Consider the following 46,137-nt stretch of genomic DNA (forward strand, 5'->3'; position numbering starts at 1 on the left):
AGCGAACAAGCCCCACGGGGCTCCCTATGTTCTCTAGGCCCACCGTCAAGCATCACCTGGGACCAGAACGTCAGGCATCACCTGGGACCCGACACCCCTCCAACTCCGGTTCCAGTGCTACGCCATGGGCACCCTCAGCACCGCCCTCGACGGCCCTACAGGTCCCGAGCCAGCCAGGATCGACGGTGATGAACCGCCACCCCTGCGCTGATCTCATCGGTTGACGTCGCCGTCAACTACTGCCGTCACCCCACGAAGAAACCCCGCCAGGAGTCACCTGGCGGGGTTTCTATTTGCTCCTGTCACAGCGTGATCGGCGCTCTACTACCGAGTTCAGGAGAAGCTTTGTAGCAGCACACCGCAGAGGCCCCACGGATCAGATCGGAGACAATTTCATTCTCCGCTCGATGGCTTGAAGCGCGTGGTATCCATCACCGGCTACTTTGGCAAGAAACCGATCATGCCCACCGTATGTCGCCCCATCCGGCGCCATATACAGGAACAGATTCCCGCTCGCCGAATAGCCGATGGGGCACAGGTCGCACCCAAGTCTCTCCTCGTACTCCGTCACGAGCGACCGTGCGACCTGTTGCACTGAGGAGACCCCAGAGACCAGGCACACATACGTTCCACCGACTGCTGGGTGTCGTGGGTAGTCGAACTGAAGACCACCACATTCCTCCATGAATTCTCGAACGGAGCGATCGACAGTGTACCCATCAGTCGACCATGCATCGAGATCATCCTGTAGATCGATGTGCCGCCCGGGGAACCATCCAATTCCTTCCATGAAGTCAATCAGGTTGGCATCCTTGACAGGCAATCCGAGCAAACTCATTAATTCGCCACCTCTTGTGCGCCACCGCCACCCAACAAGAATCGACAGTTGTCGCAAGATGGGAAATTCAATCCCGTTTTTCTGATGATGGTCGCATACTCGCAGGCAGCTTGAAGAGCAGATTATTGCAGGCGTTGAACTCTGTACATTCGCCAGCCGGTCACGATTCCAAGGGCATTCTGCTCCATCAAATCATCAAGACGCCCGCGAAGTTGAGGATGGATCTGTGCAGGCACCGTGCCGCTCTCGCCATACGCCCACTCCCCTGTGTACGTGTCACGGGCGACCGCCCCGGCAGTATTGGAAGTGGTTGATTTCGCCGATTCGGCCCTAAAGGCTGTCCCGCAATGACCGCTCAGAGCTTTGGAAACGGCGGCACCTCGTTCCAGCCGGCGCCTGTTGTGCGTTACGGAGTTCGTTCCAGTGGATCCCCGAGAGCCTCTTCAAGAGACTACCCATGCGCCGCTTCCCCCCTCATCCGACTCGTGTGGGCTCCGTCAACATCCATTGTGCTGCTGTTATCGGTGGATGTGGCCTCGGCCCGGCGGCATGGCGCGCGGCCATCCGGTGGGATGATCTTGATGTGGCTGGTGTGATCACTGCTTCAGATCCGTCCTGGATAGCCCCGTTCGCCGGGATGAGCCCGCGGCAGTTCGGCAAGCTGCTGACCGCACTGCGACGCGAAGGCGCGGACGCGGTCCGCAGGGGGCGACCGTGGAGCCTGCCACTGGAGGACCGCGTTCTGCTGGTCGCGGCGTACTGGCGGAAGAACCTGACTTTGAGGCAGTTGGCGCCGCTCTTCGGGGTCACGAAATCGGCAGCCGGCCGCATCCTCGACCACCTTGCCCCGTCGCTCGCACTCCAACCGCGCAAGCGGTTCCGCAGGGACACTGTGCTTATCGTGGACGGCACCCTGGTTCCCACCCGTGACCACACAGTCGCCGAGCAGTCGAAGAACTATCGGTACTCCACGAATCACCAGGTCGTCATCGACGCAGACACTCGGCTCGTCGTCGCCTGTCGGCCGACCGTTGCCTGGCAACCTCAACGACTGCAAGGCATGGGAGGTGTCCGGCGCCAAGGCCGCCGTCGGCAAGGCCGTAGTGATCGCGGACGGCGGCTACCGAGGCACCGGCCTGGTCATCCCGCACCGCCGCGAGCCCGGTCAGACCGAACTCCCGGACTGGAAAGAGGAACATAACGCCTCCCACCGCAAATTCCGAGCCCGCGTCGAGCACGTCTTCGCCCGCATGAAGAGCTGGAAGATCCTGCGTGACTGCCGCCTGAAAGGCGACGGCGTCCACCACGCGATGCTCGGCATCGCCCGCCTGCACAACCTCGCCCTCGCCGGGTGACCAAGGAACGAGCCGGCCAGCAGGTAAGTCCAAAATCATCTATGGGACAACCCTTACGAGCTCGTGCATGGTTGGCGTGGGCACGTCGAGACCTTGATCGTCGATTCGTCTGTCGCCCACGCCCCGCGGTGCACGCCTCGGCCGTCTCCTCGCCGCCGAGCAACTGCGCTCCTGGGGAATTCTCTTGGACCCGGCACGTCAGATCGTCGCCGAACTCGCGGCGAACGCGGTCGTCCACGGTCGTGTCCCCGGCCGGGACTTCCGTCTCGGCATGTACGTCCTCGCGAACACCCTGCGGATGGAAGTGACCGACACCCATGGCGATCGGCTGCCCAGCCTTCAGCACCCCGCTTCGGACGCCGAGTCCGGTCGCGGCCTCCTCCTCGTCGAGACCCTGTCCGACCGTTGGGGCGTGACGTCCGAACCGCGCCCGCGAAAAACGGTCTGGGCGGAACTGCAACTTGTACGGGAAGCCGAAAACTCGTCCTTCGGTGCGAGGAGCGACCTGTCTCCGAACACCTGACGACTCCAGTCGCAACGGCACGATTTCCGTGGCCGACAGTGCAGGTGAAGGGTGTCGGATTCCCTCAGTCGGTCCGCCACCGGAACCTGATTCCGCGGGTTCCGGTGGCGCGGGCGATCTTTTTCAAGACACATCCATGGAGAAAAAGAACCCCACCAAGCCCCACCCCTCCCGCCCGCAGCGGACTCCTCACTCCCGCGAGTGAACATCACCAACTTGGCTTGTCTCGGGAGACGTTGCCTGCCCTACTCTCAGCGCAGCAACGCGACACCACACCCGCAGAAATACGACGGCCCCCGCCGGGACTGCCATCCCAGTGCGAGGGCCTGACCACCTAGGAAGCTGAACCTTCCCGATGGATACGCAGAACCCTAGCCTCGATCTTTCTTGACGGTCCGCCGACGGAGTCGGTGGACCGTTTTCGTGCCGTGGACTGAGCCTGCGCAGGCCGAAGACCCGAGTGCCGCCTCGGGATGGCGCCGGATTCCACTGCTCCGGGTGTTGAGGTGCTGTCGAAGGGACGGGGAATCCGCTGGTCAGCCAGGGGCGGGTAGTTGGGTGAGCCGGTCGAGGGCTGTGGTGATGTGGCCGGTCCAGGGCCAGTGCCGGGCCAGGCGGAGGATCCGTCGGCGGCCGGTGGTCACGAGCTGTCCGGCCGCGGTGAACAGGCGGAACCGCAGTCGGCGGGGTTCCCAGAGCCTGGCTTTGCCGGTCAGGGCGAGCATCGGCATCCAGGCCAGCAGGTCGAGAGCGATCTGCACGATCTCCAGCCAGATCCGGTTCTGGGCTGTGCGGTGCAGAGGAAGATTCCGCTGGCCGGTGGCCCGGGCGGCCCGGATGCGGTCCTCGGCCCGGGCCCGCAGCCGGTGACGGAGCTCGAGCTCGGCGATCGGCCGGCCCACGGTGTTGGTGGCGAAACAGGTCAGCCGCATGCCGTCCGCATCCGTGAGCCTCAACTGGGCCCCGGGGTGCGGACGTTCCTTCCTGACGATCAGCCGCATGCCCTTGGGCCAGCCGTCCAGGACATCGCCGGTGAGTTCGGCGACCCAGGCGCCGTCGCGGATCTCGCCGTCGGCCTCGACGGCGGGCGTCCAGGCGGACTCCGGAACCTTCAGCACGTGCTGGTGTATCGCCTCGGTGATCACCATGCCGACCGAGTAGGACAGCCACCGTCCTCGCTGGGCGAGCCAGGTGACGAAGTCGTGGGTGCCGCCCGCGGAGTCGGTGCGTATCAGGGTCCGGCGTCCGCGCCGGTACTTCTTCGGCAGCTGGGCCAGGGCCAGTTGGGCGGCGGTGATGTGGTCGGTGGCCGTGTTCGATCCCGCGTTGCCTGGTCTGAGCAGGGCCGCGACCGGTTCACCCGTGCCGCGCGGTCCGTGGTCGACGAACCCCATCAGCGGGTGGTGTCCGTAGGTTCGCTTCCACGTGGGTGCGGCGTCCTCCTTGTCCGAGTGTGCGATCACCAGCACCCCGTCGAGGTCCACGGTCACCGTCCCGCCCGCGTCAGGCGCTTCTCGGTCGGCCAACCGCCAGACATGTCGGCGGACTTCAGCTCGCGCGGCACGGATGGTCCGCAGGGCCTTTTCCCCGGAGGCTGCGAGGGTGTCGATGAGGCGGGAGACCGTCGGGTCGGAGGCCACCGGCCCGAACACGGCCGGCTCGGCCCGCAGCATGGCGACATCCGCGAGGCAGTCCCCGCCCAGCGCGACCGCCAGGGCCACGTCCAGCAGGATCTTGCCCGGATCGTGCACCGCCCGAGCCTTCCGCCACGGCGTCAGCGCCGCTGATATCGCGGTGTCCAAGCCGGTCTTGCGGACGGTCTCGACCAGCAGCACGCCCCCGGCCTGCGAGACCACCGCCCGGCCGCCGCCCTCGATGCGGACACGCGGGTACGACCCGATACGCTTCTTCACCTGGAGAGTGCTTCTTTCCGTGCAGCCAACAGGACCCTAGACAAGTCCCATCGTTGCAGGTCAGGAGCACTCTCCGCTTATTTGATCAAGCCTCGGACACCCCACATGATGAAAGCGCGAGGCTAGCGTGCCCCCGCACGCCCAGTCCCGTCCTGCCACCGACAAACACCCGAAGCGGCGGCATTTCGGCGGTCTCGTCCACGACAACGCCCGCCACACCACCCGCTTCACGGTGATCGGCAACCACCTCGCCCAGCACGAGGAGCTGTCGCTCCTGGCGATCGGCTTGGGCGTTCACATCCAGTCGCTGCCCAAGGGCGTCCGCGTCGACATCAAGACTCTCGCCGCCCGTTTTCCCGAGGGGGCGACCCGTATCGCCGCCGCCCTGCGCGAGCTGGAGACCCACGGCTACCTCCGCCGCGAGCGTGAACGCATCCCCGGCGGCCGCATCATCACCCGTACGGTCTCCTGCAACCAGCCCGGCCACCCCCGCCGTACGGCGGCCGTCGCCGCCGAGCCCACACCCGAGCCACCGGCCGAGCCGAAGCAGCGCACACCCGGCAAGCCCAAGCCGCTTCCCGCCGTGCCACACCCCTCTCGCCCCTACCCCAAGCTGCTCCAGGCGGCCACCGACCTGCTCGCCGGCCTCCGCCGCCACGACCCCCGCCTCCTTTTTTCCGCCTGCGACACGGCCCACCTCGCCCCGGGCGTCGCCGCCTGGCTGGAGCGGGACGTCAGCCCCACCGCCGTACGACGGGCCCTCACCGCCGACCTCCCGCCCGAGGGACCACGTCGCCCGGCTGCACTTCTGGCCCACCGCCTCACGGCCCAGCTGCCGCCCTTGCTTCCGTACCGCACCGCGCCCGCCGCTCCGCCGCCGACCGTCCGGCACCCGCTCCGGAACTGCGACGGCTGCGACCACGCCTTTTGCGCACCCGAACCAGGCCTCTGCCTCGGCTGCCGAGCGCGGTCGGCGGCGGCCTTCTGAAGTCCCCACCGCACAAAGGAACCTCATGGTCAACTCGTCCCACGAGGCGATGCACCGCATCCGACGCGCCCGAGGCGGCTGTCGTCACGATCATCGAATTGACCGCTCAAGGCCTCGGCGGCAACCGTCGGGCCGCGCAACTCTGGAGGAACCTGGTGGCTGTGGACCTCTCCGCCTACAAGTCGTACATCTTCGAAGAGTTCCGTGACGAGGGTCGCGCCCAGGGGCGTGCCGAAGACATCCTGCTCGTCCTGGAGACGCGCGGCCTCGGCGTCCCTGACGAGGTCCGCGATCGGGTCACCGGCTGCGACGACACCGACCTCCTGCGCCACTGGCTCACTCACGCCGTCACCGCGCCGTCCGCTGAAGACATCTTCACGGAGCCGGAAGACTGAGCCCTGCGTCCTGCGGGAGCCGGCGAGCCCGAACCCGCCCGGGCTCGGACGGCTGCCGTCCGAACCCGCCCGGGCTCGGACGGCAGCGCGGGGAGGTGACTCGGTGACGGGTGTCGCCTCGTAGGGTTGGTTCCATGACGGAACTGCCCTCACGGCGTCTGCTGCTGGTCCACGCGCATCCGGACGACGAGTCGATCAACAACGGCGCCACCATGGCCCGGTACGCCGCCGAGGGCGCGCACGTGGCCCTGGTCACCTGCACCCTCGGCGAGCGCGGCGAGGTCATCCCGTCCGAGCTGCGCCACCTGACCGGCGCGGCCCTGGGCGCGCGCCGCCGGCGCGAGCTCGCCGACGCGACGGCCGCCCTCGGCGTCGCCGACGTGCGGCTGCTCGGCGGCACCGGCCGCTACGCCGACTCCGGGATGATGGGCCTGCCCGACAACGAGGACCCCGCCTGCTTCTGGCAGGCCGACGTCGACGCCGCCGCCGCGGCCCTCGCCGAGATCGTCCTCGAACTGCGCCCCCAGGTCCTCGTCTGCTACGACGACGACGGCGGCTACGGCCACCCCGACCACATCCAGGCCCACCGCGTCGCCATGCGGGCCGTCGAGCTGGCCGAGAACGCAGGGGCCGCCGGCTGGAGCGTCCCCAAGGTCTACTGGAACCGCGTCCCGCGCTCCGTCGCCGAGGCCGCCTTCGAGCGCCTCCAGGACGAGCTGCCCGGCCTGCCCTTCACCAAGACCGCCGCCGTCACCGACGTGCCGGGCGTGGTCGACGACGCCCTCGTCACCACCGAGATCGACGGCGCGGCCCACGCCGCCGCCAAGGCCGCCGCGATGCGCGCCCACGTCACCCAGATCGAAGTCGCCCCCGACGGCAGCGCCTTCGTGCTCTCCAACGAACTCGCACAACCCCTCTTCACCACCGAGTACTACCAACTCGTCCGAGGGGAACGCGCGCAGGGCGACGCCCGGGAGACCGACCTGTTCGCCGGCGTCGAGGAGACGGCCCGATGACGTACCACGGCCACCCGCTCGCCCAGCCCCTCAAGCGCCCGTCCGCCGGACGGATCGCCGCCCTCCTCGGCCTCTTCGTGCTCGGCGCGCTCACCGGCCTGGCCGGCGCCCTCGTCCAGGCCGGCTGGTTCCCCGGCGGACTGCTCCTCGCGCTGGCCGGCGCGGTAGGGCTCTTCCTCGGCGGGGCACGCCTCCTCGGCGGCCGGTCCGGAGCCGTCGCGCCCGCCGCCGGCTGGATGATCACCGTCGTGCTGCTCACCTCGGGCCGTCCCGAGGGCGACTTCCTGTTCGCCGCGGGAAGCGGCTCCTATCTCTTCCTGCTCGGCGGCATGGCCCTCGCTGTGATCTGCGCCACCCTTGTTCCGGGGCGGCAACCGGTCGGCGACGACGCCCGACTTGGCAAGTGACGTACCACTTCTCCACGGCGCGGCGGTGACAGTCCCGTGCGGGTTTCCCCGGCGGTCGTGGGATACGGGCCAGAAGTGGCCAGTATGGTGGTGCGCGCCGCCGAGCCGCCCGTGAGGTCGTGGCGGGCGGCGGAGCCAACCTGGAGAACCTGCCTTGAGTCGTGAAACTGACAGTCCGTCCTCCGGGCCCAACGGGCGCGGCGGAGCCGCATACCCCTCGGGCACCCCGCCCTACGGCACCCCCGTGGTGTCCGACGGCGGTGCGGACGCGGGCCGTTCGGCTGCGCAGCCGGAGGAACGCAAGACCGAGACCACGCTGACGACCCGGATCCGCATCAACATCCCCGGATCGCGGCCCATTCCGCCGGTCGTCGTGCGCAAGCCCGTCGCCGACGCGGGGGGCAAGGGCGGCACGGGCGGCGCCGACGCGCAGACCGCTCGCTCCGCCAAGGGCGGCGGCCCGAGCGCCGAGGCGACGACGTCCGGACCCGCCGGCGGCGGGAGTTCCACCGGGGCCACCGCCACCGCCTCCGCCTCCGCCGGCGCGGTCGAGACGCCCGCCGAGCAGACGCCGGCCGCCGACGAGAAGACGAGCGACTGGTTCGCGCCGCGCAAGTCCGGCGGCGGCAAGGGCGGTCCGGGCACCGGCTCCACCAACGGGGCCGGGATGCAGGGCGGTTCGGCCGTCGGCGTCGGCCCCGGCCCCGCGGGCGCGGGTGCGGTCCCGGGGGCCGACGGCGGTGCGCGTCAGGCCGGACCCGGCGCCGGCGCCGGCGCGCCCGGCGGCGCTCGCCCCGGTACGGGCGCGGGACGCCCCGGCGGTGTGGTCGGCTCCATGAGCGTGCCCGGCAGCGCCCGCTCGGGCGGCGGCACCAACGGCGCGGGTCTCCCCGGCGCCACCGGCGGTCCCGTCGCTCCGGGGCACGGCGGCGGCACGGGCTCCTTCGACGTCACCGAGGCGCTCGCCGCGGGCCCGATGGGCAACGGCGCGCGCCCCGCGCAGGGCGGCGGCGAGACGCGCCGCGACGACCTTCCGTACTTCACGGACAACGGCGGCGCGCCACGCAGCGGCCAGGGCCTCCTCGACGGCCCGGGCGGACCCGGCGCTCCCGGCGGTCCCAGCGACTTCAACGGGCCCGACGGTCCGCGCGGCCGCGGCGGCGCGGGCGGCCCGCAGCACCCGGCCGGTCCGACCGGCGGCCCGGTCACCGGGGACGGCCCGGTCGTCCCGCCGGTGAACGGCGGAGCGCCCGGCGTCCACGCCGGCGCGGCGGGCACGCCCCAGGCGCCCCACGCACCCGGCGGCCCCGGCATCCACGGAGGTCCTGGCGGCCCCGGCGGTCCGGGCACCCAGGGCGGTCCCGGCGGTCCGGGCGGCTACGGCGGTCCTGGTGGCCCCGGTGGCCCCGGTGGTGCTGGCGGTCCCAGTGGCCCCGGCGGTCCCGGCAGCCACGGTGGTCCCACCGGTCTCGGCGGCCCCGGCACCCACGGCGGCCCGGGAGGACCAAGCGGCCCCGGCGGCCCCGGCCCGCGGAACGCCCAGGGCGGCCCCGCCGCCGTCCGGCACCCCGGTCCCGGTGGCGGGCTCAGTGACGACACCGCGATCCTCACCCCGCAGAAGCCGGCCCCCGAGCCGGGCGCGGGCGGCGGCTACGGCCGTCACGACAACGTCTCCGGACAGACCGTCACCAGCGGCATCCCCGTCGTGCCCGCCGCCGGCCGGCTGCCCGGCCCCGGTGAGCCCTTCGCGCCGACCGGCCCGGCCGACGGAGCGCAGCCGCACAACCCGCCGAAGCGGCCCGAGCCGGTCGCCCAGAACGCGCAAGCGGCCGACTCGAAGAAGAACCAGAAGGCCAAGAAGAAGGGCCGCAGCAAGCTGGTCCTGGTCGGCGCCCTGGTCGTCGTCGGCGCGGCCGGCGCCTACGGCGCGGGCCTGTTGATGAACCACTCCGACGTCCCCAAGGGCACCACCGTGCTCGGCGTCGAGATCGGCGGCGGCACCCGCGACGACGCCGTCAAGAAGCTCGGCGAGGCCTTCGACGGCCGGGTGAACCAGGCGCTGAAGCTGTCCGTGGACGGCTCCACCGTCACCCTCAAGCCGGACCAGGCGGGCCTTCAGTTCGACATGCAGTCCACGGTCGACGCGGCCGCCGGGAGCGACTACAACCCGGTCTCCGTGATCGGCTCGCTGTTCGGCGAGCACCGCGTCGTCGAACCCGTCATGCCGGTCGACGAGGAGAAGCTCCAGGCGGCCCTGAAGACCGCGGCGGGCGGCTCCGGCTCGGCCACCGACGGCACGATCAAGTTCGAGTCCGGCAAGGCCGTCGCCGTCTACGGCAAGGCGGGCAAGGGCATCGACGCGGCGAAGGCCGAGTCGGCCGTCGTGGCGGCCTACCGCGCCCAGGTCGAGAGCGGCGCCGCCACCGCGGTGAAGGTCCCCACGACGACCCGTCAGCCGACGGTGTCCGACGCCGAGGTCGACCGGATGATGAAGGAGTTCGCCGAACCGGCGATGTCCGGCAAGGTCACCGTCCAGACCGACGCGGCGCACTCCGTCCCGCTGAGCCCGAAGAACTCCCTGTGGAAGTTCCTCGGCGTCAAGGCCGTCAACGGCAAGCTCGTCGAGTACTACGACAAGGCCGCCCTGAAGGAGCTGTACGGCGGCGCGTTCGACGGCGTCCTGATCACCCGCGGCACCGGGCAGAAGACGCCCGTCTCCGTCGAGGACGTCATCAACGCGCTGCGTGTGGCGCTGAAGAGCGAGACGGACCGGGTCGGGATCATCGACACCGACCCGAGCTGACCCGCACCTCCCCGAAGGGCGCCCGGCACCCCGCCGGGCGCCCTTCGCGCGTCCCGCCCGACGGGACGCCCGGCTCAGTTCAGCATCGACCGCGCCGCATGAGCTTCCCGCCGTACCCGCTCCGCGGACCCCTCGTCCACCACCTCCACCAGCGACGCGTACTCCTCCATCTCCGCCGCCCCGGCGACGAACTCGCCCCGCTGCACCAGCAGCTGCGCCCGCTCGTACCGCAGCCGGGCCGGGTGCGAGGGCAGCAGCAGCGCCAGCTCCACCGCCCACAGCGCCACGTCCGAGCGCTCCGGCCGGGCGGCGGCCCACGCCCGCACGTTGTTCAGGATCCGCGACACCACCTCCACCGGGTCCGCCGGCCGCAGCATCCCCGCGTCCAGCGGAGCGCCCGTCGCCCCCGTCACCAGCAGCTCCGCATCGCGCCCGGTCAGCAGCCGCCCGCCGTCGAAGGGATCGACGAGGACCTGCCGTTCGAGGTCGTCGCGCGGCCCGAAGCCCACCACGAAGTGCCCCGGCAGGGCGACCCCGTACACCGGCGCGCCGGCCCGCCGGGCCACCTCGATCCACACCACCGACAGCAGGATCGGCAGCCCCCTGCGCCGCACCAGCACCTGATGCAGCAGGGACGACTCCAGCCGCCGGTAGTCCGCCGCCGAGCCGCAGAAGCCGTACCGCTCGCCCAGCAGCTCCCGCAGCGCCACCGCCCACGAGCGCGGCCCGCCCGGCCGGAACGGCACCTGCCCCGCCAGCCGGTCCAGCTCGACCTGCGCGGCGTCCATCCCGTCCTCGCCCAGCGAGCCGTCCGCCTCCGCGCCCACGAGCAGACAGAGCACGGACAGATCGGGCCGCTCGGACCGCGCCTCCTCCGCGAACCGCCGCCGCACCTCCGTCAGCCCGGACCCCGTCACGGCGCACCCGCCTCCGGCTCCGGCTCCGGCTCCGGCTCCCGGTAGTGGTGGTAGACGTGGTGCGCCCCGAAGCCCAGCCCGTCGTACAGCGTCCGCGCGCCCGCGTTGTCCCGCTCGACCTGCAACCAGGCCGCCGAGGCGCCCTCCGCCAGCGCGCGCCGCGCCAACGCCGCCATCACGAGCGTCCCCAGCCCCCGCCGCCGCTGCGCCGGATCGACCTCCACCGCCGCGAACCCGGCCCACCGCCCGTCCACGACACACCGGCCGACGGCCGCGGGAACGTCCGCCTCGCCGGGCACGGACGCGAACCACACCGAGGGTCCGCTGCCGAGCACCCGCAACGCCACCTCGCTCACCCCCTTGCGCTGGTACCGCGCCAGCCAGGCCTCGTCGGCCTCCCGGGCGAGCACCACACCCTCAGCCTCCGCCCGGTCCGCGACCGGCGCCAGCGCGCCGATCCACAGCTCGGCGGTCACCTCCCGCACCCACCCGCGCCGCTCCAGCTCCGCGCACAGCCGCTCCTGCGTGCCCTCGGCCCCGGTCGCGGTCTGCACATAGGCGGGCAACCCCCGATCGGCGTACCAGCGCCGTACGAAGTTCAGCGCCTCGTCGAGGGGCAGGCCGGGGTCGCCCACCGGCAGCACGGAGTTGGCGCGGCGGGTGAACCCGGCGGCGGCCCGCAGCTCCCACCCGCCCAGCCGCTCGCTCTCCAGCGGACGCCACGCCCGGGAGGAAACCCGGGCCAGTTCCTCGTAGGAGGCGGCCGGTCCCCGGCGGCGCGCCGGAGCGGCCGGCACGACCTTCCCGGCGACCAGCGAGGACGCGTCGATGTGGACGCTCTCACCGCTCTTCCGTGTGATCACCAGCACATCGTCGTTCCATGATGTGAGAACACCCACCGTGTCGGTGAATTTCCCCAGCGTTACTCCAGCCTCGCTCAGGCGCCGCACGGAGACGCGTTTGCCCACGTCAGCAGCGGTGATACGGACCTCGAGGCGTCCAGCGGCCGAGAATTCCACAGGCCGACTCCCCCCTCCTGTTCGGATCATTGCCAAGAACGGAGATACTAGGGGCGGGCATCGACGACGCCGCGCTCCCGCGCGCCAGGCGGCAGGGTCCGAGGAGGCCCGCCAGCGCCCTATCGAGGAGGAACGACAGCGTGACCTACGTCATCGCGCAGCCTTGTGTCGACGTGAAGGACAAGGCGTGCATCGAGGAGTGCCCGGTCGACTGCATCTACGAGGGCTCCCGGTCCTTGTACATCCACCCGGACGAATGCGTCGACTGTGGTGCCTGTGAGCCGGTCTGCCCGGTCGAGGCGATCTTCTACGAGGACGACACTCCCGAGGAGTGGAAGGACTACTACAAGGCGAACGTCGAGTTCTTCGACGAGCTCGGCTCGCCCGGCGGCGCGAGCAAGCTGGGGCTGATCGAGCGGGACCACCCGTTCGTCGCCGCGCTGCCGCCGCAGGCCGAGTAAGCACGCAAGCGGCCCGAAATCCGTGCCGCCTCGGCCCCGTACGGCCCGAAGACGGCCGTGCGGGGCCGAGGTGTTTGCCGTGCGGGTCGTCGTACCGACGAAAGTGAGCCAGTAACCGTGTCCGCAGTCTCCGACCGCCTGCCCACCTTCCCCTGGGACAAGCTGGAGCCGTACAAGAAGACGGCCGCAGCGCACCCGGACGGCATCGTCGACCTGTCCGTCGGCACCCCGGTCGACCCGGTCCCCGACCTGATCCAGAAAGCCCTGGTCGACGCGGCGGACTCCCCGGGCTACCCCACCGTGTGGGGCACCCCGGCGCTGCGGGACGCGATCACCGGCTGGGTCGAGCGCCGCCTGGGCGCCCGCGGGATCACCCACCGGCATGTGCTGCCCATCGTCGGCTCCAAGGAACTCGTCGCCTGGCTCCCCACCCAGCTGGGCCTCGGCCCCGGCGACCGGGTCGCGTACCCGCGTCTGGCCTACCCGACTTACGAGGTCGGCGCGCGGCTCGCCCGGGCCGAGTACGAGGTCTACGACGACCCGACCGAGCTGGACCCGCGGGGGCTGAAGCTCCTCTGGCTGAACTCGCCCTCCAACCCCACCGGCAAGGTCCTGTCGAAGGCCGAGCTGACCCGGATCGTGGCCTGGGCCCGCGAGCACGGCGTCCTCGTCTTCTCCGACGAGTGCTACCTCGAACTGGGCTGGGAGGCCGACCCGGTCTCGGTGCTGCACCAGGACGTCAACGGCGGCTCCCACGACGGCCTGGTCGCCGTCCACTCCCTGTCGAAGCGGTCGAACCTCGCCGGCTACCGGGCGGCCTTCCTCGCCGGCGACCCGGCGGTCCTGGCGCCGCTCCTGGAGATCCGCAAGCACGGCGGCATGATGACGTCGGCGCCCACCCAGGCGGCGGTCGTGGCCGCCCTCTCCGACGACGCCCACGTCCACGAACAGCGCGAACGCTACGCCGCCCGCCGCACCGCCCTGCGCGCGGCCCTCCTCGACCACGGCTTCCGCATCGAGCACAGCGAGGCCAGCCTCTACCTCTGGGCCACCCGGGACGAGTCCTGCTGGACCACGGTCGCCCACCTGGCCGACCTGGGCATCCTGGTGGCCCCCGGCGACTTCTACGGCCCGGCGGGCGCCCAGTACGTACGAGTAGCCCTCACAGCAACAGACGAGCGAGTATCAGCCGCAACGTCCCGCCTCAGCCGCAGCTAGCCGACGTCGGCCCCTGCTGCGGCGGCGGCACCGCCCATCACTGCGGCCAGCCGTTCCGCAGCCGCCGCTGTGGCCAGCCGTTCCGCAGCCGCCGCTGTGGCCAGCCGTCCCGCAGCCGCCGCTGTGGGCAGCCGCTCCGCAGCTACCGCTGTGGGCAGCCGTTCCGCAGCAGCTACCGCTGTGGGCAGTCGTTCCGGAGCAGCTACCGCTGTGGGCAGTCGTTCCGCAGGGCGATGGGGGAGGGTGGGCACAGCCGACAGTGCCGGGTGACTTCGCACCGCCCCGGCCCCTGCCGACCACCGGCACACCCCCCCCGCACACGACAAACGGGGCCCAGTCAGAACACTGGGCCCCGCCGAAAGTCACCCGCACTAGCCGAGCGGCAACCCCTTCAGCGGCAACGTCCCCGTCCCGGGCAACCCACCCTTCGTCACGGAGGACGCCGCCTTCTGCGCCACCGGCACCGCCTGCTTCACCGCCTGCCCCGCCGCCCCGTCGAGCGCCTTGTCGGCGTTCGCCCCGTCCAGCGCGGTCAGCCCGCCGAGGCCGGGAGCGGCGGGCAGCGCGGGCGCGGCACCGGCGGAGCCGGCCGCGCCGATCCCGGCGGCCGCGCCCGCGGCGACGAGCAGTGCGGCACGGGCGATCCTGCGGGTCAGGGGGAGGGTCATGTTGCTCCTTCGACGGAGGGGAACGGCGGATGCCGCAGTGACTACCGCTCGAACCCCACGAAGGTTGCGGACGACCGCCGTAAAGAGTTGGCAATGGGGTGAAGTCCCCGCACCGCCGCGTCCTACCGCGTCGTGACGATCCGTACCGCGTTCGCGCCGGAACCGGCGGTTCCGCCGGCCGCCCCCGCGGCCTCCGTTCCGCCCGCCTCCGCCGACCGCCACTTGCTGTCGGTGTTCCCGGCGGTCCACTCCCGCCCTGCGTACGAGACCCGTTCGATGTGCAGGGCCGAGGCGTTGGCGACCGCCCAGTGCGCGAGCTGCCAGCCGCGCTCGCCGACGGCACGTCCGCCCGCGCTCCCGTCCTCGGACAGGGGGAGCGTCACGACCCGCCCGTCGGTCTCCGCGGCCGGCACGTCCGCACCGCTGGTGGCGGACGCCTCCGTGTCCCCGGAACCGGAACCGGAACCGTCCGAGCCGCCCGAGCCCTTCGAGTCGTCGGACTCCTTTTCCCCCTTCGCGTCCGCCGTGTCGAGCGCGAAGTCCCGCGTCAGCGCCGCGCGTACGGCGTCCGGCCCGGTGGCCGTCGCGCTCTCCGGCACCCCCTCGCAGGTCAGCGTGGCCGCCGAGGTCCCCGTGAGGGCGGCGGCGAGCAGCGTGGCGTCCGGCTCGTGCTTGGCGTACGCCTCCGGATAGCCGCTGCGCTGCACGCGCTGCGCGGCGACGGTGAGCGGCAGTTCGGTGTAGCCGCGGACCTTGGCGAGGTGCTCGTAGAAGATGTTCGCCGCGTAGGTGGGGTTCGTGACCTCCTGCTCGGAGCCCCAGCCCTGCGAGGGCCGCTGCTGGAACAACCCGAGCGAATCCCGGTCGCCGTGGGCGAGGTTGCGCAGCGCCGACTCCTGGAGCGCGGTCGCGAGCGCGATCGTCACGGCCCGCTCCGGCATGCCCCGGTTGGTGCCGACGACGGCGATCGTGGCCGCGTTCACCGCCTGCTCGGGCGTGAACTCGTACGTCGTCCCGCCGCCCTCGGCGGAAACGACTCTGCACCCGGGAGCATCGGCGCCGCCGCTGACGTACTGGACCACGACGTAGCCCGCGACGGCGGACAGGACCACGCAGGCCGCCCCGAAACGGAGGAGGCGGCCGCGGCGCTTGCGGGAGGGGGACGGCTCTGGCACGCGTACAAGGTACTGGAGAGTACGGAAGCCGGGGAGACAGATGCGAAGGGAGGTGTCGGCGGGACGCTCCATCGGCGCGTTAGGGTCGACGGCATGGCCGAGACTCCGCTTGACCTCACGCTGGACGCCGCTTCGCTCACCGCCCGGCTCGTCGACTTCCCGTCGGAGAGCGGCACGGAGAAGCCGCTCGCGGACGCGATCGAGACCGCGCTGCGCGCCCTGCCGCACCTCACGGTCGACCGTCACGGCAACAACGTGATCGCCCGCACGCGACTGGGCCGCCCGGAGCGGGTGATCCTCGCCGGCCACATCGACACCGTCCCGATCGCGGACAACGTCCCGTCCCGGCTGGACGAGGACGGCGTGCTGTGGGGCTGCGGCACCTGCGACATGAAGGCCGGGGTGGCGGTGCAACTGCGCATCGCGGCGACCGTCCCCTCCCCGAACCGGGATCTGACGTTCGTCTTCTACGACAACGAGGAGGTCGCCGCCGACCTCAACGGCCTCAAGCACGTCGCCGAGGCCCGCCCGGAGTGGCTGGAGGGCGACTTCGCGATCCTGCTGGAGCCGTCCGACGGCCAGGTCGAGGGCGGCTGCCAGGGCACCCTGCGGGTGCTGCTGAAGACCCGGGGCGAGCGGGCCCACTCCGCGCGGAGCTGGATGGGCTCCAACGCGATCCACGCGGCCGCCCCGATCCTGGCCCGCCTCGCCGCGTACGAGCCGCGCTACCCCGTCATCGACGGCCTGGAGTACCGCGAGGGCCTGAACGCGGTCGGCGTGAGCGGCGGCGTCGCCGGCAACGTCATCCCCGACGAGTGTGTCGTCACCGTCAACTTCCGCTACGCGCCGGACCGTTCACCGGAGGAGGCGATCGCCCACGTCCGCGAGGTGTTCGCCGATTGCGGGGTCGAGGAGTTCGTCGTGGACGACCACAGCGGCGGGGCCCTGCCCGGCCTCTCGCACCCGGCCGCCGCCGCGTTCATCGAGGCGGTGGGCGGCGTCCCGATGCCCAAGTACGGCTGGACGGACGTCTCCCGCTTCTCGGCGCTCGGCGTCCCCGCCGTCAACTACGGCCCCGGCAACCCGCACTTGGCGCACAAGCGGGACGAACGCGTCGACACGGCGAAGATCTTGGCGGGGGAGGAGCGGCTGAGGGCCTGGCTCACCGGCTGAACGCGGGGCCGAGGCCGGGACGCTTCGTGCCGGATACGCCGACGTCCCCCGTCCGTAACCCGCGTAGATCTACGCTGAGGTGGAACGACCCGCAAGCGGAGGGAGCTCATATGGCTACAGGCAACCCCGAGGGCAAGAAGCAGCCACCGGAGGAACAGCGCCTGGGACCGGTCCTCCGAAGGCGGGACCAGGTGCAGGCGAGCACCACGGACCAGCGGCTGCTGGACGAACGAGCCCCGTCCGACTGGGTCCACACCGACCCCTGGCGGGTCCTGCGCATCCAGTCGGAGTTCATCGAGGGCTTCGGCACCCTCGCCGAACTCCCGCCCGCGATCAGCGTGTTCGGCTCCGCCCGGACGCCCGCGGACTCCCCTGAGTACGAGGCGGGCGTGCGGCTGGGTCGGGGCCTGGTCGAGGCCGGCTGGGCGGTCATCACGGGCGGCGGCCCCGGCGCGATGGAGGCGGCCAACAAGGGCGCCTCCGAGGCGGGCGGCGTCTCGGTGGGGCTGGGCATCGAACTGCCCTTCGAGCAGGGGCTGAACCCCTACGTCGACATCGGCCTCAACTTCCGGTACTTCTTCGTCCGCAAGATGATGTTCGTCAAGTACGCGCAGGGCTTCGTGGTGCTGCCCGGCGGCCTCGGCACCCTCGACGAACTCTTCGAGGCCCTCACCCTCGTCCAGACCCAGAAGGTCACCCGCTTCCCGATCGTGCTGTTCGGCACGGAGTACTGGGGCGGCCTGATCGACTGGCTGCGCAACACCCTGATCGCCCAGGGCAAGGCAGCAGAGAAGGACCTCCTCCTCTTCCACGTCACGGACGACGTGGAGGAGGCGGTCGCCCTGGTCTCGAAGGAGGCGGGGCGCTGACAGTGCCTGTCTACTGACCGAGTCGGGTGGTGGGTGGGCATAGGTCGGGGGTCCAGGGGGCGGAGCCCCCTGGCATGGCACGCCGGACGACCTCGCCCACCCGCCACCGCCGGCGGCTTACGCGAGCCCCCGCCGCGCCACCGCCGGTGGCCGGTGTCCCGCGATGGACGCGACCATGTCCAGTACCTGCCGCGTCTCGGCGACCTCATGCACCCGGTACACCTGCGCCCCCAGCCACGCCGACACCGCGGTCGTCGCCAGGGTCCCCACCACCCGTTCCTTCACCGGCCGGTCCAACGTCTCGCCCACGAAGTCCTTGTTGGACAGCGACACCAGCACCGGCCACCCCGTCTCCACCATCTCCGGCAGCCGCCGCGTCGCCTCCAGACTGTGCCGGGTGTTCTTCCCGAAATCGTGCCCCGGATCGATCAGGATCGACTCCCGCGGCACCCCCAGCCCCGCGGCCCGCTCCGCCAGCCCCACGGTCACCCGCAGGATGTCCGCCATGACGTCGTCGTACGTCACCCGGTGCGGCCGGGTCCGCGGCTCCGAGCCGCCCGCGTGCGTGCACACGAGCCCCACCCCGTACCGCGCCGCGACCTCCGCGAGCCGCGGATCGACGCCGCCCCAGGCGTCGTTGAGCAGATCCGCCCCCGCCTCGCACACGGCCTCGCCGACGTCCGCCCGCCAGGTGTCCACGCTGATCACGACGTCCGGGAAGCGCCGCCGCACCTCGGCGACGAAACCGACCGTGCGCCGCGCCTCCTCCTCGGCGGACACCTCCTCGCCCGGCCCGGCCTTGACCCCGCCGACGTCGATGATCGCGGCGCCCTCCGCCACCGCCCGCTCCACGCGCGCGAGGGCCGGCTCGTCGAGGAAGGTCGCGCCCTGGTCGTAGAAGGAGTCGGGCGTACGGTTCACGATCGCCATGATCACCGGCTCGTGGATGCCGAATTCACGCCTGCCGAGCCTGAGCATCCGCTGTGACCTCTCCTGGTACGTCCTGAACATCCACCGCCTGCGACCCTAACCGCCGCGCCCGCATGGCACGATCGGACCCTGACACATTCGACAACGAGCACAGCGAGCGTGGGGACCCACCGATGGTTATGTTCTTCTTCCTGGTCGTCGCGCTCGCCGTCGTGGTCGCCGCGGTGACACTCGCCGTGGTGGGCGGCGGCGAGGGCGACGGTCCGCTGCCGGAGGTCGCCCCCCAGCGACTGCGCGACCCCCTGCCCCCGGACCGCCCCGTCGCCCGGGCCGACGTCGACGACCTCCGCTTCCCCCTCGCCGCCCGCGGCTACCGCATGGCCGACGTCGACGACGTCCTCAACCGCCTCGGCGCGGAACTCGCCGAACGGGACGCCCGGATCGCCGAACTGGAGTCCGCCCTGACCGTCGCCCGGACGCCCGAGGACCGGGTCTCCATGGAGAAGTCCGAGTCCGAGGACCAGCGGTGAGCGACGGCACGGCCCTCGCCGGCCCGGACGGCGCGCTGCGCTGCCCCTGGGCCCTGTCCGCCCCCGACTACGTGACGTACCACGACGAGGAGTGGGGCCGCCCGGTCCACGGCGACGACGCCCTGTTCGAACGCCTCAGCCTGGAGGCCTTCCAGTCCGGCCTGTCCTGGATCACGATCCTGCGCCGCCGGCCCGGCTTCCGTAAGGCCTTCGCGGACTTCACGATCGCCTCGGTCGCCGCCTTCACCGACGAGGACCGCGAACGCCTCCTCGCCGACGCCGGCATCATCCGCAACCGCGCCAAGATCGACGCCACCCTCGCCAACGCGCGCGTGCTCGCCGACTGGCCGGCGGGCGACCTGGACGAGCTGATCTGGTCCCACGCCCCCGACCCGGCCGGCCGCCCGGCCCCGGAGACCCTCGCGGACGTCCCGGCGGTCACCCCCGAGTCGACGGCCCTGTCCAAGGCGCTGAAGAAACGGGGGCTGCGCTTCGTCGGCCCGACGACGGCGTACGCGCTGATGCAGGCGTGCGGCCTGGTGGACGATCACCTGAGCACCTGCGTGAGCAGACGTACCTGAGGGGTACGGGGCAGACCTACCTGAGGGGTACGGGGCCGTAACGGACCTACCGGCCCAGGTACTTCGGCTTCTCCTTGTTCACGAAGGCCTGCACCGCGATCCCGTGGTCCTCCGACCGCCCCGCGCGCGTCTGCAACTCGTCCTCCTTCTCCAGCGTCTCCGCCAGCGAGTGGGAGAACCCGTACGCCATGGCCTCCTTCAGCGCCGCGTACGCCACGGTCGGCCCCTCGGCCAGCGCCCGCGCGACCTTCTCCGCCTCCCCGCGCAGCGCCTCCGCCGGGACCAGCCGGTTGGCGATGCCCAGCTCGTAGGCCTCCTGCGCCTTGATGCTGCGCGGGAAGAGCAGCAGGTCGGCGGCCCGGCCGGGGCCCACCACACGCGGCAGGGTCCACGAGACGCCGGAGTCGGCGGTCAGCGCCACCCCCGCGAACGACGTGTTGAAGGCGGCCGTGTCCGCCACGATCCGGTAGTCCGCCGCGAGGGCGAAGCCGAAGCCCGCCCCGGCCGCGACCCCGTTCACCGCGGCGACCACCGGCTTCGGCGCCTCGGTCAGCGCGCGCACGATCGGGTTGTAGTGCTCCCGGACCGTGACCATCGTCTGCCCCGACCCGGTCTCCCGGTCGGCGGCCAGCAGCCCGATGTGCTCCTTGAGGTCCTGGCCGACGCAGAACGCCCGGTCGCCGGCGGCGGTCAGCAGCACCGCCCGCACCGCGCCGTCCTCCGCCGCCGAGCGCACCGCGTCCCGCAGGGCGACCTTGGTCGCGATGTTCAGCGCGTTCATCGCCTCCGGGCGGTTCAGAGTGATCGTCGCGAGCCCGTCGCTCACCTCGTAGAGCACGGTGTCGGCCATGGGGTGTCCCCTCCGTCGTCGGTCACGGTTCGTCGATCGCGGTGACGGCGTACCGGTCGGTACGCCGTCTCGAAGGACAGCATGAAGGACGGGGCGGCGGAGGTCGTGTGACCTGCGTCAAACAATTCGGGACGATTTCCGGTGGGCGGAAGCGCGTGCGGACGCGAAGTATCGCAGCCACTTCGCCGCTTTGAGTGGTTTTGCTCGCGCGCGTTGCTCAAGCGATGCCGACTGATGTTGGTCATCGGGTCCGGAGATGCGGGATAATGGCCTGGAAGCAATGTGTTCGATGCCGGTGTCGCGTGTCCCCTGACGGACTGCGCGTGCCCTTCATGGGCCGTCGGCCTTGACGATGAGCTGGTTTCAGGAAGGGGAACGAGCATGGCGGCCATGAAGCCGCGGACGGGTGACGGCCCGCTCGAGGTGACCAAGGAGGGGCGGGGCATCGTCATGCGCGTTCCGCTCGAAGGCGGCGGTCGGCTCGTCGTCGAGCTGACCCCTGACGAGGCCGGCGCGCTCGGCGACGCCCTCAAGAAGGTCGTCGGCTGACGGGACCGGCGCTGAGCGACCATGTCTTTCAGTCGCCCCGGCACCCTCATGGGTGCCGGGGCGACTGTTTTCCTGCCGGGTCTCCCGCCGCGCCCGTCACCTCGTGCCCGTCACCGCTTGACGCCGCACAGCAGCCCGTCCCCGACCGGCAGCAGCGACGGCACCCACTCCTGGCTCTCGCGCACCGCCCGCAGCAGCTCGCGCACTCTTATGACCTCCGTCGGCTGCGGACCGGAGTCGATCGTGCGGCCGTTCGCGAAGACGCCCTCGAAGACCACCAGGCCACCCGGCCGCAGCAGGCGCAACGATTCAGCGAGGTAGTCCATGACCTCGAGCCGGTCGCCGTCGCAGAAGACGAGGTCGTAGCCGGAGTCCGCGAGACGGGGCAGGACGTCGAGCGCGCGGCCGGGGATGAAACGGGCCCGGTTGCTGGCGAAGCCGCAGGCGCGGAAGGCCTGCCGGGCGAACTGCTGGTGCTCAGGCTCCGGGTCGACGGTCGTCAGCACGCCGTCCGGACGCATACCGTGCAGGAGGTGGATCCCGGAGACGCCGGTGCCGGTGCCGATCTCCGCGACCGCCTTCGCGTCCACGGTGGCGGCGAGCAAGCGCAACGCGGCGCCCGTGCTGGGCGACACCGAGCGCAGCCCTGCCTCGCGGGCCCGGTCACGGGCCCAGCGCAGCGCTTCGTCCTCGGCGACATAGGCGTCGGCGAACGCCCAGCTCGTCTGCCGGTTGCCGGTAATGACCCTCTCCTGTCCCCGTGGTTGCCTGGGCGTGACTGTATCCGTTGGCGCCGGGAACCCGCAGATGGGACCGGGCGTTTGAAGGGGTGTGGGACGGACGACGGGGGACACAGTTGGATCACGACGAGGGACGGGACGTCGAGCAAGTGCTGACGCAGCCGCATCAGCCGCATCAGCCGTGTCAGCACAGATCAAATTCTTGTAAAACCGCTTATCCGGAGCTAACGGGCGAGGTGGCTATGGTAGGGGCTCCACTGGACACCACCAGAGCCGACAGGGGAGGTGCGGCTGCACCTGTGGATCGGGGAGGAGTGCTGCGGCGCTTCCTCGGATCGGCGGGCAGGCCGAAATCCGTGAACGACACCGCTGCCGACCACAGCCAGGCCGCCGGACTCACCGCCGGCCATGCTCCGACCGCGACCTTCTCCACCGACGCGGACGGGCAGGCGTGGACTCCGCCCACGTGGGAGGAGATCGTCAGCATGCACAGCGGCCGGGTCTACCGGCTCGCCTACCGCCTCACCGGCAACCAGCACGACGCAGAGGACCTCACACAAGAGGTCTTCGTCCGCGTCTTCCGTTCCCTGTCGACGTACACGCCGGGGACGTTCGAGGGCTGGCTGCACCGCATCACCACCAACCTCTTCCTGGACATGGTCCGCCGCAAGCAGCGCATCCGTTTCGACGCGCTCGGCGACGACGCCGCGGAGCGGCTGGCCAGCAAGGAGCCCACGCCGCAGCAGATCTTCAACGACGCCCACTTCGACGCGGACGTCCAGCAGGCCCTCGACACCCTCGCGCCCGAGTTCCGCGCCGCGGTCGTCCTCTGCGACATCGAAGGACTGTCGTACGAGGAGATCGCCGCGACCCTGGGCGTCAAGCTCGGCACGGTCCGCTCGCGGATCCACCGCGGGCGCTCGCAGCTGCGCAAGGCGCTCGCCCACCGCTCGCCGGAGGCGCGCGCGGAGCGGCGTTCCTTCATGGCCCGTGTCCCCGCTCTGGGGGGAGGGGGCGCGACCGCGTGAGTGGATCCCGTCCTACCCCGGCAGAACAGCACCTCGGCGACCGACTCTCCGCCCTCGTGGACGGCGAGCTCGGTCATGACACGCGCGAGCGGGTGCTCGCGCATGTGGCGACCTGTCCCAAGTGCAAGGCGGAGGTCGACGCGCAGCGCCGGCTGAAGAACGTCTTCGCGGAAGTGGCCCCGCCCACCCCCTCCGAGAGTTTCCTGGCCCGTCTTCAGGGGCTCCCCGGGGGAGGTGACCCGGACAGCGGCGGCATGCCGCCGCTCGGGGGAGGGTTCGGCGACCGGTTCGGCTCGGCCCGCCCCGCCTCCTCCGGAGTCTTCGGGGTAAGACGCGACGAGCCGTTCGAATTCGGCTACGTCCCCGCCCGTGAGCACGGCTCGGTCCTCCCGTCCTCCTCGGACCGGGGCTTCCGGGTCCACCCCGTCGGCCGCGGCGACAGCGAGCGCTCCCGCGGGCTGCGGTTCGCGTTCGTCGCCGCCGGCGCGGTGTCGCTGGCCGCGATCGCGCTAGGCGGCATGAACACCGGCGTCCCGGCCGACGCGGAGGCCCGCGGCGGCTCCGGCAACGGCAGCAAGGTGACGCCGGCCCGCACCCCGGGCTCCGGCTCGGTCGCGGTTCCGGACAACCAGCGGCGGCGTGCCGCCGGTCCCCTGCTCTCCCAAGGCGGCGGAGCGACGTTCGGCGAGGCCCCGGTGGCTCCGACCCAGGTGTCGGCGCCGCTGCTGCCCGGGGTTCCGGCCCCGGTCGGCGGTCATGTCGAACAGCAGGTGCTGCACCGGCTCACCACGCCCGTGGTCGCCGGCGCGGCGGCCATGTCCCCGCTGATACGTCCGCTGGCCACGCCGCCGCCGATCGCGCTGACCGCCTGGGACGCCGCCCCGGCGGGCACCACGCCCGGTCTGCTCGCCGCCCCCGCCCCCGACGCCACGTCCGCTCCCACCTCGTCCTCCTCCCTCTCTCCGCAGACGGCCCGCTGACCGATCCGCGCGTGACCTGGTTGAATCCTGGGGAGGATCGCGCCCGTGCCAGGAACCGGGCGCGACGGGGGTGGAGCGGGGAGAGCATGGACGAGGGGAAGCCCACGAAGGCGAAGTGGTGGAACCGCCCGCGCCCCCAAGGCCACCCGGACGACAGCGCCCCGGGCGGCGGCCGGGAGGACACCGACGGCGACTTCGAACTGGCCCGCCCGGCACCACCGGCCCCACCGGCCGACGCCGACGCCGACGCCGACGGCGACGGCGACTACGAGCTGAGCGGACCGGTGCCGACGGCGCCCGCTGCCGCCTCGGCGGAGGCGGGCCTCGCGGGGGTGCCGGCGGCGCGTTCGGCGGACGCTTCGGAGACGGATGCCCCGGCTCTGCCCGTCTCCTCCGAGGGGCGGGCGGTCTCCGCCGAGGAGGGTGTCGAGCCGGTCGCCGCGCTTGCCCCGGCTCCTGGTGAGGCGCGCCCCAAGCCGCTGCACGATCCCGACCCCTACAGCACCCCGCCCTACGGCGAACCCGGCCCCTGGGCCCCCGCCCCGCCCGTACAGCACCCGGCGGTGCCCCCCGCCCCCGGCGCGGCACCACCCACGCCGGCCCCCGCCCCGCCCGTACAGCACCCGGCGGTGCCCCCCGCCCCCGGCGCGGCACCGCCCACGCCGGCCCCCGCCGCGCCGACGCCCGCCACCCCAGCTGCCGCAGCGCCCGCCCCCGCTCCTGCCGCTGCCCCTGATACCGCCCCCGACCTCGATCCCGCGCCCTCCCCCGACCCCTGGTACCGGTACGACCCCTGGTCGAAGAACTCCGTCGGCTCGGCGTCCGTCGGGCCCCTCCAGCAGACCGGGGCCGTCGTGCTCAGCAGGGAGCAGCGGCGCAAGCGGGCGCGGAAGGCGCTCGTCGGGGGAGCGCTCGGGCTGGCGCTCGCGTCCGGGGTGCTCGGCGGGATCGTCGGGGCCTATCTGGAGCGCACCGGCGGGATCGACGGCGTACAGCTGCCGCAGGCCTCCGCCGAGCCCGCCGGGCGGGACGCCGACAGCGTCGCAGGGATCGCCGCCCGCGCCCTGCCCAGCGTCGTCACCCTGCACGTCAGCGGGAGCGGGGAGTCCGGCACCGGCACGGGCTTCGTGCTGGACACGCGGGGCCACATCCTCACCAACGAACACGTCGTCGAGCCCGCCGGGTCCGGCGGTGGGATAACCGTGGTCTTCAACGGCGGCCAGACCGCCGAGGCCGAGATCGTCGGCAAGGACAGCGGCTACGACCTCGCCGTGGTCAAGGTCAGCGGCGTGCGCGGACTGACCCCGCTGCCCCTCGGCAACTCCGACAACGTCCAGGTCGGCGACCCGGTCGTCGCCATCGGCGCCCCCTTCGACCTGGAGGGCACCGTCACCTCCGGCATCATCAGCGCCAAGGAGCGGCCCATCACCGCCGGCGGCGAGAGCGGCGACGGCAGCGACGTGTCGTACGTGGACGCGTTGCAGACCGACGCGCCCATCAACCCGGGCAACTCCGGCGGCCCCCTCCTCGACGCGCGCGGCCAGGTCATCGGCATCAACTCCGCCATCCGCTCCGCCGTCGACGGCTCCGATCCCGACGGCGGTCAGGCCGGCTCGATCGGCCTGGGCTTCGCCATCCCGGTCAACCAGGGCAAGCGGGTCGCGGAGGAGCTGATCAACACCGGTGAGGCGACCCACCCGGTCATCGGCGTCACCCTCGACATGGACTACTCCGGCGACGGAGCCAGGGTCGGCGCCGAGGGCAGCGGCGGCGGCTTCCCGGTCACCCCGGGCGGCCCCGGCGACCGGGCCGGCATCCGCCCCGGGGACGTCATCACCGCGCTCGACGGCCGGCGCGTCCACTCCGGTGAGGAACTGATCGTCAAGACCCGCGCGCACCGCCCCGGAGACCGCCTGGAGCTGACCGTCGAGCGGGACGGGAAGGAACGCACGCTCACCCTGGTGCTCGGCTCCTCCGGGAGCGGCTGACCTCGATTGACAGAAACTTCACAGACCGGACGCCGGCACCCGGCGCCACAAGGCAAACAACGCGAAAAACCCGTCGTCGAGAGGGACTCGGCCGCCGTGGGGCGGTACCGGTCGGACAGGTGCGACAGGTACCGTGGACCCGGCCCGGACCACGGAAGACCGGAACTGACCACCGAGGGCCGAGGACCGCGGACATCGCAAGGAGCTTCAGGTGTTCAATGACATAGGTGCGCTCGAGGTGGTGACGCTCGTCGTCCTCGCCGTGCTCGTCTTCGGTCCGGACAAGCTCCCCAAGGTCATCCAGGACGTGACGCGCACGATCCGGAAGATCCGTGAGTTCTCCGACAGCGCCAAGCAGGACATTCGCGCCGAACTCGGCCCGGAGTTCAAGGACTTCGAGTTCGAGGACCTCAACCCCAAGACGTTCATCCGCAAGCAGCTGGACAACGAGGACCTGGGGCTGAAGGAGATCCGCAACGGCTTCGACCTGAAGAAGGAGATGGCGGAGGTCACGGACGCGGTCCACGGCCGCGACACCGACTCGTCCTCCTCTTCGTCCTCGACGTCGTCCTCCTCGACGTCGTCGTCCGGCGGTCGCCTGGACATGACCAAGAAGCCCGAGGAACCGGCCAAGGACGACCGTCCGCCCTTCGACGCGGACGCCACCTAAACCCCTCCCGCCCCCTCGATGTGAGGGGGCGCACGTTCCGCGCGCCGGGTGAGTTCCCCGCAGGAAGCGGCGGGGTGGCTATGCTGCCTGGTTGTTGCGCGGGCCGTATCAGAGAGGCGACGCCGCCCGAAGGGGGGCGGGCCGGGGCGGTCCGGCGAGAGCGAGGAGGCGTCCGGGCATGGAGACGACGAGTCGGGCAGTCGCACAGGCGCCGGCCGCGGAGGGTGGACAACACGCCCCCTCCGCCCGGCGCACGATCGACGGCTACCTGGAGGCGCCCTTCCCGTGGTACGGCCTCGACGAGGCCTTCACGGGACCGCGCTGGCTGATGCAGGTGGGCACGGCGGCCGACGGGGCCGTCGAGCACGGTTCGATCGGGCACGGCGACGAGCCCTCGGTACGGCACGAGACGTCGGGCGAGGACCGCGGCAAGTTCGCGGTCGTCGTGACCGTCGCCGCCAACCCGGTGCGGCGCAGCCCGGACGGCACGGGCCTGCTGGAGGCCACGTCGGTGTCCTCGGCGGCCTGGCTGGCGGGGCTGGGGCTGCTGTCCCACACCTGGCCCGGCCATATGGACCACAGCCTGCGTGACGACTGGCTCGACCAGCAGACCGAGACGGCGTGGGTCCTCGCGGACGACCTCGACGGCTCCGACTGGTCGACGCTGTCCCTGCCCGTCGACGGCGTGCCCGCGCCCTTCCACTACCGCGAGTCCGAGTTCGGCTGGGTCCTCGCCGGCTCGACGCAGGAAGGGGTGCATGTGGGGGCGTACGGCAGGGGGATGAGCGCGTACGGGCTCGGCTTCGCCGTGATCAAGGACATCGCCGCCTACGCGTGACAGGCGGCCTACGCGTGACAGGCGGCCTACATGTGACAGACCGCCTGCGCGTGCCGAGGGGCGCCGGTGAGTTCACGGCGCCCCCTCAGGGCGTTGCCCTGGCCTGACCCTGACGTCCGACCCTGACGTTCAGAACTTGTTCCGCGGCGTGATCCCCAGCGACAGCCCCGAAAGGCCCCGCTGCCGGCCGCCCAGCTTGCCCGCGATCGCGCGCAGGGCGGAGCCCGCCGGGGAGTCCGGGTCGGTCAGGACGACGGGCTTGCCGTCGTCGCCGCCCTCGCGCAGACGGACGTCGATGGGGATGCTGCCGAGGACCGGGACGGTAGCGCCCGTGGTGCGGGTCAGTCCGTCGGCGACCGTCTGCCCGCCGCCCGTGCCGAACACGTCGACCATCTCGTCGCAGTGCGGGCAGGGCAGGCCGGACATGTTCTCGACCACGCCGACGATCTTCTGGTGGGTCTGCACGGCGATCGAGCCGGCCCGCTCGGCGACCTCGGCGGCGGCCTGCTGAGGCGTCGTCACCACCAGGATCTCCGCGTTCGGGACCAGCTGGGCGACGGAGATCGCGATGTCGCCGGTGCCCGGCGGCAGGTCGAGCAGCAGCACGTCCAGGTCGCCCCAGTACACGTCCGCCAGGAACTGCTGGAGCGCCCGGTGCAGCATCGGGCCGCGCCACACCACCGGGGCGTTGCCCGGGGTGAACATGCCGATCGAGATGACCTTCACGCCGTTCGCCGACGGCGGCATGATCATGTTCTCGACCTGGGTGGGACGCCCGTCGGCGCCCAGCATGCGCGGCACGCTGTGGCCGTAGATGTCGGCGTCGACGACCCCGACCTTCAGACCGTCGGCCGCCATCGCCGCCGCCAGGTTCACCGTCACCGAGGACTTGCCGACGCCGCCCTTGCCGGACGCGACCGCGTACACGCGCGTGAGCGAGCCGGGCTTGGCGAAGGGCACCTCGCGCTCGGTCTGGCCGCCGCGCAGCGCGGACGCCAGCTCCTTGCGCTGCTCGTCGCTCATCACGTCGAGCGTGACGTCGACGCGGGTGACACCGTCCACCCCGGACACCGCGTCGGTCACGCGCTGCGTGATGGTGTCGCGCATCGGGCAGCCGGAGACCGTCAGGTACACGGTGACCGCGACCGCTCCGTCCGCACCGATCTCCACCGATTTGACCATCCCGAGTTCGGTGATGGGGCGGTTGATCTCGGGGTCGTTCACCGTCGCCAGCGCTTCGCGCACCGCGTCTTCCGTAACCATAAGGACGATGGTACGGCGCTACGCGGTGGCCCCGGGATGCCCGTCACCGGTCGTCTACGTCACGTCCGTGCGACCGTTCCGCCGGGAATACGACATGCTCGTGGTGTCCGTCGTGCCGCCCCTCCAGCTCCTTGACCATGTCCTGGAGTTCGGAGCGGATCCAGTCGCGGGTGGCGACCTCGCCCAGTCCGATGCGCAGGGCGGCGATTTCGCGGGTGAGGTACTCGGTGTCCGCGATGGACCGCTCGTTCTGCTTGCGGTCCTGCTCCAGGTTGACCCGGTCGCGGTCGTCCTGCCGGTTCTGCGCGAGCAGGATCAGCGGGGCGGCGTAGGAGGCCTGGAGGGACAGCATCAGCGTCAGGAAGATGAACGGGTACTCGTCGAAGCGCAGCCCGCTCGGCGCGAAGATGTTCCACACCACCCACAGGATGATGACGAAGGTCATCCAGACGATGAACCGCCCGGTGCCGAGGAAGCGCGCGATGCGCTCGGAGAGCCGTCCGAAGGCCTCCGGGTCCCACTCGGGCAGGAGCCGGCGCCGGGGCGGGCGCGGCTGGTCCAGGCGGACGCGGGTCCGGGCGGCGGTGGCGCCGGCCGGGGTGCGCTCGGGGCGTCCGTGTTCACGCTCGGGCGTCATGCGGGCCACCTCCCGCCACGGTCTCGTCCAGGTGGAACTCCGTCTCCCGCCAGTCGTCGGGCAGCATGTGGTCCAGGAGGTCGTCCACGGTCACCGCGCCCAGCAGCGACCCCGCCTCGTCGACGACGGGCGCCGCGACCATGTCGTACGTGGCGAAGAACCCGGCGACGACGGGCAGGGCCGCGTCCGGCTCCAGGGGTTGCAGATCGGCGTCGAGGATCGAGCCGACCAGGGTGTACGGGGGGTCGCGCAGCAGGCGCTGGAAGTGGACCATGCCGAGGTACTTGCCGGTGGGGGTGTCGTCGGGCGGGCGGCAGACGTAGATCTGGGCGGCGAGGGCCGGGGACAGGTCGGGGTTGCGGATCCGGGCGAGGGCGTCGGCGACGGTGGCGTCGGGCCGCAGGACGATCGGCTCGGTCGTCATCAGACCGCCCGCCGTGTGCTCCTCGTACGCCATCAGGCGCCGCATGTCGGCCGCGTCGTCGGGCTCCATCAGGCTCAGCAGCCGCTCCTTGTCGGCCTCGGGCAGCTCGCCGAGCAGGTCGGCCGCGTCGTCGGGGTCCATGGCCTCCAGGACGTCCGCCGCGCGCTCCTCCTTCAGCTTGCCGAGGATCTCGATCTGGTCGTCCTCCGGCAGCTCCTCCAGCACGTCGGCGAGGCGGTCGTCGTCGAGGGCGGCGGCGACCTCGGCGCGGCGCTTGGCGGAGAGGTGGTGCAGCACGTTGGCGAGGTCGGCGGGGCGCAGCTGCTCGAAGGTGGCGAGCAGGCTCTCGGCGCCCTGTCCGTTCTCCTCCAGGGAGAAGCCGGTGACGGCGGACCACTCCACCATCAGCGTCTCGCCCTTGCCGCGCCGGAACGCGCTCGCCTTGCGGCCCTTGCGCACGAAGACCCGGTCGATCTCCCAGTCCCGGCGGGCGGGCAGCTGCTGCACCGACACGTCGAGGACGGTGACCTCCTCGCCGGTTTCGGCGAGGGTGACGCGCCGGTCCAGGAGTTCGCCGACGACGAGGCGTTCGGTGGGCCGCTGCTCGAAGCGGCGGACGTTGAGCACGCCGGTGGTGATGACTTGTCCGGACTCGATGCTGGTGACCCGGGTCATGGGCAGGAAGATGCGGCGGCGGGTGGCCAGTTCGACGACCAGCCCGAGCAGCCTCGGCGGCTTGCGTCCGACGCGCAGCACGGCGACCAGGTCGCGCACGCGTCCCACCTGGTCGCCGTTGGGGTCGAACACGGCGACGCCGGAGAGGTGCGAGACGAAGATCCGGGGGACGCCCGCGGCCATGGCCGCACCTCCTTCTCGTACGCGCGCGTACGGGGTTGTGACCGCTGTGGTCCGGGTGGTGTGTGCAGTGGGGTTCTTCTCCCGATTGCCCGTTCGGGCGGGCTTCAGGCTAGCCCGTCCCGATCGGGCACGCCCTGGTGAGCGGTCCGGACGGACTGGCTCCGCCGGCCTGCGGCGGCCCCGGTACGCTGCGGTACGCCGTTCAGGACACCCCCGCAGAAAGGCGCCCCCCTCTGTGACTGCGATTTCCCAGGGCCGTATCCATCGCCGGGCCGCGCTGGTGAGCACGGTGTGCGCGCTGGTCGTGACGAGCCTGGGGCTGACGGGGTGCAGCGAGGATCCGGACGCCGGCACCAACGGGGTGGGCAAGCTGTCCGCCGCCGACATCCAGACGAAGACGAAGGCGGCGGCCGGCGCGGCCGACGCGGTCCGGCTGTCGGGTTCGGTGGTCGCCGGCGGCAAGTCGTACCGGCTCGACATGCGTCTGAAGGCGAACGGTGGGACCGGGACCGTCTCCGCGCAGGGGGCGAGCTTCCAGCTGCTGCGGGTCGGCGAGCAGCTGTACCTGAAGGCGGACGCGGCGTTCTGGAAGAACGAGGATGGCAAGGCCGGCGCCGGCTCGGACACGGCGGCCGCGGACAAGCTCGACGGCAAGTACGTGAAGGTGCCGACGGGCGACCCCTCGTACAAGAAGTTCAGCGGCTTCACGGACAAGGACCTCCTCCTCGACGGGCTGTTGACGTTGCACGGTTCGCTGGGCAAGGACGGGCACCACGAGGACTCCGCGTCCGGTGAGCGCGTCATCCGGATCGAGGGCGACGAGGGCGCCGGCGGCACGCTGGACGTCTCGCTGGAGGGCGAGCCGTATCCGGTGCGCCTGGTGCGCGCGGGGGACGCCGGGACGCTGAGCTTCTCGGCCTGGGGCGAGGAGTTCGCCCTGACCGAGCCGAAGAAGGGCGACACGGTGGACTACGGCAAGGAACTGCCGACGTCCTGAACGGGCCGGGCCCGCAGTACCCGGGCCTGCTTCCGTTCCGCTGCTTCCGTTCCGCTGCTTCCAGGTCCGCCGCTTCCGGTTGCGCTACTTCCGTCTGCGCTTTCGGAGCAGCAGGCGCGGCAGCCCCGCGGGGATCGCCTCACGGGTCGTGGCCGGCGACGGCAGCGGGGCCTCGGCCAGCGAGCCGTCGGGCAGCGGTGACGTGCCTCCCGTCGGCTCCAGGCGGAGCACCCTGCACTCGGCCGCCCAGCGCCCGGTCATCGCCTCGCCGTCGGGCGCGTTGAGCCGCTTGCCCTTGAGGTCGGCGACGGCCGCGTCCCACGCCTCGGTGCCGGGGGCGAGCTGCACGACCCGCGCCGTCCAGGAGACCAGCCGGCCCCCCTTGTCCTTGCTGCGGACGGTCACCTCGGCCGACCCGCCGTCGGCCAGGCCCGGCAGCGGCTGCTCGCCGGGTCCGTCGCCGACCAGACAGGCCGCACCCTCGTGCCACACGTGCCACAGCGCCCGCGCGGCCGGGGCCGAGGCCCCCTTGACCCAGATGAGGCCGGACTTCTTCGTGGCCTCCTCGACGAGGGCCTGGTCGACGAGGGCCTGCTCGTGCGGCTCGCGTGTCATGGGCTCACCCTATCCAGGGGTGCTCAGAGCCAGCCGTTGCGCTTCAGCGAGCGGTGGATGCCCAGACAGATCACCACGGTGACCCCGAGCACCATCGGGTACCCGAACCGCCACCGCAGCTCGGGCATGTAGTCGAAGTTCATGCCGTACACACCGCAGACCATCGTCGGGACGGCGATGATGGCCGCCCAGGAGGTGATCTTGCGCATGTCCTCGTTCTGCGCGACGGACGCCTGCGCGAGGTTGGCCTGGAGGATGGAGTTGAGCAGCTCGTCGAAGCCGACGACCTGCTCCTGGACGCGGGCGAGGTGGTCGGCGACGTCCCGGAAGTACTTCTGGATGTCGGGGTCCACCAGCCGCATCGGCCGCTCGCTCAGCAGCTGCATGGGACGCAGCAGCGGCGACACCGCGCGCTTGAACTCCAGCACCTCGCGCTTGAGTTGGTAGATCCGGCCGGCGTCGGTGCCGCGCGGGCTGCCCTTGCGGCCGGGGGAGAAGACCTCGGTCTCCACCTCGTCGATGTCGTCCTGGACGGCGTCCGCGACCGCGATGTAGCCGTCGACGACATGGTCGGCGATGGCGTGCAGCACGGCCGAGGGGCCCTTGGCGAGCAGCTCGGGGTCGTCCTGGAGGCGGTGGCGCAGCGCGCGCAGCGAGCCCTGGCCGCCGTGCCGGACGGTGATGAAGAAGTCCTTGCCGGTGAAGCACATGACCTCGCCGGACTCGACGACCTCGCTGTTGGCGGTGAGCCGGTCGTGCTCGACGTAGTGGATGGTCTTGAAGACGGTGAACAGGGAGTCGTCGTAGCGCTCCAGCTTGGGGCGCTGGTGGGCCTGCACGGCGTCCTCCACGGCGAGCGGATGCAGCCCGAACTCCCGTGCGATGCCCGCGAACTCACTCTCCGTCGGCTCGTGCAGGCCGATCCACACGAAGCCCCCGTCGCGCCGCACCTGACGCATCGCCTCGTGCGGGGTCAGCGGCGTCGCGGACTCCACCCGGGACCCGTCGCGGTAGACGGCGCAGTCGACGACGGCCGAGGGGGTGCCCGGGTCGCGGGTGGTGTCGTACGCGCCCCCGTCCTTGCGCAGGGACGGGCGGGACGGGCGGACCACGGCACGCAGGTCGCGGATCATCGACATGGCAGGCTCCTTCGCGACGGGCAACGAAAGGAAAGGCCTACGACGGGTGGAACTACCCGGAATGGGGACGTCCTGAGTGCGGATGTTTGGCACGTCCACAAAGCGGGGAGCACCGCACCGTCGCGGTGGCGGTTTCGTTGCTGATACAGCTACTGCTTCTGATCGGACGGATCAGGCAAAACGAAATGCAGCGCTCTTCCGCGTGGTGAGAGTGCGAGAGGTGGCGGTCAGCCGGAGCCGGGTCAGCTACGTCAGCGGCGGGAAGAGCGAGTGGTACTGCACGGTCGACTTCGATCCATGACAGCCCCACCTCCTCCAGCCGGTCCCCCGTGGGGGATGCCCTTCGGCGTCGGGGCTTGATCGCGACGCTTCTGCGTGCTGCCCCGAACCACCGGGCCAGAGTATCAGCCGACCACAGTGTCAAGGCGCTGCTCTGCCCGGTACTGACGAGTTCTATGCTCGCGACATGGCAGATGTTCTTCCTCTGGTCGAGGCCCGGTTGCGCACCGCCCTGGGCGAACCGGACGCCCGCGCCGCGGTCACCTTCCTCGGCACGGACCGCATCGAGGTCCTGCGCTTCCAGGAGGGCGACATCGTCCGCTACGCCACGCTCGGCATGTCCGCGCAGCCGATGGGCGACCCCACGGCGATGCTCGCCGACCCGGTGCGGGGGCCGCGCGCCGAGCTGGTCCTCTCCGTGCGCGGCGCTGTCGCCGACACCGACAAGGTGCTCCGTCCGCTCGCCGTGCTCGCCGCGTCCCCGCAGGTCGAGGGGGTGATCGTGGCGCCGGGCGCCTCCCTCGACGTCGGCGAGGCCCTGTGGCCCGGCGCGCCCTTCACCTCGGTGCTGGTCGCCGAGCCGGGCGGTCTGGTCGAGGATCTGGAGCTCGACGAGCCGCTCGATCCGGTCCGTTTCCTGCCGCTGCTGCCGATGACCCCGAACGAGGCGGCCTGGAAGCGGGTGCACGGCGCACAGGCGCTCCAGGAGCGGTGGTTGACGAACGGGACGGACCTCCGGGATCCGTCCCGGAGGTCCGTCCCGCTGGACTGACGCGGACCCGACGCCGGCCCGACGTCACGTGACCAAGGTCACCAACCGGCGGCCGGAACAGGTCAGTTGACGTGGCGTCGACGGGTTCAGTTCGCGAAGACGCTGATCCCGTCCTCGGCGGCGTGCTTCGGCTCCAGCTGTTCGGCCTCGTGCGTGAGGGCCTCGCGGCGTACGACGACGACCAGCGCGCCCACGGCCGCGGTGACCGCCGCCACCACGAACGGGATGTGGACGTCGGTCCACTCCTCGATCTTCGGCGCGAAGAAGGGCGCGGCGGCCGCCGCGAACCAGCGCACGAAGTTGTAGCCCGCGCTCGCCACCGGACGCGGGGCGTCCGAGACGCCGAGGGCCAGCTCGGTGTACACGGTGTTGTTCACGCCGATGAACGCGCCGGACAGGATCGTGCAGACGACGGCCGTGGCGTGGTCGCCGTAGCCGAGGACGAGCACGTCGACGGCGAGCAGCGCCAGGGAGCCGCCGAGCACCTTCAGCGAGCCGAACCGCCCCTGGAGGCGCGGCGCGACGACCACCGAGAAGACGGCGAGCAGCACACCCCAGGCGAAGAACACCGCGCCCGACTTGTAGGGCGTCATGTTCAGCACGAACGGCGTGAAGGCCAGCACGGTGAAGAACGTGTAGTTGTAGAAGAACGCCGAGACCGCCGCCGAGGCGAGACCGCCGTGGCCGAGCGCCCGGATCGGGTCCAGCAGCGAGGTCTTGCGGGCGGGCCTCGGCTGCTCCTTCAGGAACGCCGTGATGCACAGGAAGCCCACCGCCATCAGGGCCGCGGTGCCGAAGAAGGGATAGCGCCAGCTCGCGTCGCCGAGCAGTGCGCCCAGCAGCGGTCCGCACGCCATGCCGAGGCCGAGGGCGGACTCGTACAGCAGGATCGCCGCGGCGCTGCCGCCCGCCGCCGCGCCGACGATGACCGCGAGGGCCGTGGAGACGAAGAGCGCGTTGCCCAGGCCCCAGCCGGCCCGGTAGCCGACGAGCTGGCCGACCGTGTCCGACGTGCCGGACAGTCCCGCGAAGGCGATCACCAGGGCGAGACCCAGCAGCAGCGTCCTGCGCCCGCCGATCCGGCTGGAGACGAAGCCGGTCAGCAGCATCGCGAAGGCGGTGATCAGGAAGTAGGAGGTGAAGAGGAGGGAGACCTGGCCGGCCGTGGCGTTCAGGCCGGAGGCGATGGACGGCAGGATCGGGTCGACGAGCCCGATGCCCATGAAGGCGACGACGGACGCGCCGGCGGTCGCCCACACCGCCTTGGGCTGCCGCAGGATGCCGCCGGCTCCCTCGGGCGCTCGAAGGGGGGACTCCGTGTCGTGCTCCATGCCGTGCTCCGATCCCGACGGTAGATGGTTGGTGTTTACACATGGTAAGTTAGCGCAGCTAATTAATGCAAGCTACATCTATCTGGTCGGTGAGCGGGGTTCCGGCCGGACGGGTGATCGTCCTTGACGTGGGCGGGATGGGGTAGGACCGTGGAGCCCTATGAGGGGCGAACCCAGTTGCCCGAAGTGTGGTGGCCGGGTCAGGGCTCCCGGACTCTTCGCCGATTCCTGGCAGTGCGATGTGCACGGCACGGTGCATCCGCTGCAGCCCGTGATCCCGCCCAGCGTCGAGGCCCTCAGTGTCGTCGTGCACCGCACGCAGGTGCCGGTGTGGATGCCGTGGCCGCTGCCGGTCGGCTGGCTGTTCACGGGCGTGGCGTACGCCGGTGACGACCGCAGCGGCGGCCGGGCGAGCGCCGTGGCCTGCTCGGGTCCCGGTCCGCTCGGCGGCATGGGCGAGCTGATCCTCGTCGCCGAGGAGCTCGGCGTCGGCCTCGGCGCGCGCTACGCCGGCATGGAGGGGCCCGACCCCGGCCCCTACATGAACGTCGAGAAGCCGCCCCAGGCCAAGGTCCTGGCCGCCGGCCGCCCCACCCCGCTGTGGCACGTCACCGGAGCCCCCGACGACCGCGCCGTCTTCGCGGGCGAGGCGCTCGGGCTGTGGCTGTGGGCCGTGGTGTGGCCCGAGCAGACCGGCCTGCTCATGTACGACGAGCTGGTGCTGACGGATCTGCGGGACGCGGGGGCGGAGATCGAGCTGGTGCCGTGCGGGGCGCTGTCGCCGCGCCTGCTGAAGCCCTAGGTGTTCTGTCTCGGGAGGTTGTGGACGGGTGAGCGCCGTCTGTGTAGGGGGCGCTCGGTGGGTTCGGGTGTGACAGAGGGCGTGCGCGTTGCCGTTATGCTGGAGCGTCCCGTTCCGCTCGTCACCGCCTGGAGTCCGCGTCGTGCGCATCGACCTGCACTGTCACTCCACGGCCTCCGACGGCACGGACACCCCGGCCGAACTGGTCCGGGGGGCCGCCGCGGCCGGGCTCGACGTCGTCGCGCTCACCGATCACGACACCACCCGTGGACACGCCGAGGCGATCGCCGCGCTGCCCGCGGGGCTCACCCTCGTCACCGGCGCCGAACTGTCCTGCCGGGTCGACGGCATCAGCATGCACATGCTGGCCTACCTGTTCGACCCCGAGGAGCCCGCGCTGCTCGCCGAGCGGGAACTCGTGCGCGACGACCGGGTGCCGCGGGCCCGCGCCATGGTCGCGAAGCTCGGCGAGCTGGGCGTCCCCGTCACCTGGGAGCAGGTCGCGCGGATCGCCGGCGACGGGTCCGTCGGACGGCCGCACGTCGCGACCGCGCTGGTGGAGCTGGGCGTCGTCCCCACCGTCGGCGACGCGTTCACCCGCGACTGGCTCGCCGACGGCGGGCGCGCCTACGTCGAGAAGCACGAGACCGACCCCTTCGAGGCGATCCGGCTGGTCAAGGCCGCGGGCGGCGTCACCGTCTTCGCCCACCCGGCCGCGAGCAAGCGGGGCCGCACGGTCCCGGAGTCCGTGATCGCCGAGCTGGCCGCCGCCGGCCTCGACGGCGTCGAGGTCGACCACATGGACCACGACACGGACACCCGCGCCCGGCTGCGGGGGCTCGCGAAGGAACTGGGGCTGCTGGTCACCGGGTCCAGCGACTACCACGGCAGCCGCAAGACCTGCGTGCTCGGCGAGTACACGACCGACCCCGAGGTGTACGGGGAGATCACCCGGCGGGCGACCGGAGCGTTCCCCGTCCCCGGGACCGGCGGAGTCTGAGACCCGACCTCCGCGGGACCGGCGGAGCCTGGGACTCGACCTCCGCGGGACCGGCGGAGCCTGGGACTCGACCTCCGCACGTCCACCTCCACCCTGTTCGCCCCCTTTCGCGCAAGGCCTCCGTAACGATGTTCGATCTCGCCGTCTTCGGCTCCCTGTTCCTGACCCTGTTCGTCATCATGGATCCCCCGGGGATCACCCCGATCTTCCTCGCCCTGACCGCCGGACGTCCCGCCAAGGTGCAGAAGCGGATGGCCTTCCAGGCCGTCTGCGTCGCCGGCGGGGTCATCGCCGTCTTCGGGCTGCTCGGCCACCAGATCCTGAACTACCTGCATGTGTCCGTGCCCGCGCTGATGATCGCGGGCGGACTGCTGCTCCTGCTGATCGCGCTCGACCTGCTCACCGGCAAGACCGACGAGCCCAAGCAGACCAAGGACGTCAACGTCGCCCTGGTCCCGCTGGGCATGCCGCTGCTCGCCGGACCCGGCGCGATCGTGTCCGTCATCCTCGCCGTGCAGAAGGCCGACAGCGCCGCCATGCAGGTGTCGGTGTGGGCGGCGATCCTCGCCATCCACGTCGTGCTGTGGCTGGTGATGCGCTACTCGCTGCTGATCATCCGGGTCATCAAGGACGGCGGCGTGGTCCTGGTGACACGGCTCGCGGGCATGATGCTGTCCGCGATCGCCGTGCAGCAGATCATCAACGGCGTCACGCAGGTCGTTCAGGGGAGCTGAGGCCCGCCGTCGTGTCAGTGGTCGCGCTGATCGGAGTGGGCGCGCAGGAGCTGCCAGCAGCGACGCACATGCCGCTCGGCCTCCAGCACGGCGGCCGACTCGTCGGGCGTCGCCTCTGGGGGAGCGGGGTGCGCGGGTGCCGGTCGTGCGGCGGCGGGCGGTGTGGGAGCGGTCGGGGTGACCGGCTCGCCGTCGCGGCGGGCGGGGACCTCCGGGGGTGCCGCGGCGTTGCGCCGTCGGAGCGGCGGACGGTCCGTGCCCGCCCCCTGGCGTCGGGCCTGGGGGCGGGTCGCCGCCCACCGTGCGGCCAGGATGACGCCGGTGGCGGCCGCCGCGGCCAGAGCGGGTTCCGCGTGGTGTGCGAGCACAGGGAGATGACCTTCCCGTGGAGTGGCGGTCGAGGCGGTGTGAGACACCCGGTGCTGACCACGTACCCGCCTCGGACGGAATCAGCCCGGCCGACTGGCCGCCGCTCCGGCGTCCTGCCTGCTTCCGGCCATCTTTCGCCTGCCCGCTTTCACCCGTATGAGTGACCGGTGGGGTCGGATCGCGAGGACGGACCAGGCACGCGCGGAGCCCCGTACGGCGTCATGGTGATGCCGTACGGGGCTCCGCGCGTGTGTAAGGGGCCCGTGGGTGGGTGGTCGAGGTGTTACGAAGCCGAGGTGTCGGCCGGACGGATCCACAGTCGCTGCCCGATGGCGGCGGCCTGCTGAACGATCCGGTTGACGGAGGCCGCGTCAACGACGGTGCTGTCCACGGGCGTGCCGTCGACGTCGTCGAGCCGCATGATCTCGAAGCGCATGGCTTCTCCCTTCGTCTGGTCATCCTCCTGAGGAGAACTACTGATGTGTGGCCCACGGGACGACGGTGCCCCCTGTTCCGTTCGTATTCAACGCGGTGGTTGTTACAAACATTCCCTACGCTAAAGAAATTTTTCGAACGTCTAACTACTGACGGGTAAGCGTGCTCACCGGGACCGAACGGGACCGGTTGTGTTCGCAGCGTGACCGCCGGGACAATGGAGGCGATGAACGACGACCTCGCGGCCCTCGCCGCCCGCATCGACCGCACGAACGAGCTGCTGACCCGCATGCTCGCCGAGGTGGCGAAGACGCCGTCGACCCACGCCATCTTCGTCGACGCCGGCTACCTCTACGCCGCGGCGGGCCGGCTGGTCGCCGGGACCGAGGACCGCAGGGCGTTCGACCTCGACGCCGAGGGGCTGATCGAGGCGCTCATCGACCGGGCGCGCACGATCTTCGCGGACAGCCGGCTGCTGCGGGTCTACTGGTACGACGGCGCGCGACGCCGCATCCACACCGCCGAGCAGCAGTCCATCGCCGAACTCCCGGACGTCAAGGTCCGGTTGGGCAATCTGAACGCCAACAACCAGCAGAAGGGCGTCGACTCCCTGATCCGCACCGACCTGGAGTCCCTCGCCCGGCACCGCGCCATCAGCGACGCGGCACTGCTCGGCGGCGACGAGGACCTGGTCTCGGCGGTGGAGGCGGCCCAGGGGTACGGCGCCCGCGTCCACCTGTGGGGCATCGAGGCCCCGGAGGGCCGCAACCAGGCCGAGCCCCTCCTCTGGGAGGTCGACAGCCAGCGCACCCTGGACCTCGACTTCTTCAAGCCGTACGTCTCACGGCGCACCGCCGCGGCGTACGAGCCGGCCGGCGCGAACCGGCCCACCCGCGAGGACGTCCGCTTCGTCGGCGCGCAGATCGCCGCCAAGTGGCTGGCGGCACGAGGCCGGGAGTCGCTGGTGGAACTGCTCCCCGGCCACCCCTACCTGCCCGGCTCCGTCGACCAGGATCTCCTGGTGGAGGCGGAGGGCATCCTCCAGTACTCGCTGCGCGGCCAGGCGGACCTGCGGCGCGCGCTGCGGGACGGGTTCTGGGAGCACTTGCAGACGCAGTACTAGCCCGTATCGGCTCGGGTCGGACCGCGTCGGCCCGTATCGGCTCGGGTCGGACCGCGTCGGCCCGTATCGGCTCTCCCCTCAGCTCTGTACGACCTCGTCCCAGAAGTCCGCCAGGCCGTGGGCGGTGGGCAGGGGCTGTTCCAGGTTCGGGGAGTGCTCGGCGCCGGGGACGACGGTCCGGGACGCGCCCAGCTCCACGGCCATGTCGTCCAGGACGGTCACCGGCCAGGTGTCGTCGCGCGCACCCGACAGCACGTGGAGCGGCAGCGGAACGGTGGCGAGTTCGGCGACCCGGTTGGGCTCGACGAGCAACTGGCGTCCGGTGGCGAGGAGTTGCGCCGGCTTGTGGTTCACCCAGCGCAGGCGCCGCAGCGCCAGCTCGCCGAACCCGCGGGCGGGGCCGCCGACTTCCTCCGGCGGGCCCATGGCGAGGATCGCCTCCCACACCTCGGCCATCTCCATCACCGCGAGGGCGTCGTGCAGCAGCTTCACCCGCTGCCGCTGCGACTCGGAGATGTGCGCGGGGCCCGAGGCGAGCAGGGTGAACGAGACGAAGGGGGAGTGGTCCAGGAGCACGGCGGCGCGGGCGATCTGGCCGCCCAGGGAGTGCCCGACGAGGTGCACGGGGGTGTCGAGAGCAGCCGCCTGCGCGAGCACGTCCCGCGCCAACTCCGCCTGCGCGTAAGGTGCTTCATCGCGTGCGGGGCCGTGCGACTCGTTCTGCCCGCGTCCGTCCACGGCGACGGTGCGGTAGCCGCGGGCGGCGAGGGGCTCGTGCAGGAGGTGGAAGTCCTCCTTGCTCCCGGTGAACCCCGGCAGCAACAGCGCGACGCCCAGCGGTTCGACACCGGGCGCCGCCGGCGCGTCGACGACGGCGAACTCGCCGCGCTCGGTCCGCAACGGGTACGCGCGTGCGCCGGGAGGCGGGGTGAAGCTGATCGGCGTGGTCACGGGCCGAGGCTACCGGGAGGGCGGGGGAGGGGCGCGGGGAGGTCGGGTCTTCGGGGCGCGACTTCAGGGCGCGTGTTCAGGGCGCGGCTTCGGTTCAGGGCGAGGCTTCGGGCGCGGCTTCGGTGCCGGGAAGCTTCCGCAACGCCGACGGCCCGGTCCTCCCCAGGGGGAACCGGGCCGTCGGCGTGTGCCGTCGTGTCGGACGGACGGTCAGTTCTCCGCGGACTCCGCGGCTGCCGCCGTCTTGCGCGTACGCCGAGCCTTCGGCGGCGCCGCCTCGGCGACGTCGCCCGCCGCCTCGGCCGCGACCGCTGCCGACGCCGCGGTCTTGCGGGTGCGGCGGGGCTTGACCTCGGGCTCCTGCGAGACCTGCGCCGGAATGGCGGCGGCGGTCTTGCGGGTGCGGCGCGGCTTGGCCTCGGTGGCTTCCGCCGTGTCGACCGCCGTGACCTCTGCCGGGGCAGCGGCCGTCTTACGGGTGCGGCGCGGCTTGGCTTCCGTGGCTTCCGCCGTGTCGACGGCGGTGGTCGCGGCGGCGGCCGTCTTGCGCGTGCGGCGGGGCTTGGCCTCGGTGGCTTCCGCCGTGTCCACTGCCGTGACCTCTGCCGGGGCGGCGGCCGTCTTGCGGGTGCGACGCGGCTTGGTCTCCGCGACCTCGGCCGTGTCGACGGCGGTGGTCGCGGTGGTCGCGGCGGCGGCGGCGGTCTTGCGGGTGCGGCGCGGCTTGGCCTCGGTGGCTTCCGCCGTGTCGACCGCCGTGACCTCTGCCGGGGCGGCGGCGGTCTTGCGGGTGCGGCGCGGCTTGGTCTCCGTGACCTCGGCCGTGTCGGCGGCGACCTGCGCCGGTACCGCCGTCTTGCGCGTGCGGCGCGGCTTGGCCTCGGTGGCCTCAGCGGTGTCGACCGCGGCCTCCGCCGGGGCGGCAGCGGCCTTCCTGGTCCGGCGCGGCTTGGTCTCCACGGCCTCCGCCGTGTCGACGGCGGCCTCTGCCGAGACCGTCGCCTTGCGCGTGCGGCGCGGCTTGGCCTCCGGCTCCTGCGCGGCCTGGGCCGGGATGACCGCCGTGGCGACCGTCTCCGCCGGGGCGGCGGCGGCGGTCTTGCGGGTGCGGCGCGGCTTGACCGCCACGGCCTCGGCCGTGTCGACCGCGACCTCCGCCGTGCCGGCCTCCGCCGTGTCGACCGCTGTCTGCGCCGGGGCCGTCGTCTTGCGGGTGCGGCGGCGCGGCTTCGTCTCCGCGGGCTCCGCCGTGGCGACGGCGGCTTCCGCCGCGGGCGTCGCCTCGGCGGCCGGGGCGGTCGACGCGACCGAAGTGACCGACGCGGCGGGCGCGACCGGTTCCGGCACGGCCGGCGTCGTCGGGGCCGGCTCGACGGCCGGCTCCGTCACGGCCACCGGCGCGTCCGACGCGACCGCGTTCCGGCGGGTGCGGCGGCGGCGCGGCTTCGCGGCGTCGAGGGACTGCTCCGCCGACGCCCCCTCCGCCGTCGTCACGGCCGCCTCCGCGGCCTCGGGCGCGGCGGGCTCGACGGCCGCGGTCGCCGACACGGCGCCGACGGTCTCCTGCTGGGACCCGCCCCGCGTCCGGCGACGACGGCGCGGCGTACGAGGAGACGTCGCCTCCTCGGCGGCCGGAGCCGTGGCCTGCCCGGTCCGACCGGTCTGCTCGTTCTGTCCGACCTGCTCGGGCGCCGGCGTCCCGTCGACGGCACTGCCGCCACGCGTACGACGGCGGCGGCGCGGCGTACGGGTGGTGGAGTGCTCGCGCTCGGCGGTGCGGGAGTCGTCCCGCCCGCCCCTGCGGTCGCCACGCCCGCGTGCACCACGGCCGCCCGGCTCGCCCAGGTCCTCCAGCTCCTCCGCGTCGAGCCCGGCGCGCGTGCGCTCCGAGCGCGGCAGGACGCCCTTGGTGCCCGCGGGGATGCCGAGTTCCTCGTAGAAGTGCGGGGAGGTGGAGTACGTCTCCGGCGGGTCGCTGAAGTCGAGCTCCAGCGCCTTGTTGATGAGCTGCCAGCGCGGGATGTCGTCCCAGTCGACGAGCGTGACCGCGATGCCCTTGGCGCCCGCGCGGCCGGTACGGCCGATGCGGTGCAGGTACGTCTTCTCGTCCTCGGGGGACTGGTAGTTGATGACGTGGGTGACGCCCTCGACGTCGATGCCGCGCGCGGCGACGTCGGTGCAGACGAGCACGTCGACCTTGCCGTTGCGGAAGGCGCGCAGGGCCTGCTCGCGGGCGCCCTGGCCGAGGTCGCCGTGGACCGCGCCGGAGGCGAAGCCGCGCTGCTTGAGCTGGTCGGCGAGGTCGGCCGCCGTGCGCTTGGTACGGCAGAACACCATGACCAGGCCGCGGCCCTCGGCCTGCAGGATGCGCGCGACGATCTCGGGCTTGTCCATGTTGTGCGCGCGGTACACGTGCTGCTTGGTGTTCGCGACCGTCCTGCCCGCGTCGTCGGGCGAGGTGGCGTTGATGTGCGTGGGCTGCGTCATGTAGCGGCGCGCGAGACCGATGACCGCGCCCGGCATGGTCGCCGAGAACAGCATGGTCTGCCGCTTCGCCGGCAGCATGGCGATGATCTTCTCGACGTCGGGCAGGAAGCCCAGGTCGAGCATCTCGTCGGCCTCGTCGAGGACGAGGGACTTGATGTGCTTCAGGTTCAGCTTCTTCTGGCCCGCGAGGTCCAGCAGGCGGCCCGGGGTGCCGACGACGACGTCGACGCCCTTTTTCAGGGCCTCGACCTGGGGCTCGTAGGCGCGGCCGCCGTAGATCGCGGTGACGCGCACGTTGCGCACCTTGCCCGCGGTCTGGAGGTCGTTGGTGACCTGCGTGCACAGCTCGCGCGTGGGGACGACGATGAGCGCCTGCGGCGCGTCGGTGAGGTCCTCGGGGCGGGCGCGGCCGGCCTCGACGTCGACGGGGACGGTGACGCGCTCGAGGAGCGGGAGACCGAAGCCGAGCGTCTTGCCGGTGCCGGTCTTGGCCTGGCCGATGACGTCCGTGCCCGACAGGGCCACGGGGAGCGTCATCTCCTGGATGGGGAAGGGGGTGATGATGCCGACGGCCTCGAGGGCCTCGGCGGTCTCGGGAAGGATCCCGAGCTCTCGGAACGTGGTAGTCAGGGTGCTGCCTCTTCTGTGTGCGCGGTGCGAGGCGAGCGCGGGGGTCGTGTCGGACCGTGCCGGGGACGTAGGCCGCCTCTCACGGGCAAGCCGTCAGGACACGGGACCTCATCCGACGCTCTAGCGTTCGTACCGCTGAGGGTGTCCCTCCGATCGTCGTACGCACTGTGCCGTACGGTCAGGGAGGGCTGTCAGGTCGGAGCCGATCGGGCCACCGACCGGGCATCCTCATACGTGCGGCCCGTCGAATATTCGGCAGGCGCATTACCACCATACCTTGGATTCGCGCACATGCGATGGCCGATTCGGTCACGTTGTGGTTGTCACACCGATGGGCGCGGTCCCACGCGCCGTCGTGGTCGCACTGACTGACCAGGGACTTCCCTCGCGCGGCGAGCGAGCTATTGTGCGCTGCATGACGACCTCTGACAAGCCTGACAACGAGAACGCCGCCACCGGCATCGCCGCCCAGGACTGGGCGAAGGCCTCCGCCGATCCCCAGTACCGGGCCGCGGTCGTCGACCTGCTCGGCGCGCTCGCGTACGGCGAGCTGGCGGCGTTCGAACGGCTCGCTGAGGACGCCAAGCTGGCGCCCACCCTCGAGGACAAGGCGGAGCTGGCGAAGATGGCGTCGGCCGAGTTCCACCACTTCGAGCGGCTGCGTGACCGGCTCACGGAGATCGGCGAGGAGCCCACGCGCGCGATGGAGCCGTTCGTGGCCGCGCTCGACGGCTTCCACCGGCAGACGGCCCCCTCCGACTGGCTGGAAGGCCTCGTCAAGGCGTACGTCGGCGACTCGATCGCCAGCGACTTCTACCGCGAGGTCGCGGTGCGCCTGGACGCCGACACGCGCGCCCTGGTGCTCGCCGTCCTCGACGACACCGGCCACGCGGGATTCGCCGTGGACCGGGTGCGCTCGGCGATCGACGCGGACCCGCGCGTGGGCGGACGGCTCGCGCTGTGGGCGCGGCGGCTGATGGGCGAGGCGCTGTCGCAGTCGCAGCGGGTGGTCGCGGACCGCGACGCGCTGTCGACGATGCTCGTCGGCGGCGTCGCGGACGGGTTCGACCTCGCCGAGGTGGGGCGGATGTTCTCCCGGATCACCGAGGCGCACACGAAGCGGATGGCTGCGCTGGGCTTGGCGGCGTAGGGCTCCGCCGGGGGTTGCCGTTGGGCGCCGTGGGGGCGGGGGAGTGTTTCGGCCGACGGTCCGTGGAGGGCTGGTCGCGCAGTTCCCCGCGCCCCTTTGGGGTGTTGCCGTCACGTTCCCGGTGAGGCTTGGCGGTGTCGCCGTGAAGATTCCGGTGGGGGCTTGGCGGTGTCCGCGTCTACGCGGGGGCTGATCGGCGCAGGCGGCGGGTCGTGGGGCGCAGGAGCAGGGAGAGGGAGGCGGCGGAGACGATCGCCGCGCCCAGGAGGCTCAGCAGTGCGGAGCCGGGGCCCAGTGCGCTGTGGGTGACGAAGTCGCCGAACAGCGCTCCTGCGATGCCCGTCGCGAACACCAGGGTGGGCGCGGGCAGACGGTGGGACAGGCGATGGAACGCCGCCCACGCGAGCACGAGACCGAGCACAGCGGAGCCGATTGCTTCCAAGATCATGCGGGTCCCCTCCAGACGGCGGGCTGTGCTTCGAGGTCGTAGCCCGTCATACCCGTGACCTGCGAAAGGCAATCCTCCCCTGTGGGTCAGTTGTGCGCCATCCGTGGAGAACCGAGGCGTGTGTCGACAAGGGGTCGACGACGGGCCGGCAACGGCGAGGGGCCCGGCAGCCGTTCGGGATGCTGTTGGTTTATTCGGGCCTGTGCGTGACGTTGGCCTTCAAGACCCGGTTGTGGTCTTGAAGGCCGACGTTGTCGTATGGGGTGGGTGC

44 protein-coding genes and 2 pseudogenes are annotated in these 46,137 nt (G+C 71.9%); 26 read left to right on the forward strand and 20 right to left on the reverse strand.

The window, feature by feature from the left end:
- Positions 1-376: 376 nt before the first annotated feature.
- Complete coding sequence (locus ACFYX4_RS39970; protein ID WP_389344711.1) at positions 377-838, reverse strand: SUKH-3 domain-containing protein; 462 nt, start codon at positions 836-838, stop codon at positions 377-379.
- 583 nt (positions 839-1,421) lie between these two features.
- Between ACFYX4_RS39970 and ACFYX4_RS39975 the strand changes: the two are divergent.
- Together ACFYX4_RS39975 and ACFYX4_RS39980 are read left to right on the forward strand one after the other, a co-directional pair.
- Positions 1,422-2,193: pseudogene (locus ACFYX4_RS39975) on the forward strand (transposase).
- Positions 2,194-2,296: 103 nt separating this feature from the next.
- Positions 2,297-2,716 (forward strand): ATP-binding protein, encoded by a 420-nt coding sequence (locus ACFYX4_RS39980; RefSeq protein ID WP_389344787.1) that lies wholly within the window; start codon positions 2,297-2,299, stop codon positions 2,714-2,716.
- A 536-nt stretch (positions 2,717-3,252) separates the two neighbouring features.
- On the opposite strand, the gene ACFYX4_RS39985 is transcribed toward ACFYX4_RS39980, so the two are convergent.
- Entirely contained in the window at positions 3,253-4,629 is a 1,377-nt protein-coding gene (locus ACFYX4_RS39985; RefSeq protein WP_389344714.1) for an IS1380 family transposase, read from the reverse strand.
- 127 nt (positions 4,630-4,756) lie between these two features.
- Between ACFYX4_RS39985 and ACFYX4_RS39990 the strand changes: the two genes are divergently transcribed.
- From ACFYX4_RS39990 to ACFYX4_RS40010, 5 genes and pseudogenes are all read left to right on the forward strand, one after another.
- Positions 4,757-5,617 carry a helix-turn-helix domain-containing protein gene (locus ACFYX4_RS39990; protein ID WP_389344716.1) on the forward strand — a complete coding sequence of 287 codons (861 nt, stop codon included), beginning with the start codon at positions 4,757-4,759 and terminating at the stop codon, positions 5,615-5,617.
- A gap of 65 nt (positions 5,618-5,682) precedes the next feature.
- A pseudogene (locus ACFYX4_RS39995) lies at positions 5,683-6,012 on the forward strand (hypothetical protein); the annotation flags it as partial.
- Between the two features lie 134 nt (positions 6,013-6,146).
- The gene (gene mshB / locus ACFYX4_RS40000; RefSeq protein WP_389344718.1) at positions 6,147-7,028 is read left to right on the forward strand and encodes an N-acetyl-1-D-myo-inositol-2-amino-2-deoxy-alpha-D-glucopyranoside deacetylase; all 882 of its coding nucleotides are present in this window, start codon (positions 6,147-6,149) and stop codon (positions 7,026-7,028) included.
- Positions 7,025-7,435, forward strand: a complete 411-nt coding sequence (locus ACFYX4_RS40005; RefSeq protein ID WP_389344720.1) for a DUF6113 family protein — start codon at positions 7,025-7,027, stop codon at positions 7,433-7,435. Before mshB ends, ACFYX4_RS40005 begins: the two co-directional genes overlap by 4 nt.
- Before the next feature lie 154 nt (positions 7,436-7,589).
- Positions 7,590-10,238, forward strand: coding sequence for a hypothetical protein (locus ACFYX4_RS40010; RefSeq protein ID WP_389344722.1), 2,649 nt, complete (start codon positions 7,590-7,592; stop codon positions 10,236-10,238).
- Positions 10,239-10,312: 74 nt separating this feature from the next.
- Here ACFYX4_RS40010 and ACFYX4_RS40015 read toward each other — a convergent pair whose 3' ends face one another.
- Together ACFYX4_RS40015 and ACFYX4_RS40020 are read right to left on the reverse strand one after the other, a co-directional pair.
- Positions 10,313-11,155: a tetratricopeptide repeat protein gene (locus ACFYX4_RS40015; RefSeq protein ID WP_389344724.1), complete on the reverse strand. Its 843-nt coding sequence runs from the start codon at positions 11,153-11,155 to the stop codon at positions 10,313-10,315.
- Positions 11,152-12,174 (reverse strand): GNAT family N-acetyltransferase, encoded by a 1,023-nt coding sequence (locus tag ACFYX4_RS40020; RefSeq protein ID WP_389344726.1) that lies wholly within the window; start codon positions 12,172-12,174, stop codon positions 11,152-11,154. The genes ACFYX4_RS40015 and ACFYX4_RS40020 overlap by 4 nt, the downstream gene beginning before the upstream one ends.
- 140 nt (positions 12,175-12,314) lie before the next feature.
- Here ACFYX4_RS40020 and fdxA point away from each other — a divergent pair, with 140 nt between their 5' ends.
- Positions 12,315-12,635, forward strand: a complete 321-nt coding sequence (gene fdxA / locus ACFYX4_RS40025; protein WP_362249186.1) for a ferredoxin — start codon at positions 12,315-12,317, stop codon at positions 12,633-12,635.
- A gap of 117 nt (positions 12,636-12,752) precedes the next feature.
- Positions 12,753-13,853: a bifunctional succinyldiaminopimelate transaminase/glutamate-prephenate aminotransferase gene (locus tag ACFYX4_RS40030; RefSeq protein WP_389344729.1), complete on the forward strand. Its 1,101-nt coding sequence runs from the start codon at positions 12,753-12,755 to the stop codon at positions 13,851-13,853.
- Positions 13,854-14,224: 371 nt separating this feature from the next.
- Here the strand turns inward: ACFYX4_RS40030 and ACFYX4_RS40035 are convergent, their stop codons facing one another.
- Positions 14,225-14,521: a hypothetical protein gene (locus ACFYX4_RS40035; protein ID WP_389344731.1), complete on the reverse strand. Its 297-nt coding sequence runs from the start codon at positions 14,519-14,521 to the stop codon at positions 14,225-14,227.
- 122 nt (positions 14,522-14,643) lie between these two features.
- Entirely contained in the window at positions 14,644-15,696 is a 1,053-nt protein-coding gene (locus tag ACFYX4_RS40040; protein WP_389344733.1) for a heavy metal transporter, read from the reverse strand.
- Between the two features lie 93 nt (positions 15,697-15,789).
- Here ACFYX4_RS40040 and dapE point away from each other — a divergent pair, with 93 nt between their 5' ends.
- Together dapE and ACFYX4_RS40050 are read left to right on the forward strand one after the other, a co-directional pair.
- The gene (gene dapE / locus ACFYX4_RS40045) at positions 15,790-16,869 is read left to right on the forward strand and encodes a succinyl-diaminopimelate desuccinylase (protein WP_389344735.1); all 1,080 of its coding nucleotides are present in this window, start codon (positions 15,790-15,792) and stop codon (positions 16,867-16,869) included.
- A gap of 110 nt (positions 16,870-16,979) precedes the next feature.
- The gene (locus ACFYX4_RS40050) at positions 16,980-17,738 is read left to right on the forward strand and encodes a TIGR00730 family Rossman fold protein (RefSeq protein WP_389344738.1); all 759 of its coding nucleotides are present in this window, start codon (positions 16,980-16,982) and stop codon (positions 17,736-17,738) included.
- A 117-nt stretch (positions 17,739-17,855) separates the two neighbouring features.
- Here the strand turns inward: ACFYX4_RS40050 and folP are convergent, their stop codons facing one another.
- Complete coding sequence (gene folP / locus ACFYX4_RS40055; RefSeq protein ID WP_389344788.1) at positions 17,856-18,716, reverse strand: dihydropteroate synthase; 861 nt, start codon at positions 18,714-18,716, stop codon at positions 17,856-17,858.
- A gap of 131 nt (positions 18,717-18,847) precedes the next feature.
- On the opposite strand from folP, the gene ACFYX4_RS40060 reads away from it, so the two are divergent.
- Positions 18,848-19,198: a DivIVA domain-containing protein gene (locus ACFYX4_RS40060; RefSeq protein ID WP_389344789.1), complete on the forward strand. Its 351-nt coding sequence runs from the start codon at positions 18,848-18,850 to the stop codon at positions 19,196-19,198.
- Positions 19,195-19,779, forward strand: coding sequence for a DNA-3-methyladenine glycosylase I (locus ACFYX4_RS40065; RefSeq protein WP_389344740.1), 585 nt, complete (start codon positions 19,195-19,197; stop codon positions 19,777-19,779). Before ACFYX4_RS40060 ends, ACFYX4_RS40065 begins: the two co-directional genes overlap by 4 nt.
- A gap of 46 nt (positions 19,780-19,825) precedes the next feature.
- Here the strand turns inward: ACFYX4_RS40065 and ACFYX4_RS40070 are convergent, their stop codons facing one another.
- Positions 19,826-20,629, reverse strand: a complete 804-nt coding sequence (locus tag ACFYX4_RS40070; protein ID WP_389344742.1) for an enoyl-CoA hydratase/isomerase family protein — start codon at positions 20,627-20,629, stop codon at positions 19,826-19,828.
- A 381-nt stretch (positions 20,630-21,010) separates the two neighbouring features.
- Here ACFYX4_RS40070 and ACFYX4_RS40075 point away from each other — a divergent pair, with 381 nt between their 5' ends.
- Positions 21,011-21,178, forward strand: coding sequence for a DUF3117 domain-containing protein (locus ACFYX4_RS40075; RefSeq protein ID WP_069086806.1), 168 nt, complete (start codon positions 21,011-21,013; stop codon positions 21,176-21,178).
- 110 nt (positions 21,179-21,288) lie between these two features.
- Here the strand turns inward: ACFYX4_RS40075 and ACFYX4_RS40080 are convergent, their stop codons facing one another.
- On the reverse strand, positions 21,289-21,987 hold the full coding sequence (locus ACFYX4_RS40080; RefSeq protein WP_389344791.1) for an O-methyltransferase: 699 nt from the start codon (positions 21,985-21,987) through the stop codon (positions 21,289-21,291).
- A 173-nt stretch (positions 21,988-22,160) separates the two neighbouring features.
- On the opposite strand from ACFYX4_RS40080, the gene sigE reads away from it, so the two are divergent.
- From sigE to ACFYX4_RS40105, 5 genes are all read left to right on the forward strand, one after another.
- Positions 22,161-22,946: an RNA polymerase sigma factor SigE gene (gene sigE, locus ACFYX4_RS40085; RefSeq protein ID WP_389344745.1), complete on the forward strand. Its 786-nt coding sequence runs from the start codon at positions 22,161-22,163 to the stop codon at positions 22,944-22,946.
- Entirely contained in the window at positions 22,943-23,926 is a 984-nt protein-coding gene (locus ACFYX4_RS40090) for an anti-sigma factor family protein (RefSeq protein ID WP_389344747.1), read from the forward strand. The genes sigE and ACFYX4_RS40090 overlap by 4 nt, the downstream gene beginning before the upstream one ends.
- An 86-nt stretch (positions 23,927-24,012) precedes the next feature.
- Entirely contained in the window at positions 24,013-25,914 is a 1,902-nt protein-coding gene (locus ACFYX4_RS40095; RefSeq protein WP_389344749.1) for a S1C family serine protease, read from the forward strand.
- Positions 25,915-26,125: 211 nt separating this feature from the next.
- On the forward strand, positions 26,126-26,584 hold the full coding sequence (locus ACFYX4_RS40100) for a sec-independent translocase (protein ID WP_389344751.1): 459 nt from the start codon (positions 26,126-26,128) through the stop codon (positions 26,582-26,584).
- Between the two features lie 178 nt (positions 26,585-26,762).
- Complete coding sequence (locus tag ACFYX4_RS40105) at positions 26,763-27,422, forward strand: hypothetical protein (protein WP_389344753.1); 660 nt, start codon at positions 26,763-26,765, stop codon at positions 27,420-27,422.
- A 129-nt stretch (positions 27,423-27,551) separates the two neighbouring features.
- Here ACFYX4_RS40105 and ACFYX4_RS40110 read toward each other — a convergent pair whose 3' ends face one another.
- The 3 genes from ACFYX4_RS40110 to ACFYX4_RS40120 are packed head-to-tail and all read right to left on the reverse strand — an operon-like array spanning position 27,552 to position 30,604.
- On the reverse strand, positions 27,552-28,685 hold the full coding sequence (locus tag ACFYX4_RS40110) for an Mrp/NBP35 family ATP-binding protein (protein ID WP_389344755.1): 1,134 nt from the start codon (positions 28,683-28,685) through the stop codon (positions 27,552-27,554).
- 43 nt (positions 28,686-28,728) lie between these two features.
- Entirely contained in the window at positions 28,729-29,322 is a 594-nt protein-coding gene (locus ACFYX4_RS40115; protein ID WP_389344757.1) for a DUF1003 domain-containing protein, read from the reverse strand.
- A complete protein-coding gene (locus ACFYX4_RS40120) occupies positions 29,306-30,604 on the reverse strand; it encodes a magnesium transporter MgtE N-terminal domain-containing protein (protein WP_389344759.1) in 1,299 nt (432 codons plus the stop codon). The genes ACFYX4_RS40115 and ACFYX4_RS40120 overlap by 17 nt, the downstream gene beginning before the upstream one ends.
- 235 nt (positions 30,605-30,839) lie before the next feature.
- Here ACFYX4_RS40120 and ACFYX4_RS40125 point away from each other — a divergent pair, with 235 nt between their 5' ends.
- Complete coding sequence (locus ACFYX4_RS40125) at positions 30,840-31,601, forward strand: hypothetical protein (protein ID WP_389344761.1); 762 nt, start codon at positions 30,840-30,842, stop codon at positions 31,599-31,601.
- Positions 31,602-31,685: 84 nt separating this feature from the next.
- Here ACFYX4_RS40125 and ACFYX4_RS40130 read toward each other — a convergent pair whose 3' ends face one another.
- Both ACFYX4_RS40130 and ACFYX4_RS40135 read right to left on the reverse strand, forming a co-directional pair.
- A complete protein-coding gene (locus tag ACFYX4_RS40130; protein WP_389344763.1) occupies positions 31,686-32,216 on the reverse strand; it encodes a hypothetical protein in 531 nt (176 codons plus the stop codon).
- 23 nt (positions 32,217-32,239) lie between these two features.
- The gene (locus ACFYX4_RS40135) at positions 32,240-33,355 is read right to left on the reverse strand and encodes a magnesium and cobalt transport protein CorA (RefSeq protein WP_389344765.1); all 1,116 of its coding nucleotides are present in this window, start codon (positions 33,353-33,355) and stop codon (positions 32,240-32,242) included.
- A 466-nt stretch (positions 33,356-33,821) separates the two neighbouring features.
- Between ACFYX4_RS40135 and ACFYX4_RS40140 the strand changes: the two genes are divergently transcribed.
- Entirely contained in the window at positions 33,822-34,406 is a 585-nt protein-coding gene (locus tag ACFYX4_RS40140) for a suppressor of fused domain protein (RefSeq protein WP_389344767.1), read from the forward strand.
- Positions 34,407-34,492: 86 nt separating this feature from the next.
- Here ACFYX4_RS40140 and ACFYX4_RS40145 read toward each other — a convergent pair whose 3' ends face one another.
- Positions 34,493-35,737 (reverse strand): MFS transporter, encoded by a 1,245-nt coding sequence (locus tag ACFYX4_RS40145; protein WP_389344769.1) that lies wholly within the window; start codon positions 35,735-35,737, stop codon positions 34,493-34,495.
- 160 nt (positions 35,738-35,897) lie between these two features.
- Between ACFYX4_RS40145 and ACFYX4_RS40150 the strand changes: the two genes are divergently transcribed.
- From ACFYX4_RS40150 to ACFYX4_RS40160, 3 genes are all read left to right on the forward strand, one after another.
- Positions 35,898-36,539 carry a DUF6758 family protein gene (locus ACFYX4_RS40150; protein WP_389344771.1) on the forward strand — a complete coding sequence of 214 codons (642 nt, stop codon included), beginning with the start codon at positions 35,898-35,900 and terminating at the stop codon, positions 36,537-36,539.
- Between the two features lie 142 nt (positions 36,540-36,681).
- On the forward strand, positions 36,682-37,539 hold the full coding sequence (locus ACFYX4_RS40155; protein WP_389344773.1) for a PHP domain-containing protein: 858 nt from the start codon (positions 36,682-36,684) through the stop codon (positions 37,537-37,539).
- Positions 37,540-37,667: 128 nt separating this feature from the next.
- Positions 37,668-38,273 (forward strand): MarC family protein, encoded by a 606-nt coding sequence (locus tag ACFYX4_RS40160; protein ID WP_389344775.1) that lies wholly within the window; start codon positions 37,668-37,670, stop codon positions 38,271-38,273.
- Positions 38,274-38,287: 14 nt separating this feature from the next.
- On the opposite strand, the gene ACFYX4_RS40165 is transcribed toward ACFYX4_RS40160, so the two are convergent.
- A complete protein-coding gene (locus tag ACFYX4_RS40165) occupies positions 38,288-38,641 on the reverse strand; it encodes a hypothetical protein (protein ID WP_389344777.1) in 354 nt (117 codons plus the stop codon).
- Positions 38,642-38,925: 284 nt separating this feature from the next.
- Positions 38,926-39,078: a hypothetical protein gene (locus ACFYX4_RS40170; RefSeq protein ID WP_007384531.1), complete on the reverse strand. Its 153-nt coding sequence runs from the start codon at positions 39,076-39,078 to the stop codon at positions 38,926-38,928.
- Between the two features lie 216 nt (positions 39,079-39,294).
- On the opposite strand from ACFYX4_RS40170, the gene ACFYX4_RS40175 reads away from it, so the two are divergent.
- Positions 39,295-40,200, forward strand: coding sequence for an NYN domain-containing protein (locus ACFYX4_RS40175; RefSeq protein WP_389344793.1), 906 nt, complete (start codon positions 39,295-39,297; stop codon positions 40,198-40,200).
- A 78-nt stretch (positions 40,201-40,278) separates the two neighbouring features.
- On the opposite strand, the gene ACFYX4_RS40180 is transcribed toward ACFYX4_RS40175, so the two are convergent.
- Positions 40,279-41,151, reverse strand: coding sequence for an alpha/beta fold hydrolase (locus ACFYX4_RS40180; RefSeq protein WP_389344779.1), 873 nt, complete (start codon positions 41,149-41,151; stop codon positions 40,279-40,281).
- Between the two features lie 210 nt (positions 41,152-41,361).
- Positions 41,362-44,175, reverse strand: a complete 2,814-nt coding sequence (locus tag ACFYX4_RS40185; RefSeq protein ID WP_389344781.1) for a DEAD/DEAH box helicase — start codon at positions 44,173-44,175, stop codon at positions 41,362-41,364.
- Positions 44,176-44,674: 499 nt separating this feature from the next.
- Between ACFYX4_RS40185 and ACFYX4_RS40190 the strand changes: the two genes are divergently transcribed.
- On the forward strand, positions 44,675-45,418 hold the full coding sequence (locus ACFYX4_RS40190; RefSeq protein WP_389344783.1) for a ferritin-like fold-containing protein: 744 nt from the start codon (positions 44,675-44,677) through the stop codon (positions 45,416-45,418).
- A gap of 178 nt (positions 45,419-45,596) precedes the next feature.
- Here the strand turns inward: ACFYX4_RS40190 and ACFYX4_RS40195 are convergent, their stop codons facing one another.
- Positions 45,597-45,866 carry a hypothetical protein gene (locus tag ACFYX4_RS40195; RefSeq protein WP_389344785.1) on the reverse strand — a complete coding sequence of 90 codons (270 nt, stop codon included), beginning with the start codon at positions 45,864-45,866 and terminating at the stop codon, positions 45,597-45,599.
- Positions 45,867-46,137: the final 271 nt, after the last annotated feature.

The sequence above is a fragment of the Streptomyces sp. NPDC002328 genome (assembly GCF_042890065.1).
Taxonomy (GTDB): domain Bacteria; phylum Actinomycetota; class Actinomycetes; order Streptomycetales; family Streptomycetaceae; genus Streptomyces.

Coding starts and splice junctions, on each gene's coding strand:
- ACFYX4_RS39970 (WP_389344711.1), bottom strand. CDS start 838: ATGAGTTTGCTCGGATTGCCTGTCAAGGATGCCAACCTGATTGACTTC.
- mshB (WP_389344718.1), top strand. CDS start 6,147: ATGACGGAACTGCCCTCACGGCGTCTGCTGCTGGTCCACGCGCATCCG.
- ACFYX4_RS40005 (WP_389344720.1), top strand. CDS start 7,025: ATGACGTACCACGGCCACCCGCTCGCCCAGCCCCTCAAGCGCCCGTCC.
- ACFYX4_RS40035 (WP_389344731.1), bottom strand. CDS start 14,521: ATGACCCTCCCCCTGACCCGCAGGATCGCCCGTGCCGCACTGCTCGTC.
- dapE (WP_389344735.1), top strand. CDS start 15,790: ATGGCCGAGACTCCGCTTGACCTCACGCTGGACGCCGCTTCGCTCACC.
- ACFYX4_RS40050 (WP_389344738.1), top strand. CDS start 16,980: ATGGCTACAGGCAACCCCGAGGGCAAGAAGCAGCCACCGGAGGAACAG.
- folP (WP_389344788.1), bottom strand. CDS start 18,716: ATGCTCAGGCTCGGCAGGCGTGAATTCGGCATCCACGAGCCGGTGATC.
- ACFYX4_RS40060 (WP_389344789.1), top strand. CDS start 18,848: ATGTTCTTCTTCCTGGTCGTCGCGCTCGCCGTCGTGGTCGCCGCGGTG.
- ACFYX4_RS40070 (WP_389344742.1), bottom strand. CDS start 20,629: ATGGCCGACACCGTGCTCTACGAGGTGAGCGACGGGCTCGCGACGATC.
- ACFYX4_RS40075 (WP_069086806.1), top strand. CDS start 21,011: ATGGCGGCCATGAAGCCGCGGACGGGTGACGGCCCGCTCGAGGTGACC.
- sigE (WP_389344745.1), top strand. CDS start 22,161: ATGGTAGGGGCTCCACTGGACACCACCAGAGCCGACAGGGGAGGTGCG.
- ACFYX4_RS40095 (WP_389344749.1), top strand. CDS start 24,013: ATGGACGAGGGGAAGCCCACGAAGGCGAAGTGGTGGAACCGCCCGCGC.
- ACFYX4_RS40105 (WP_389344753.1), top strand. CDS start 26,763: ATGGAGACGACGAGTCGGGCAGTCGCACAGGCGCCGGCCGCGGAGGGT.
- ACFYX4_RS40110 (WP_389344755.1), bottom strand. CDS start 28,685: ATGGTTACGGAAGACGCGGTGCGCGAAGCGCTGGCGACGGTGAACGAC.
- ACFYX4_RS40115 (WP_389344757.1), bottom strand. CDS start 29,322: ATGACGCCCGAGCGTGAACACGGACGCCCCGAGCGCACCCCGGCCGGC.
- ACFYX4_RS40120 (WP_389344759.1), bottom strand. CDS start 30,604: ATGGCCGCGGGCGTCCCCCGGATCTTCGTCTCGCACCTCTCCGGCGTC.
- ACFYX4_RS40130 (WP_389344763.1), bottom strand. CDS start 32,216: ATGACACGCGAGCCGCACGAGCAGGCCCTCGTCGACCAGGCCCTCGTC.
- ACFYX4_RS40135 (WP_389344765.1), bottom strand. CDS start 33,355: ATGTCGATGATCCGCGACCTGCGTGCCGTGGTCCGCCCGTCCCGCCCG.
- ACFYX4_RS40140 (WP_389344767.1), top strand. CDS start 33,822: ATGGCAGATGTTCTTCCTCTGGTCGAGGCCCGGTTGCGCACCGCCCTG.
- ACFYX4_RS40145 (WP_389344769.1), bottom strand. CDS start 35,737: ATGGAGCACGACACGGAGTCCCCCCTTCGAGCGCCCGAGGGAGCCGGC.
- ACFYX4_RS40150 (WP_389344771.1), top strand. CDS start 35,898: ATGAGGGGCGAACCCAGTTGCCCGAAGTGTGGTGGCCGGGTCAGGGCT.
- ACFYX4_RS40160 (WP_389344775.1), top strand. CDS start 37,668: ATGTTCGATCTCGCCGTCTTCGGCTCCCTGTTCCTGACCCTGTTCGTC.
- ACFYX4_RS40170 (WP_007384531.1), bottom strand. CDS start 39,078: ATGCGCTTCGAGATCATGCGGCTCGACGACGTCGACGGCACGCCCGTG.
- ACFYX4_RS40175 (WP_389344793.1), top strand. CDS start 39,295: ATGGAGGCGATGAACGACGACCTCGCGGCCCTCGCCGCCCGCATCGAC.
- ACFYX4_RS40185 (WP_389344781.1), bottom strand. CDS start 44,175: ATGACGCTCCCCGTGGCCCTGTCGGGCACGGACGTCATCGGCCAGGCC.
- ACFYX4_RS40195 (WP_389344785.1), bottom strand. CDS start 45,866: ATGATCTTGGAAGCAATCGGCTCCGCTGTGCTCGGTCTCGTGCTCGCG.